Origin of the sequence: Rathayibacter sp. YIM 133350, from assembly GCF_037404875.1 — a bacterium.
GTDB lineage: Bacteria > Actinomycetota > Actinomycetes > Actinomycetales > Microbacteriaceae > Orlajensenia.
Genome location: NZ_JBBELO010000011.1, coordinates 1 through 56,207, shown reverse-complemented (window position 1 = coordinate 56,207; position 56,207 = coordinate 1). Strand labels below are relative to the sequence as shown.

The following is a 56,207-nucleotide window of genomic DNA, read 5'->3' as shown; positions in this document are numbered from 1 at the left end:
GAGAGCGAGTACGACTACAGTCCCGTCGTCATCCGCCGCAAGACGTTCGCTTCGCTTCCGATGACGATCGACGATGCGCTCTACAACATGGAGCTCGTCGGGCACGACTTCTACCTCTACCTCGACGCCGAGACCGGTCGTCCGAGCGTCGTCTACCGTCGCAAGGGCTGGGACTACGGCGTGATCGGCCTCGAGGAGGCGGAGCGGGCGGAATCCGCGGCCGCTTCCTGAGGCGCAGCCGGGCGTCCACTCGTCCACGCGGGTTGCCAGCCCTGCGGGAACTAGCATTGGTATGGTTGCCGCTTGGGTCGGTGACCCGCGTGCCCGAGTGGGCGCGAGGCGCGCATCGCGCCTGATGACGAACCTGGAGTGCATTCGTGGCCTCAATCCTGGAAAAGGTCCTTCGCGTCGGGGAGGGCCGTGTCCTTCGCCGCCTGGAGAACTACGCGAAAGCGATCAACGCCCTCGAAGACGACTTCACCGCCCTCAGTGACGAGGAACTGAAGCACGAGACGGTGGAGTTCCGCGAGCGCTACTCGAACGGCGAATCCCTCGACGACCTGCTGCCCGAGGCGTTCGCCGCCGTGCGCGAGGCCAGTCGGCGCACGCTCGGACTGCGCCACTTCGACGTGCAGCTCATGGGCGGCGCCGCCCTGCACCTCGGCAACATCGCCGAGATGAAGACCGGCGAGGGCAAGACCCTGGTGGCCACGACGGCGGCCTACCTGAACGCCATCACCAGCCGCGGCGTGCACGTGATCACGGTCAATGACTTCCTCGCGAGCTACCAGTCTGAGCTGATGGGCCGCGTCTACCGCGCGCTCGGCATGAGCACCGGCTGCATCGTCTCGGGTCAGACGCCCGAGGAGCGCCGTGAGCAGTACGCCGCAGACATCACGTATGGAACGAACAACGAGTTCGGATTCGACTACCTGCGCGACAACATGGCGTGGCAGGCCTCCGACATGGTGCAGCGCGGCCACTACTTCGCCATCGTCGACGAGGTCGACTCGATCCTCATCGACGAGGCCCGTACTCCGCTCATCATCTCCGGCCCGGCATCCGGCGAGGCCAACCGCTGGTTCACCGAGTTCGCAAGCCTGGCCAAGCGCCTCACGCCCGGCGAGGACTACGAGGTCGACGAGAAGAAGCGCACCGTGGGCGTGCTCGAGCCCGGTATCGAGAAGGTCGAGGACTACCTCGGCATCGACAACCTCTACGAGTCGGCGAACACGCCGCTCATTTCGTTCCTGAACAACGCCATCAAGGCCAACGCCCTCTTCAAGCGCGACAAGGACTACGTCGTGATGAACGGCGAGGTGCTCATCGTCGACGAACACACCGGCCGCATCCTGATGGGCCGCCGCTACAACGAGGGCATCCACCAGGCCATCGAGGCGAAGGAGGGCGTTGCGGTCAAGGCTGAGAACCAGACCCTGGCCACCGTGACCCTGCAGAACTACTTCCGCCTCTACAGCAAGCTCTCGGGCATGACGGGTACCGCCGAGACCGAGGCGGCCGAGTTCATGTCGACCTACAAGCTCGGCGTCGTGCCCATCCCCACCAACCGGCCGATGGTGCGCGTCGACCAGTCCGACCTCGTCTACAAGAACGAGGAGGTCAAGTTCGCGCAGGTCGTCGAAGACATCGTCGAGCGCCACGCGAAGGGCCAGCCCGTTCTCGTGGGCACCACGAGCGTCGAGAAGAGCGAGTACCTCTCGCGCCTCCTGGCGAAGAAGGGCGTGCGGCACGAGGTGCTGAACGCCAAGAACCACGCACGCGAGGCCGCGATCGTCGCCCAGGCCGGCCGTCACGGTGCGGTCACGGTCGCCACCAACATGGCCGGCCGCGGAACCGACATCATGCTCGGCGGAAACGCCGAGTTCCTGGCCGTCTCCGAGATGAATGCTGCGGGCCTGAGCCCTGTCGACACTCCGGAGGAGTATGAGGCCCGCTGGGACGAGGTCTTCGAGCGGGTCAAGGGCGACGTTGCCGTCGAGGCCGAGAAGGTGCTCGAGGCGGGCGGGCTCTACGTGCTCGGTACCGAGCGCCACGAGTCGCGCCGTATCGACAATCAGCTCCGCGGCCGCTCCGGACGCCAGGGCGATCCCGGCGAGAGCCGGTTCTACCTCTCGCTCACCGACGACCTGATGCGCCTGTTCAACGCCGGTGCCGCCGAGGCGCTCATGTCGCGCGGTGTGCCGGACGACGTGGCGATCGAGTCGAAGGTCGTCAGCCGTGCCATCCGCAGCGCCCAGTCGCAGGTGGAGGCGCGCAACGCCGAGGTGCGCAAGAACGTTCTGAAGTACGACGACGTGCTGAACCGCCAGCGCGAGGCGATCTACAGCGACCGCCGTCACATCCTCGAGGGTGATGACCTGCACGAGCGCACCCAGAAGTTCCTCGAGTCGGTGATCGACGAGATCATCGATGCGCACACGAGCGAGAGCTCGGGGGATGACTGGGACTTCGACGCCCTGTGGGCCGAACTGAAGACCCTCTACCCGGTGGGCCTGACGATCGACGAGGTCGTGGCCGAGGCCGGCAGCAAGGGTCGCATCAACCGCGACTTCATGCGGCGCGAGATCCTCTCCGACGCCCGCATCGCCTACCAGCGGCGCGAGGAGCAGTTGGGCTCACCCGCCATGCGCGAACTCGAGCGCCGGGTCGTGCTCTCGGTCATCGACCGCCGCTGGCGCGAGCACCTCTACGAGATGGACTACCTCAAGGACGGCATCGGCCTGCGGGCGATGGCCCAGCGCGACCCCCTCGTGGAGTACCAGCGCGAGGGTTACGCCATGTTCCAGCAGATGATGGGGCAGATCCGGGAGGAGACCGTCGGCTTCCTGTTCAACCTCGAGGTCGAGGTCGGCGGCGGTGGCGAGGTCGACGCGCCGGTCGTTGCGGCGAAGGGGCTGGACCGCTCCGGCTCCGGCGATGAGAAGCTCAGCTACTCAGCGCCGAGCGATGCCGGCGGCGTCGAGGTGCGCAACCAGCGCGGCCAGGTGCAGCAGGCCGCGACCGAGCGGGCACGGCGACAGGTCGCCGCCGCGCAGTCGCAGCAGGCTCCCGCGACGGGAGCCTCACGCGGTGCGTTCGGCCAGCGCGCGGATGCGCCCGAGGCGGCGCCGGTCAACCGTGCAGAGCGTCGCGCGGCCGACCGCAAGAAGGGCTGAGTCCCCTCCGCTCTCCGGGAGGGGATGGGAGAGCCCTGCCAAGGGTTCAGAGCACATGGATGGCGCAGGCGCGCCAGCGGGAGTCCAGGCCCTCCAGACGGATGGCGACGGCGCGGGAGCGACCGCGGCCGTGCACCATGACGACGGCTTCCACGGCACCGTCGCGTGGTTCGTCGATGATGATGGTGCCGATGGAGATGTTCGGCCGGCTGGGGGACTGACCGCGTAAGGACCGTGCGCGGGCGGCCAGCACGACCCTCTTGAGCAGGTGCTTGTACACGTCGTCGGTGACCCAACGCGCCAGCTGCTCGACCTCCCGGGCGCCGGCCAGCACTTCCATGACGCAACGGGTGAGGTTGGCCAGAAGCGGCCGCGGGTCGGGCAGTTCGTTGGTCGAGGTCGGCTGCGGGGCGAAGAACTCGTCGGCGGTGAGGTGCTCGGCCGCGCCCGCGGAGGGGATCGGCCACCTGGCTGTCGCATCGCTCGTCATCGCGCACTCCGCTGGTCATCGGGTGGAGCGGCCGTGACCCCCGAGAGAGGGCCGTTCCATGCGTGCGACTCAATCATGAGTTCGGCTCATCTGTCCAGCACCTGATCAGGTTGTGGATAATCGCAGCGGTCAGGGCTGCTCAGGCCCTAGCGTTCCCTCATGCGCTGGGACGAGCTGTTCGATGACCTCGAGGGCCAGCTCGAACAGGAGCTGCGCGCCGACGAGTCCGATCACCGCGTCGAAGAGGAGCGCCTGCGCCTCGGACGGCTGCTGCTGCGCGATCGCATCATGGTGCTCTCCCGCACGCCGTCCACCGGCGCGGTCCCGGCCGTGCGCTTCGAATTGCTGGGGGGAGCCACCCTGACCGTGCGCCCGACGGCATTCGGGAGGGACTGGCTGGCCGGAGACGTGCTGGACGGCTCGCCGTGGCATCCGCAGTGCGTACTGCCGCTGGCCGCGGTCGCCTCGGTCGTGCTGGATCGCAGCCAGGTGGACCCCAGCCTGGAGGCCGCCCCGAGCGACGCCCGGCTGCGGATCATCGACCGGATGGGGCTGCCCTTCGTGCTGCGCGACCTGTGTCGCCGGCGCAGCGCGGTCGAGGTGATGACGGCCGGCGGTGCCGTGCACGGAACCATCGATCGGGTCGGACGCGACCACCTCGACCTGGCCGTCCACGAGGCCGGGGTGCCGCGGCGTGATCGCGCCGTGCGGCAGTACCGGCTCGTTCCGCTGGAGCAGGTGCGTCTCGTCCGGCTCGCGGGCTGAGTTCGCGGCCCCCGCTACTCCTCGGGAGGCTGCGGCGGGCGCAGGATGCGTCCCCCCGAGAGCTCGGGGATGTTGCCGAAGTCTGAGCCCTCCCACAGCGCGATGCGGCGGGCCTCCTCGTACTGCGCCTCGATGTAGGACTCGAACACCACCCGCTCGACGCGCCAGGCGCCCGCCACGCGGATGCCGGGCAGCTCGCCGGAGCGCACGAGCGCCTCGGCCTCGTCGACGGGGATCTTGAGGATCTCGGCCACGTCGGCGAGCGTCAGAAAGCGCGCGAGCGCGTCGTCACCGGGAACGGGGGCCATGTACCCCATTATCCCCGTCGATTGTGAGCAACTCTCGCGGGCGCACGGGGTGTGGATAACTTCTGCGACCGTCACCGGATCGATGCACGATGGTGCTGAGGAGAGGTGGTCGCATGGCGAGGGCGCGCGGCGGGGGAGCACGATCGTTCTGGATCGACCCGCGCTTCCTCATCGGGATCGGCCTCGTGGTCGTGTCGGTTGTCGGCGTCTGGGCGACGATCGCGGCCTCCGACGAGACCACCGACGTGTACGCGGCGCGCACGGCGCTGACCGTCGGCGACCGCATCGACGACGGCGACCTGGTCATCGCGCACGTGCGGCTGGGCGACACGGCCGAGAAGTACCTCGGCACCAGCGCCGTCCCCGCGGAAGGCCTCGTCGTCACGCGTTCCGTGCTGGCTGGCGAACTCGTTCCCCTCACCGCCGTCGGCGAGAAGGGCGCCGAGAACCTCACCACGGTCGTCGTCGCGGTCAAGGGTGCTCTGCCCGCATCCGTCTCCGAGGGGGCGATCGTCGACCTGTGGTCCGCGCCGGCACTGGAGCAGTCCGAATTCGGTCCGCCGGCCGTGCTCGTGCCGTCGGCCTCGGTGGCACGCATCGAGCAGTCCGACGGGCTGATCGCCGACGGCCGTTCCGTGGACGTGGAACTGGTCGTGCCGCGCTCGAAGGTGGCACTCGTGCTGCAGGCCGTCGCCGGCGGCGACGCCCTCTCCGTGGTGCCGGCGGGCTGAGGCGTGGCGGCACTCGTTCTCATCATCGACCGGCACACCGAGGACCGGCTCATCGCCGACGTCATCGAGCACGGCCATCGGGTTCTCGCACGGTACGACACCGCGCGCGAGTTCATCGGGGCGACGGATGCGGCGGGCGCGGACACCGCCCTCGTGAGCGCCGCTCACGAGACCCTCACCCGTGCGCTCATCGAGGAGGCCGATGGGCGCGGGATACGGCTCCTCGTGCTGGCGGCGAACTCCTACGAGCGTCGGCACGCGGCCGAGTTGGGGCTCTACGACGTGCTCGACGCCGGTGTGCGCTGGGAGGAGATCGAGGAGGCGCTGAGCGTTCTCACCGCCCCGGCCATGTTCACCGCGTCGCAGCCGAGCTCTGCCGTGCCGGGCGTGATCGCGGTGTGGGGATCAGCAGGCGCACCCGGACGCACGGCGCTGGCCATCACGATCGCCGCCGAACTGGCTGCGGCGGGCAGGCGCGTGGTGCTCGTGGATGCCGACAGCTACGGGGGCACCGTCGCCCCCATGCTCGGCATGCTCGACGAGGCACCCGGATTCGCGGCAGCCTGCCGACTCGCCGCCGCCGACGCGCTCACCCTCGACGAACTGGATCGGGTGTGCCAGCACCATCTCTCACCCGGCGGCGAGTTCCGCGTGCTCACCGGCATCGCGCGCGCTGCGCGCTGGCCCGAACTCGGGGGAACACGCGTCTCGGCGGTGCTGCGCGCGTGCCGCTCGTGGGTCGACACCGTCGTGATCGACACGGGTTCCAGCCTCGAGAACGACGAGGAGATCTCGAGCGACCTGTTCGCACCGCGCCGCAACGCCGCGACGCTCGCCGCCCTGGAGGCCGCCGACAGGGTCGTCGCCGTCGCCGCAGCCGATCCCATCGGCCTGCCCCGCTTTCTGCGGGCCTACGGAGACCTGCTCGAGGTGGTCGGTGCGACACCGGTGGACGTCATCGTGAATCGGGTGCGCGCGAGCGCCGTGGGCATGGATCCCGTCGGCCAGGTGCGCACGACCCTGCGCCGATTCGGTGGGATCGAGCCGGTGTGTCTGGTGCCGGAGGATCAGCGCGGCTTCGACGCCGCCGTGCTGGCCGGCCGCACGCTGCGGGAGGAGGCTGCGAAGTCGCCCGCCCGCGCCGCTCTGGTTCGGTACGTCGCCGAGGCGCTGCTGCCGCCTTCGGTTCCGCTCAGCCGGCGCTCGCGGCGCCGCGGAGCCACCCGGCCCGCGCGCGAGTCGGTCTCCGTGGGCTGACGCGACCCGACACCGCCGCCGCGCCCACCCGCCGCGCCGGACGATACGCTGGGGGACGTGTCGACGCTCAGTGATCTCGTTCTCGCTCAGGGCCGCAGCTCCCAGCCCGACGTCGACTGGCTGCATATGCTCGTCGCCGACGGCCAGCTCATCGCGGACCTCGCCTTCGCCGACATCGTGCTCTGGGTGCCCGCAGACGAGGGCAGCTTCGTCGCGGTCGCGCACGCCCGCCCGTCGAGTGCTGCGACGCTGTTCTACCGTGACTTCGTGGGCCAGCAGATCCGGCCGGAGTGGCTCGCCCAGGTCGACGAGGCCTTCCAGACGGCGTCGATCGTGGACTCCCACGCCCCGGCCTGGTACGAGGAGACGCCGACCCGAGTGCGTGCGGTCCCTGTCATGCGCCGACTCTCGGCCAGTGGCCCGCAGGTCACTGCCACTCCCATCGCCGTGCTGACCCGGCACACGAATCTCAGCGAGACCCGCGCCGCCAGCCGGCAGGAGCTCACCTTCAACGAGTGCGCGAACGACCTGTTCGAGATGATCGCATCGGGAGACTTCCCAGACCAGGGCGCCCCCACGGGACCACGCCGGGGCGCGCCGCGCGCATCCGATGGCCTCATCCGCCTGGATGTGGACGGCATCACCACCTTCGCCAGCCCGAACGCGCTCTCGGCCTTCAACCGGATGGGCTTCGCCGACGAGCTCGAGGGCGTCTCACTCGCCGAGGTGACGACGACGCTGCTCACCGGCAATCTCGTCGTGGACGAGTCGCTTCCCCTCGTCGTGACGGGACGCGCTCCCTGGCGCACCGATATCGAGGCCCGCGGGGTGACGGTCTCATTGCGCGCGATCCCCATCCGCAACCACGGTGAACGCGTGGGGGCCATCGTGCTGTGCCGTGACGTGACCGAGCAGCGCCACCAGGAGCGTGAGCTGATCACGAAGGATGCCACCATCCGCGAGATCCATCACCGGGTCAAGAACAACCTGCAGACCGTGGCGTCGTTGCTGCGCATCCAGGCGCGCCGCACCCACTCCGAGGAGGCCCGTGAGGCGCTGACCCAGGCGATGCGTCGCGTCGCCGCGATCGCTGTCGTCCACGACACGCTCTCAGAGGGACTGGCGCAGAGCGTGGACTTCGACGCCGTCTTCGACCGGGTGCTCATGCTCATCGCAGAGGTCGCCTCCAGCCACAACACCACGGTGCACCCCAAGTCCGAGGGCAGCTTCGGCGTGCTTCCGAGTGAGTACGCGACCCCGTTGGCCCTTGCACTGACGGAACTCGTCACGAACGCCGTTGAGCACGGGCTCGCGGGTCAGGAGGGCGACGTCGAGATCACCGCGACGCGCACCGACGACACGCTCAGCGTCAAGGTGCGCGACACCGGCTCTGGCCTTCCCGAGGGCAAGGTGGGATCGGGTCTCGGCACCCAGATCGTGCGCACGCTCATCCAGGGGGAACTGAGCGGAACCATCGACTGGCACACGATCCTCGGCAGCGGAACCGAGGTCACCATCGAGATTCCGCTGCGCTGGCTCGCCCCCGTCTCCGAGAGCTGAGCGAGGGGACGTGACATGAACAGGGTGGGCGGAGCGTGATAGCGGTGCCCCAGACCCTGTTGTCGGGTGTCATGCTGCCTCTTCACTACCTTGAGAGGTCGCAGCGGCCGGGAACGTTCGTGGTGAGCGAGATCAGTGTCGAGGGAGCCGGTGTTCGCGTTGTCGATGTAGCTTCCAGGGAACACGATTTTCCCGTCGACATCGACGCGGGAGAACTTTTCGAGGCTCTAGCCCCTTCGGTGCCGCGGTTGTCGCCACCGCGATCGGCCGACGAAATCAGCCGCGGTCCGGGACTATGGGAAGTGGACGTTTGGTCCAGTTGGACGATGCTTCACTATGCGCTTTGCATCGCAGAATCGCGTTTGCGGGAATTCGATCCCCCGGTCGCTATCGTGAGCGTCCGTCGATACCAAGAGCGGGCGATGATCCTGCTCACCGACGAAACGCGTATGGGGGTGTACACGCAGCCGTTGAACACCACAGCTATCGATACCGGGTTCGACGCTGGTTTCGCTTTCATGACTCGGTCATCGGAGGTGACATGGGTGTAGACGGCTTGAGATCGCAGCGCCAAATGAGGCCAACCGACGACAATCCGCTGCGGCCCTGGTTTCTTCCGCGCTGCCCGGAAACGTGCGTGGTTTCGGACTATGGCGCGAGCAGCTGAGTCGTCGTCTCCATGAGCTCAAGGAGAGTCTTCAGTGCGACGCTCACATTCGCATCCTCACCGTGACATGACGAACGCCCGCCTCGAACGAGGCGAGCGTTCGGTGATTCAGGAGGCGCGGCGGGCGCGCGCGGCGCGGCGCTTGAGGGCGCGGCGCTCGTCTTCGGAGAGGCCTCCCCAGACGCCCGAGTCCTGGCCGGTCTCGAGGGCGTACTGCAGGCAGATCTCGGTGACGCTGCAACGGGCGCAGACGGACTTGGCCTTCTCGATCTGGTCGACGGCCGGACCGGTGTTTCCCACGGGGAAGAAGAGTTCGGGGTCGGCAGTGAGGCAGGCGGCCTTGTCGCGCCAATCCATGGGGGTGCTCCTTTGTTGCAGTGGTGCATGGCCGATAACGGCGAGAAATGCAGCGGGGTGAAGGTCAAGCAGCAGGAAGTAAGCTCAAGAGAGCGCAGCTCACGTCCCTGTGAGCAAAACTTGACCTCGACAATGGTCGCATAGCAGGTGCGTTGGTTCAATAGTTTTGTATGGGATAACGCTGTGAGTGATGGGCCTGTTCGGGGGGCAACCGACGTGAGCGACGCACCCGTCCCCAACCGTGTCCTCGTGTGGGTGCTGCGCATCGTGCTGGTCGCAGAGGCCGTGCTGGTCGTGGGCGTCGCGGTGTGGTTCCTCATGGAGTTGCTGACGGCGACGCCAGCCTCGTTCGCGAGCGCCGTCGCGATCTTCGTGATCCTCGTCATCGCCGCCGTCTTCGTGTGCGCGATCGCCGTCGGCGCAGCCCGAGGAGCCTCGTGGATCCGCGGCGCCGCCTTCACCTGGCAGCTCATCCAGCTCGCGATCGCCGTCGGGGCGTTCCAGGGGCTCTACGCTCAGCCCGCCATCGGCTGGGCGCTGATCGTGCCTTCCGTGCTCGTCATGGTGCTGCTGGTTCTGCCGACGGTGCGCGTCGCATTCGCCCCCGCCCCGTCGGTCGCCGACGAGGGCTGAGGCGAGCGAACGCTCAGTCCAGCCCGAGCTTGCGGCGCAGCATCGCGACGTGGCCGGTGGCCTTGGCGTTGTAGAACGCCAACCGGATGCTGCCTGTCGGGTCGATCACGAAGGTCGAGCGCAGCGTGCCGGTGAGCACGCGGCCGTAGCTGTTCTTCTCGCCCCAGGTGCCGTAGGCGCGGTGGGTGTCGAGGGACTCGTCGGAGAGCAGAGGGAAGGTGATGTGCTCCTGCTCCCGGAAGCGTCGCAGCACCTCGGGCGAATCCTTGCTGACGCCGATCACGCGGTAGCCTGCGCCCGCGAGCGAGGCGAGATTGTCGCGGAAGTCGCACGCCTGGGTCGTGCATCCCGGGGTCATGGCCTGCGGATAGAAGTACAGGATGACCGATTCGCCCGCGAAGTCCGTGAGCGAGACGCGCCCGCCGTCGTCACTCTCGAGGGTGAATGCGGGGGCGGTGTCGCCCGGTTCCAGGCGCAGGGTCTCGTCGGTCATGCTCCCCAGCCTAGGAGCACTCGCCGCCCAGCACTCGCCGCCCACTGGCCGCGTCTCAGTACGTCGGGCGCTCCGAGAAGGTCTGCAGCAGCCGCTGCAGGGAGTCGAGCCGTGCGGGCCCGCTCTCGCCGAGTTCACCGGCCTCGACCGCCTCGATGATGGCGCAGTCGGGGGCGTCCGCCAGGTGGGTGCAGCCGCGCGGGCAGTTCTCGGCGACGACGGCGAGGTCGCCGAAGGCCTTGAGGATGTTGTCGGGGTCGACGTGACCGAGTCCGAAGGAACGCACCCCCGGGGTGTCGATGACCCAGCCGTCGCCGAGCGGAGTGTCCAGGCGCAGCGAGATGGTCGACGAGGAGGTGTGCCGGCCGCGACCCGTGACGGCGTTCACGACGCCGATGGCGCGGTCGGCTCCCGGCACGAGGGCGTTCACGAGTGTGGACTTGCCGACGCCGGAGTGACCGACGAACACCGTGTCGTGCCCGACGAGCGCTGCGGTGATCTCCTCGAGCGGGATCTCTCCCTTGCGCGAGGTGAAGACACGCAGGTCGAGGCCGGCGAAGTTCGCCAGGAACGCGGACGGATCGGCGATGTCGGTCTTGGTCACGCAGAGCATCGGAGTGATGCCGGCGTCGAAGGCCGCCACGAGGTACCGGTCAACGAGCCGGATGCGGGGCTCGGGGTTGGCGGCGGCCACCACGATGAGCATCTGGTCGGCGTTTGCGACCACGACCCGCTCGACCTCGTCGGTGTCATCGGCGCTGCGGCGCAGCAGCGTCGTGCGTTCCCGGATGCGCACGATGCGCGAGAGGCTGCCCTCATCACCCGAGGCATCGCCGACGATGTCGACCCGGTCCCCGGTCACGATGGCCTGCTTGCGCAGTTCACGGGCGCGGGTGGCCGTCACCTCGCGCTCCTCGGGCGTTCCCTCGGCCACCAGCACGGTGTAACGCCCCCGGTCGACGCCGAGCACGCGGGCGATGAGGGCCTCGCGATGTTCCGGACGCACCTTCGTGCGCGGTCGGTTGCCCTTGGGATTGGGGCGCACCCGCACGTCGGCCTCGTCGAACTCCGGCTCGTCCTCGTCGTCGTCGCTCTCCCACCAGCTCATAGGCCGAGTTGGAGCGGGTCGATCGACGGGCTGATGCGGGGGGACAGCATCCCGTGCCAGAGCTGGGGGAACTGGGGGAGGGTCTTGGCGGTCGTGCCGATGTCGTGCACGTCGACACCGGGTACCGCAAGGCCGATGATCGCGCCGGTGGTCGCCATCCGGTGATCGGCGTAGCTGCGCCAGACGCCTGCGTGAAGCGGTGCGGGCTGTATCTGCAGGCCGTCGTCGAGCTCGGTCACGCTGCCGCCGAGGCCGTTGATCTCGGCCGCGAGCGCCGCCAGCCGGTCCGTCTCGTGGTGGCGGATGTGACCGATGCCGGTGAAGGTGCTCGGGCCCTCGGCGAGGGCGGCGAGGGCCACGAGGTTCGGCACCAGTTCGCCTGCCGTTGAGAGGTCGAGCTCGACCCCTGTGATGCGTCCGGTTCCCGAGACGATGACCGTGTCGCCGTCGCGCTCCACGCGGGCGCCGAACAACGGCAGCAGCCTCAGCAGGTCGTCTCCGACCTGGGTCGTGGTCGCCGGCCAACCGGGGATGCGCACGGTGCCGCCGGCCACGAGCGCCGCCGCGAGGAAGGGCGCCGCGTTGGAGAGGTCGGGTTCGATGGCCACGTCGCGACCCTCGATGACGGATGGGGCCACCCGCCAGAAGCCGGGCTCGGGCTGACCGACCTCGACTCCGCGGGCGGCGAGCGTCGCGACCGTCATGTCGATGTGCGGCTGGCTCGGAAGGCGTTCGCCGCTGTGGCGCAGTTCCAGCCCATCTTCGAAGCGGGCGGCGGCGAGCAGGAGTCCTGACACGAATTGGCTCGAGGCGGAGGCGTCGATCTCGAGCGCGCCGCCGCGGATGGTGCCGGTGCCGTGAACGGTGAAGGGGAGGGTTCCGCGGCCGTTGTCGTCGACGTCGACGCCGGCGGCGCGCAGGGAGGAGATGGTCGTGGCCATGGGACGGCGCCGCGCGCCCTCGTCGCCGTCGAAGGTCGTCGGTCCCAGTGCGAGCCCGGCCACCGGCGGGAGGAAGCGCATGACCGTGCCGGCCAGGCCGCAGTCGATGGTGGTGGAGCCGGTCAGCTCAGCCGGGGTGACGAGCAGGTCGGGGCCGTAGGAACCGGAGCCGGCGACCTCGTCGATGCGCGTTCCGAGGGAGCGCAGCGCCTGCACCATGAGGGCGGTGTCGCGTGAGTGCAGGGGGGAGCGCAGGCGTGACGGGGAGGCCGCGAGGGCCGAGAGGACGAGTTCGCGATTGGTCAGCGACTTCGAGCCGGGAAGCTGCACCACCGTGTCGATCGGAGCGCCGGCCGTCGGGGCCGCCCACAGCTCATCGCCGCCCTCGGGGCTCCGGTCGCCGTACGGATCGAAGTCCGGTGCGGAATATCGCGAGATCAGCATCGGTTATCACGATAGCCGGTGCACAACTACGAAGGGAGGCCGTCATGGTCGCAGCAGCGCTGACCCGACCCACGCCACCCCTCACATCCGCGCCATGGGAGACGCGGCGGATGCCCGCGTACCGTACTGCGGTCACAGCGCCACCCGTGCTCTCCCTGTCCGAGAGCCTAGGATTACCGGTGATGAACCGGGAAACTGACGACGCAGATCTGGGCCCTCTCTTCGAGCAGCAGGCGCTGCCGTTCATGGACCAGCTGTACGCGGCCGCCATGCGCATGACGAAGAATCCCGCCGACGCGGCGGACCTCGTGCAGGAGACCTTCGTGAAGGCGTTCGCCGCCTTCCGGCAGTTCGAGCAGGGCACCAACCTCAAGGCGTGGCTCTACCGCATCCTGACCAACACGTACATCAACACCTACCGCAAGAAGCAGCGGGAGCCCTACCAGGGCACCATCGACGAGCTCGAGGACTGGCAACTCGGCGGCGCCGTCTCGACGACCGCCATGTCGAGCCGCTCCGCGGAGGCCGAGGCCATCGACCACCTACCCGACAGCGCGGTCAAGGATGCGCTCCAGGCCATTCCCGAAGACTTTCGCCTCGCCGTCTACCTCGCTGATGTCGAGGGCTTCGCCTACCAGGAGATCGCCGACATCATGAAGACCCCCATCGGCACCGTGATGAGCCGTCTGCATCGTGGCAGACGGATGCTTCGCGAATCACTCGCCGAATACGCCGCGGAGCAGGGCATCGGACTTGCCGCTGCCCCCGCTGAACCCAGGAGCAGGAAATGACCGACTGCGGTTGTGACAAAGCACGTGCGGAACTCGAGGAGTACCTGCACAACGAGTTGTGCCGTGAAGACGCCCAGGACATTCGTGAGCACCTCGAGCACTGCCCCGATTGCACGAACGAACACCACGTCGGAGCGGTGCTGACGGTCGCGGTGCAACGCGCCTGCCGCGAGATCGCCCCCGAGGAACTGCGCGTGCAGGTGCTCTCCTCCATCCGCGAGTACCAGGCAACGCACTGATCTCGGCAGCTGGCTGACTATTCGCCAGCTGCTGACTAACTCGGTTAGCATTGCAGGGTGAGCCACCCCTCATCCACCCCAGCCCCCGCATCCGTGGAGCACGGCAGTGAGCCGCACGAGCACCTGCGGCGGCGCCCGCCGCGTGTTCCCCGCTGGCTGCGGGTGCTCCTTCCCGCGGTGCTCATCCTCATCTGGTTCGCCCTCTTCGGCGCCGGAGGGGCATCCTTCGGCGGTCTGAGCGACGTCGTCGAGAACGACCAGTCACAGTTCCTGCCGGCGGATGCCGAGGCAACGCGGGTGCAGAACCTGCAGTCGGACTTCCGCACGGGAGACACGATCCCGGCCATCGTGGTGTACGCCCGCGACGGCGGGCTGAGCCAGGCCGACACCGCAGCGATCGACGCGGACGCCACGGCGTTCCAGGCGGTGGATGGGGTGGCCGACGACGGCGTCTCGCCCGCGGTCACGAGCGAGGACGGCGCGGCCGCAGAGGTCTTCGTGCAGATCGAGAGCGGCGCCGAGGTGAAGACCGTCGTCGACGACCTGCGGCAACGGGTGGCCGAGACGGAGGGCGACGGCCTGACGGCGGCCGTCACCGGTCCGGCCGGCTTCACGGCGGATCTCTCCAACGCCTTCGGAGGCATCGACGGCATCCTGCTCGGGGTCGCCCTGGGCGCCGTCTTCCTCATCCTCATCGCGGTCTACCGTTCACCGCTGCTGCCGATCATCGTGCTCGGAACGAGCATGAGCGCGCTCTGCGCCGCCGTTCTCGTCGTCGTCGCGCTCGCCAGGGCCGACGTTCTCGTGATCAACGGCCAGACGCAGGGCATCCTCTTCATCCTGGTGATCGGCGCTGCGACGGACTACTCGCTGCTCTACATCGCCCGGTTCCGCGAGGCGCTGCATGCCGTCGAGGGCAAGTGGGCCGCGACGCTGGCCGCCCTCAAGGGCGCGTGGGAGCCGATCCTGGCCTCGGGCGGCACGGTCATCGCCGGCCTGCTGATGCTGCTCGTGAGCGAACTGAACTCGAACAAGATCCTCGGGCCGGTGGCCGCGATCGGCATCGTCTTCTCGTTGCTCGCGGCGCTGACCCTGCTTCCGGCGCTCCTGCTCTGGGCAGGCCGGGTCGCCTTCTGGCCGGTGCGTCCGCGGGTCGGCGCCCACACCGCCCCCGACGATGTCGTCGGCCGCCGCGGCCTGTGGCCCGCCGTCGCCCGATTCGTCTCCGGCCGCAGCCGGCTGGTCTGGATCGGCTGCGTCGTCCTTCTCGGCGTGCTCGCCCTCGGGCTGACGCAGCTGAAGGCCGACGGCGTTCCGGCGAGCGACTTCGTGCTCGGGCAGTCCCAGGCCCGCGACGGGCAGAAGCTGCTCGGCGAGCACTTCCCGGCCGGGTCGGGAACGCCAGCGGTCATCATCGCGCCGAAGGACGACCTGCAGGATGTGGCGGACGCCGCCCTCGGGGTCGAGGGCGTCGAGTCGGTTGCGGTGGCGTCCTCAGACTCCCCGGCCGGATCCCTCCCGGTCACGGAGGACGGCATCCAGCCGCTCGGTCCGCCGGGCGCGCCGGCAGGGGAGCCCACGGTCGTCGACGGCAACGTCGAACTGACCGCGACGCTCGCCTACGCGAGCGACTCGGATGCCGCGGAAGAGGTGGTGCGCGCGCTGCGGTCGCAGTTCGCGGGCGCTTCCGACGAGGTGCTCGTCGGCGGTCCGACGGCCGTGGCCCTCGACACCAAGACGGCGTCCATCCACGACCGGAACCTGATCATCCCCCTCGTGCTGGCGGTGATCCTCGTCATCCTCATGCTTCTGCTGCGGGCGATCGTGGCGCCGTTGCTGCTCATCGGCACGGTCGTGCTCTCGTTCGCGGCCGCGCTCGGGGTCTCGGCGGTGGTGTTCAACGAGGTGTTCCGATTCCCCGGGGCGGACCCCGTCGTGCCGCTCTTCGGCTTCATCTTCCTCGTGGCGCTCGGCGTGGACTACAACATCTTCCTCATGACGCGGGTGCGGGAGGAGAGCGCGGCCCACGGCGCCCGGGACGGCGTGCTGCGCGGGCTCGTCGTCACGGGAGGCGTCATCACCTCGGCCGGGCTCGTGCTCGCCGCCACGTTCGCCGCCCTGGGGGTGCTGCCGATCCTCTTCCTCGCGCAGATCTCGTTCATCGTCGCCTTCGGCGTGCTGATCGACACCTTCCTGGTGCGCTCGCTGCTCGTACCGGCGCTCGCCTACGACATCGGCGCGCCGATCTGGTGGCCGTCGAAGCTTCGGAGAGGCCTCAGCCTCAACCGATCGTGAGGGCGCTCCGGATGATCTCGGCCTGCTCGGCGGCGTGCCGCTTCGACGAGCCGGCGGCGGGGGAGGCGGATGCCGGCCGCGAGATGACGCCGACCGGGCGCGGGCCCAGCTTGCTCGTCTCGAGGATGAAGTACGGCCAGGCGCCCTGGTTCTCGGGCTCGTCCTGCACCCAGTAGAGCTCCGCGTTCGGGTACTGGTCGGCGGCGGCCTTCAGCTCCGCACCGGGCAGCGGGTAGAACTGCTCGACGCGCACGAGGGCGACCTCGGGGTTCGGGTTCTTCTCGAGCTCGCTGCGCAGGTCGTAGTAGATCTTTCCCGCCAGGAACAGCACGCGCTTGACCGCGGCCTTGTCGGTGATGCGCGCGTCGTCGATGACCGGCTCGAACTTGCCGTTCGTGAAGTCGGCGACCTCGCTCGTGGCACCGCGCAGGCGCAGCATCGACTTCGGCGTGAAGACGACGAGCGGACGACGTGGGCGCTGGTAGGCCTGGCGACGCAGCAGGTGGAAGTACGACGCGGGCGTCGAGGGGCGGGCGACGGTCATGTTGTTCTCGGCGCACAGCTGCAGGAAGCGCTCGATGCGTGCAGAGGAGTGGTCGGGCCCCTGGCCCTCGTAGCCGTGCGGCAGCAGCAGCACGACGCTCGAGCGCTGGCCCCACTTCTGCTCGGCAGAGGAGATGAACTCGTCGACGATGGTCTGCGCCCCGTTGACGAAGTCGCCGAACTGGGCCTCCCAGAGCACGAGGGCGTCCGCCCGCTCGACGGAGTAGCCGTATTCGAAGCCCATGGCCGCGTACTCGCTGAGCAGCGAGTCGTAGATCCAGAAGCGCGCCTGGCTGTCGGAGAGGTTGGCCAGAGGCAGCCACTCCTGCCCGTTGACGCGGTCGTGGAGCACGGCGTGGCGCTGCACGAAGGTGCCGCGCCGGGCATCCTGACCCGCGAACCGCACCGGCGTGCCCTCGACGAGAAGGGAACCGAGGGCGAGCAGTTCGCCGAAGCCCCAGTCGATGCCGCCGTTGCGGCTCATCTCGGCACGCTTGGCGAGCAGTTGGCCGAGCTTGTTGTGCACCGTGAAACCGGCCGGCTTGTTGTTGAAGGCATCGCCGATGAGGTGCACGACGCGCTCGGAGACGCCCGTGGTGTCTGGCTCGCCCGCGGCATCGCCGGAGTCGGACTCGATGGCCGGTATCGAGGAGGTCTGGGCGGCGTGCGTCTCCAGGAAGGCGCGCTCGAGGCGGTCCTGGAAGTCGGCGTGCGCCTGCTCGTACTCCTGCTCGGTGATGTCGCCGCGACCGACGAGGGCCTCGGTGTAGAGCTTGCGCACGCTGCGCTTGGCCTCGATGAGGTTGTACATCAGCGGCTGGGTCATCGAGGGGTCGTCTCCCTCGTTGTGACCGCGACGGCGGTAGCAGACCAGGTCGATCACGACGTCGCGGTGGAACTCCTGGCGGTACTCGTAGGCGAGGCGTGCGACGCGGACGACGGCCTCGGGGTCATCGCCGTTCACGTGGAAGATCGGCGCCTGGATGGTCTTGGCGACGTCGGTCGAGTAGATCGAGGAGCGGCCCTCGGTGGGCGGCGTGGTGAAGCCGACCTGGTTGTTGATGTTGACGTGGATGGTGCCACCGGTGCGGTAGCCGCGCAGCTGCGACATCTGCATGGTCTCGACGACGACGCCCTGGCCGGCCATGGCCGCATCTCCGTGGATGAGGATGGGCAGCGTCGAGAAGGTGCCGATGGGCTTGCGGTCCTGCTTGGCCCGCACGATGCCCTCGAGCACGCCGTCGACGGCCTCGAGGTGCGACGGGTTCGCCGCCAGGTAGACGCCGAGCTCCTCGCCACCGGCGCCCACGAAGGTGCCCTCTGTGCCGAGGTGGTACTTCACGTCTCCCGAGCCCGCTCCGGCCATGTGGCCCTCGAACTCCTGGAAGATCTGGCCGTAGGTCTTGCCCGCGATGTTGGTCAGCACGTTCAGCCGGCCACGGTGGGCCATGCCGATGGCGACCTCGTCGAGGCCGTCGGCGGCAGCGCCCTGCAGGATCTCATCGAGCAGTGCGATGGTGCACTCTCCGCCCTCGAGGCTGAAGCGCTTCTGGCCGACGTACTTGGTCTGCAGGAACGTCTCGAACGCCTCGGCCTCGTTGAGCTTGCCGAGGATGCGCATCTGCTCGTCGTGCGTGGGCTTCTCGTACTTGCGCTCCACCTTGTCCTGGATCCAGGTGCGCTGCACCGGGTCCTGGATGTGCATGTACTCGATGCCGATGGTGCGGCAGTAGGAGTCGCGCAGCACGCCGAGGATGTCGCGCAGCAGCGCCTGGCGCTTGTTGCCGAAGCCGCCGGTGACGAACTCGCGATCCAGGTCCCAGAAGGTGAGCCCGTGGCTGGCGATGTCGAGGTCGGGGTGCGAGCGCTGCACGTACTCGAGCGGGTCGATGTCGGCCTGCAGGTGGCCGCGAACGCGGAAGGCGTTGATGAGCTCCTGCACGCGCGCCGTCTTGTCGACGGCCTGCATCGTGTCGACGCTGATGTCGGGTGCCCACTCGATGGGAACGTACGGGATGCGCAGGGCCGAGAAGATGTCGCTGAAGAAGGTGCGCTGGCCGGTGAGCAGCTCGTGCACGATCTTCAGGTACTCGCCCGAGCCGGCGCCCTGGATGACGCGGTGGTCGTACGTGGAGGTCAGGGTGATGGTCTTGCCGATGGCCAGGTCGGTGAGGGTCTTCTCGCTCGCCCCCTGGAACTCGGCCGGGTACTCCAGCGCGCCGGCGCCGATGATGCAGCCCTGGCCGCGCATGAGGCGAGGAACCGAGTGCACCGTGCCGATGCCGCCGGGGTTGGTCAGCGAGATCGAGGCGCCCTTGAAGTCGTCGGCCGTCAGCTTGTTCTGGCGCGCGCGGCTGACGAGGTCCTCGTAGGAGGAGAGGTACTCGGCGAAGGTCATGGTGTCGGCGCGCTTGATCGCCGGCACGAGCAGCGCCCGCGAGCCGTCGGGCTTCGGGATGTCGATGGCGATGCCGAGGCCGATGTGCGCCGGCTTCACAACGCTGGGCTTGCCGTCGACCTCTTCGTAGTAGACGTTCTGGCTCGGGAACTGCTTGAGCGCCTGGATGAGCGCCCAGCCGATGAGGTGGGTGAAGCTCACCTTGCCGCCGCGGGTGCGGCGCAGGTGGTTGTTGATGACGATGCGGTTGTCGATGAGGAGCTTCGCCGGGATGGTGCGCACGCTCGTGGCGGTCGGCACCGTGAGGCTCTGGTCCATGTTGACGGCGAGGCTCTTCGCCATTCCGCGCAGGGGGAGCACCTCGTCGTGGGCCTCTTCGGGCGGCGTTCCGGCCTGCACCGGCTGCGGGCTCGTGATGGGGACGTCGGCCGGCACGGGCTCGGGCTTCGGCGCGAGCGAGGTGGTGCGGGCGGCCGGCTGGGAGCCGATCACGGGGATGGGGGCGGTGATCGGCCGGGTCTGCGGCGCAGAGTCGGCGGGCGCGGCGGGCGCGGCGGGCGCCTCGACGGACTCGACGGCCGTGGCGGCGGCATCGGATGCGCCGGCTGCGGGCGCCTCGCCGTTCGTGTGAGCGGCGGCCTGCTCCCGAGCGATCACGGCCTGGTGGTAGCTCTCCAGAGTCGGCCACCACGCGGGGTCAACCGAGTTCTTGTCGGAGACGTACTGTTCGTACATCTCATCGACGAGCCACTCATTGGCTCCGAATTCTGCTGCCGTGGCCTCGTCGGATTGTGACCCGGTCAATTGGCTCGACACTGGCGTCGCCCACTCTCTCCGTTGATTCTTCGCTCCGCGCGCCGCGACCTCCCACGGGTGGGCGCGCACGTCATCCAGCTTAATCCCGTTTGGGAGCACACACGGTCATTCCCGAATCCCCGGCGATGCAACGGGAGGATTACGGTTAGCAGCATGGAGTTCTATCAGACGACGCCGACGCACGATCTGACCTACTCCGATGTGTTCCTCGTGCCGAGCCGGTCCGCCATCGCGAGCCGATTCGACGTCTCGCTCGCTCCGGGCGACGGTACCGCGGCGAGCATCCCGATCGTGTCGGCGAACATGAATTCGGTCACCGGTCCTCGACTGGCGGCCACGCTCGCCCGGCGCGGCGGACTCGGGGTGCTGCCCCAGGACATGAACCTGCAGGAGCTCGACGAGGCGATCCGCTGGGTGAAGGACCAGTCGGTGGCGTTCGACACGCCGCTCGTGCTGGGGCGTCATGAGACGGTCGCCGACGCGCTGCTGCTCGTGCCGGCCGTCGAAGGGCACGGCATCGTGGTCGTCGATGACGATGACCGCTTCGCCGGCTGCATCCCCGCCGCACGGCTGGCCACCGCACTTCCCGACGCCCGACTGGGCGACCTGCTGCACGGCCGGCTCGCCTCGCTCGACGCCGATGACGTCGACTCGCCGCGCCGCGCCTTCGAGCTCATGAACGACGCCGGGCTGGAATTCGCGCCCGTGCTGCACCACGGCGAGATCGTGGGAACCCTCAGTCGCAGGAGCGCGCTGCGCGGCACGATCTACACGCCCAACCTCGACGCCTCGGGCCGGCTGGCCGTGGCGTGCGCCATCGGCATCAACGGCGACGTGGCCGCGAAGGCGCGCGCGTTCGCGGCGGCCGGAGTCGACGTTCTGGTCATCGACACGGCACACGGTCACCAGGAGGGCATGCTGCGTGCCATCCGCACCGTGAAGGACCTCGGACTCGGCCTCCCCATCGTCGCGGGCAATGTCGTGACCGCCGACGGCGTGGCCGACCTCGTGGATGCGGGCGCCGACATCCTGAAGGTGGGCGTTGGGCCCGGCGCCATGTGCACCACCCGCATGATGACGGCCGTCGGCCGTCCGCAGTTCTCGGCGGTGCTCGAGACCGCCACGGCGGCGCGCGAGAAGGGCGCCCACGTCTGGGCAGACGGCGGAGTGCGCTACCCGCGCGACGTGGCGCTCGCCCTGGCGGCGGGTGCGGCATCCGTCATGATCGGATCGTGGTTCGCGGGCACCATCGAGGCGCCAGGACAACTCGCGACCGACGGCGTCGGCCGGCTCTACAAGGAGAGCTGGGGCATGGCGTCGACCAAGGCCGTGCGCGAGCGCTTCGGCCGGCTGGACGCCTTCGAACGGGCGCGCAAGGAGCTCTTCGCCGAGGGCATCTCGTCGAGCCGCATCTACCTGGACCCGCTGCGTCCGTCTGTCGAGGACCTGCTCGACATGATCACGGCGGGCCTGCGGTCCTCGTTCACCTACGCGAGCGCCGGCAGTATCGCCGAGTTCCGTGAGCGCGCCCGCGTCGGCATCCAGTCGGCGGCGGGATACGAAGAGGGCAAGGCCCTTCCGGTCAGCTGGTAGGCCTTTCCGCACTGCGGATGCCGCCGGCTGCTCCGTTATGATGGGCTCAGCATGGATGACCCTCCCAGTAGCAGCCACAGACCTCCGCCCGTGACTCCCGGGGGTGCCGCAGATGTATGAGTGGATCATGCTCGGCATCGGCATCGTCCTGACCGTGGGCACGGGCTTCTTCGTCGCCAGCGAGTTCGCTCTGGTCAACCTCGACAGGGCCGACCTCGAGGCACGGCGGGATCGCGGGGAGACCCGCCTCGGCATGATGATCGGCGCGCTCGCGCACACGTCGACGCACCTCTCGAGCGCGCAGCTCGGCATCACCCTCACCACCCTGCTGACGGGGTTCACCATGGAACCCGCCATCAGCACGCTGCTCGCCGGCCCGTTCACCGCCTGGGGCATACCCTCCGGCGTCATCATGCCGGTCGCGACCATCATCGCGGTGACGATCGCCACCCTGCTCTCGATGATCCTCGGCGAGCTCATCCCCAAGAACCTCGCGCTCGCGGTGCCGTTGGCGACCGCGCGCGTCGTCATTCCCTTCCAGGTCGTCTTCACCGCCGTGTTCAAGCCCGCCGTGCTGCTGTTGAACGGCAGCGCCAACGGACTGCTGCGCATGGTGGGAGTCGAGCCGAAGGAGGAGCTCTCGGGAGCACGCACCGCCGAGGAGCTCTCGAGCCTCGTGCGCCGTTCGGCGAGCGCCGGCGTGCTCGAGCGTGACACGGCCACGCTCCTCAGCCGCACGCTCACCTTCTCCGACCACACCGCATCCGATGTCATGACTCCTCGACCCCGGCTGGTGAGCGTGCAGAGGACGGACTCGGCGGCCGCGGTGCTCGACGCCGCCGCCCGCAGCGGCCACTCGCGCTTCCCGGTGATCGATGAGGACATCGACGACGTCGTCGGCATCGTGCACATCAAGCAGGCCGTGGCCGTTCCGCGTGCGCGCCGCGCCGACGTACCGGTGTCCGCGCTGCAGTCCGAGGCGCTCAGGGTGCCCGAGACGATGAAGCTCGACACCCTGCTCGGCGAGTTGCGGGGCCGCGGATTCCAGATGGCCGTCGTCGTCGACGAGTACGGCGGCACGGCCGGCGTCGCGACGCTCGAAGACCTCGTCGAGGAACTCATCGGCGAGGTCGCGGACGAGCACGACCGCTCCCGGGCCGGCATCGTGCGGCGACCCGACGGCATCACCTTCCCCGGCATCCTGCGCCCCGACGAGCTTCGGGAGAGCACGAGCCTCGTCGTGCCCGAAGACGGTGCCTACGAGACGGTCGCCGGATTCGTGATGGCCCAGCTGGGTCGCCTGCCCGTCGTGGGAGACACCGTGCCGATCGATGGCGGAACGCTCGCGGTGGCACGACTCGAGGGGCGCCGCATCGACCGGCTGCGCTTCGAGCCCGAAGCCCCGCAGCAGACGGATGCGGTCGACGCGGCCGAGAGGACCCTGCGATGAACGACTGGATCGGCATCCTCTGGCTCGTCGTGCTGCTCGCGGTCAACGCGTTCTTCGTCGGCAGCGAGTTCGCGGTGATCTCCGCTCGGCGCTCGCAGATCGAGCCCCTCGCCGAGAAGGGCAGCATGCGGGCCAAGACGGCGCTGTGGGCGATGGAGCACGTCACCCTCATGCTCGCCGCCTGCCAGCTCGGCATCACGGTGTGCTCGCTGATCATCCTGAACGTCTCGGAGCCCGCCATCCACCACCTGCTCGAGGGGCCGCTGCACCTCACCGGCTGGTCGGAGCAGGTCATCGGCACCATCGCCTTCCTCATCACCCTGCTGCTGGTGTCGTACCTGCACGTCGTGCTCGGCGAGATGGTGCCGAAGAACCTGTCGTTCTCGGCGCCCGACACCGCCGTGCTGCTGCTGGCGACACCGCTCGTGGGCATCGCCCGCTTCTTCCGGCACGTGATCGGCGCGCTGAACGCCATCGCGAACGGCGCCGTCAAGCTGCTCGGCATCGAGCCCAAGTCAGAGGCGAGCTCGACCTTCACCCTCGAGGAGGTCGCGACGATCGTGGGGCAGTCCCAGCGCGAGGGCGTGCTGCAGGACCGCACCGGCGCCCTGAACGCCGCGTTCGAGTTCACGACGAAGAAGGTGAAGGACGTCGCCGTTCCGCTGAGCGAGGTCATCAGCCTGCCGCAGGCCCTGACGGCCACTGACCTGGAGCGTGCGGTCGCCAAGCACGGCTTCTCGCGCTACCTCGTGGTCGATGCTGCCGGCTCGGCGATCGGCTACCTGCACCTGAAGGACGTCATCGACCTCGACCTCGTCGACGACGGCCACTCGCCCGAGGAGGCGGTGCCGACGAAGCGCATCCGGCAGCTGGCCTCGATCTTCGAGGGCACCGACCTGGAGGACGCGCTCGCGGCCATGCGGCGCAGCGGCGCGCACCTCGCGCAGGCGTTCGACGCGGAGGGGCGCACCACGGGTGTGCTCTTCCTCGAGGACATCATCGAGGAGCTCGTCGGCGAGGTGCAGGACGCCACCCGGCGCAACTGAGCGTCGGACCGGGGCGTTACCAGCTGCCTCCGGCGGCTGAGGGTCGCGCCCGCACGTACTGCGCCGGCCATAGCCCGGAAGGCTCGACGCCGAGCTCGAAGGCGGCGCGGAGCGCCCAGTGCGGATCGCGCATCATCGCGCGGCCCAGCAGCACCGCATCCGCCTGTCCCGAGGTGAGAATCTGCTCGGCCTGGCGCGGGTCGGTGATGAGCCCGACCGCGGCGACGGGCACGCCGGCCTGCTCGCGCACGTATTCGGCGAACGGCACCTGGTAGCCGGGACCCACCGGGATGCGGGCGCCGGAGATGTTGCCGCCGCTGGAGATGTCGAAGACGTCGGCCCCGGCTTCGTGAGCCCACCGGGCCACGGTGGCGGTCTGCTCGCGGTCCCAGCCACCCTCGGCGTAGTCGCTCGCGGAGAACCGCACGAACACCGGCACCGCCTCGCCGACCTCGGCGCGCACGGCGCGCACGATCTCGAGCAGCAGGCGCGCGCGGTTCTCGAGCGAGCCGCCGTAGTCGTCGGTGCGCCGGTTCGAGAGGGGTGAGAGGAACTGGTGCACGAGGTAGCCGTGCGCGGCGTGCACCTCCACGAGGTCGAAGCCGGCCCGAATGGCCCGGCCGGCCGCACGGGCGAAGTCCTCGACGACAGTGCTGATGCCTGCGGCATCCAACGCCTCGGGAGCGGCGTACTCCCCGAACGCCTGTGTGGATGCCGAGACCGTGACCCACCCTCCCTGGTCGGACGGCATGGTGCCGTGCTGCTCGAATCCCCACTCCGGCCAGACTGAGGCCTTGCGGCCGGCGTGGGCGAGCTGGATGCCGGCGGTCGCCCCCTGCGTGTGCAGGAATGCCGTGATGCGTGCCCACGCCTGCGTCTGCTCGTCGTTCCAGATGCCGGTGTCGTGCGGGCTGATGCGCCCCTCCGGACTCACGGCGGTCGCCTCGGCGAGAACGAGCCCCGCGCCACCGGCGGCGAAGGAGCCCAGGTGCACGAGGTGCCAATCGGTGGGCACGCCGTCGCGCTCGAGCACGGAGTACTGGCAGAGCGGCGGCAGCCAGATGCGGTTGCGGATCTGCGTTCCGCGCACGGTGAAGGGATCGAAGAGGGAAGGCATGCGGCTCTCTGGTTCTACTCGGCGGCGAGCGCGGTCAGGAAGGCGCGCAGTTCGGCGGGCGTGGTGAAGACGTGGCCGGTGATGCCGAGCGCCTGGGCCGACTCGACGTTCTCGGCCTTGTTGTCGATGAAGACCATGGCGTGCGGTTCGATCCCGAGCGCCTCGAGGGCGTGCCGGTAGATCGCCGGGTCCGGCTTGATGAGGCCGAGTTCGCCGCTGACGAAGGCCTGCTCGAAGAGCGGGCCGAGGCTTCCGCTGCGGAAGAAGCTGGAGTAGTCGGGTCCGGCGTTCGAGAGCAGCGCCAGGCGGGTGCCGCCGGCGGCGAGGTCTTCGAGCACAGTCGCCGTCCCCGGGTTGATGCTCAGCCAGCCGGTGAAATCGGTGAGCCAGAGCTGGTGGACGAGCTCGTCGCCGAAGCTGCGGCCGATCGCGTCGCCGACCGATCGCCAGTATTCACGGATGCTGATGCCGCATCGGTCCAATTCCGCCCGCGGCGACCAGTAGGCACTCCAGAACGCGTCGGCATCCGCGGCGGGAACACCGGCGATGTGCAGCAGGGCCCGACGGTTCTCGAGGCTCGGCTCGAGCGAGATGACCTCGCCGTAGTCGAAGACCACGACGCGGCCGGGCAGGGTGATGGGGGAGCGCTGTTCGGGGAGGTCTGTTCCATTCATCTCTCGACAACCTATCGTGAGAGCATGACGCTCACATGGACGGCAGCCCAGGCCCGGGACTGGATCGCCGTGCCCGGTCGAAGCGACGACAAGTACACCCGCGGGGTCCTGGGCATCATCACCGGCTCTCCCGACTATCCGGGCGCGGCCGTGCTCGGGGTGGAGGCGGCGATGCGCACCGGCGTCGGCATGGTGCGCTACGTCGGTCCGAGGGCGGTCCGCGCCGCGGTGCTGCTGCGCCGGCCCGAGGTCGTCACGGGCACCGGCCGCGTGCAGGCCTGGCTCATCGGCTCCGGCATGAACCCGGCCCGGCGCACGTTCCTCGTCGCAGGCGAGATCAAGCAGGCCATGCTCGAGGGGGTCCCCACCGTGCTCGACGCCGGAGCACTCGACCTCATCGGCGATGCCGCCGGTCCGCTCGTCATCACCCCGCACGCGCGCGAGCTCGCCCGGGTGCTCGAGCCCACGCATCCCGACGCCACGGCCGAGGCGATCGCGAAGGACCCGGCGGAGTGGGCCGGCCGCGCCGCGGAGGCGCTCGGCGCCACGGTGCTGCTCAAGGGCTCGACGACGCACGCCGCGCATCCCGGAGCCGACGTCATCGCCGTACCGGATGCGCCGGGCTGGCTTGCGACGGCCGGCACGGGCGACGTGCTCGCCGGCATCCTCGGAGCACTCGTCGCGACGCACTCCGACGAGATCCGCTCGGATGCGGGTGTGGCCCTGCCCGCCCTCGCGGCCACCGCCGCCTGGCTGCACGGCCGTGCGGCGGAGCTCGCGTCGGGCGGCGGCCCGATCACCGCCCTCGACGTGGCCGAAGACGTTCCGCCGACGATAGCGGCCCTGCTGGCCGGCTGAGCATCGGCGTCCCTGAGCCCCGCCCCTTGGGTAGCCGGGCTCAGAAGGGTGGTTCGTCGGTGTCTTTGCTGTATCCGGTGGGGGTGGTGATGGTGAGGGTGCCGGCTTTGTTGCGTTCGTATCGGAACCGGGTTTCGTGTTTGACGGTGTGGCCGGGTTTACAGAGGTTGGCGAGGTTGGTCTCGTCGGTGGGGCCGCCGTATTGCCAGTCGTGGGAGTGATCGATGTCGCACTCTTTGGCGGGCCGGTTGCAGCCGGGTTCCGCGCAGGTGCGGTACTTCAGTCGCAGCCAGTCCCGCATCTCCCGCGTCGGGCGGTAGCGGGTGCGACCCAACGCGAGTTTGATGCCGGTGAACGGGTCGGTGACGATCCGCCGGAAACTCGGCGCCTGAGCAAAGAGAGCGCGGGCGGTGTCATCATCGATGATGCCGTAGCCCTCGAGCGTGGCCGCATCCGCTGCGGCGATCTGCTGGGCAGCCTCCACCCCGGCCTCACGCGCGCCCGTACCGCCGGCACCGTCGGTGCCGATCATGCGCAGGACGGGGACGGTGACGAAGACTTCGGTGCGCACCTGGTAGGGGGTGCCGGCTCCGGTGAGCAGGAGGGTGTCAGATGGTCTGTGTAAGCGGTGAGGTTCGTCCTTAAGGAGAACATCATGGATTCCATGGCTATCAGTGCGGATCGCGAGGAGCGTCGCCGGCGTCAGAAGGAGCTGGCGGATCGGTTGAAGAGTTCGGGCGCGTTGGATGAGATCTTCGCGAAGATCGATGCGGGCGAGCCGCTGACCGGCGAGCAGGGCCTGCTCGGCGGGATGCTGAAGGCCACGTTGGAGCGGGGCCTGGAAGCGGAATTGACCGAGCATGTGGGCTACGAGCGCGGCGACGTCGAGGCGTCGTTGTACCCGAATTCCCGCAACGGCACGACACCCAAGATGGTCTCGACCGAGATCGGCGAGGTCGATCTGGCGATCCCGCGGGATCGTAACGGCACGTTCACGCCGATGCTGGTCCCGAAGGGGCAACGTCGTCTAGACGGTCTAGACGGGATGATCATCTCGCTTTACGCCGGCGGGATGACGATCCGCGACATCCAGCATCACCTTGCGGAGACGATCGGCACGGAACTCTCACACGAGACGATCTCGAAGATCACTGATCAGGTCGCTGAAGAGGTCCTGGCCTGGCAGCAGCGGCCGCTGGAAGCGCTCTACCCGGTGATCTACCTCGATGCGATCGTGGTGAAGATCCGCGACGGCGGGCACGTGCGCAACAAGGCCGCGCACATCGCCGTGGGCGTGGACATGGAGGGCATCAAGCACGTCCTGGGCATCTGGGTGCAAACCAGCGAGGGCGCCAAATTCTGGGCGTCGGTGTGCGCCGAGCTCGCCAACCGGGGCGTGCGTGACGTGCTCATCGTCTGCTGTGACGGCCTGACCGGGTTCCCCGAAGCGATCGCGGCGACCTGGCCGGAAGCGACCGTGCAAACCTGCGTGGTGCACCTGATCCGTGCCGCGATGCGGTTCGTGAATTACAAAGACCGCAAGATCCTCGCCGCGGCGCTGAAACCGATCTACCAAGCCGCCACCGAGGACGCCGCCCTGGCCGCGTTGGACGCGTTCGCGGACTCCATGTTGGGCCGACGCTACCCGTCCGCGGTGAAGACCTTCCGCGACGCGTGGGAACGCTTCATCCCGTTCCTGGCATTCCCGCCCGAGCTGCGCCGGGTGATCTACACCACCAACGCGATCGAGTCGCTGAACTACCAACTCCGCAAGGTCACCAAAAGCCGCGGCCACTTTCCCAACGACGCCGCCGCGATCAAGCTGCTGTGGCTGGCGATCTGCGACATCGAGGACAAACGCGCCCGCGCCCGCCAGAAGGAACGCGGCCTGCCCTCAGACAAACGCAAAGCCGAACCACGACTAGTCGAAGGCGCCATCACCACGAACTGGAAGCAAGCCCTCGAGCAACTCGCCCTGGCCTACCCCGAGCGCATCAACCCCCACCTGTAAAACCCACCACCAACCCACTTACACAGAAAACTTGACAAGCTCGTGAGCAGGTCACCGGCCACATCGGCACGCACCTGCTCCAACGTGCGTCGTTCATCGGCCTGGTCGGCGATCCGTTTCGCGTTCGCATCGATCCGCGCCTTCGCCCGCACGAGCACGGCGGCGCGGTCATAGATGTGCAACCACGCCATCCCATCCGCGCCCGGTTCCAAATCGACCCGCCGATACGTTGCCGCGGTATCGAAGCGCTCCTGCCTCGTGGTGTGCTCCAGCCGTTCCCGCACCATCCGCGCCCGCGTCTTCAACTTCCCCGGAGTCAGCCGTTGCGCCGGTTCGGCCAGGGCGGCATCGTAGGCGTCACACAGTTCCTCCGGGAGCCCGCGGGCGGCGGCCATCAACGCGAGCGCGGCGGGTTGGGTGATGACCCCGGAGCGGAAGCCCGCCCAGATCAACGGGAACGAGCCGGTCAGCATCTCCGCGTCGCACATCATGCCCCGCACGGTGTTCTCGGCCATCGAGAGCCGCAACGCCAGATCCTTCGCCACACACCGTTCCAACAACTCCGAGAACATCCGGGTGGACACCTGCACGGAACCCACATAGATCTCCGGTGAGCGCCGGGCCGCCTCCAGGACGGTGGCGATCATCGCATACACCCCCGCAGAAGCCCGGGCGGCAGCGACCTCAGCGTCCCGCACCTGATCCAGGCAGTCCTCGAGATGCCCGCGCTCGGTCGGCGACCAGTCCTCATCATCGAAATCCTCAAAGTCCTCAAAGTTCTTGAGGTCTTCCAGGATCGCCGCCATACCCCCAGTTTAGAACACGTGTTCGAGAACTGCAAGGATTCTGCTGCCTTCTTTTGCACTCCTCATCTGCGTTTCAATACGTCGGAGGAAGGTTTCGCCGCTCTCTCTCGACTAGGCGAGGAACCGGGCGAGGAACTCCCGCGTGCGCGGGTTCTCGGGATGCGTGAACAGCGACTCGGGCTCGCCCTGCTCGGCGATGACCCCCTGGTCGAGGAAGACCACGCGGTGGGCCACCTCGCGGGCGAAGGCCATCTCGTGGGTGGCCATGAGGATGGTGGTTCCGCTGGCCCCGAGCTCCCGCACGAGGGCGAGCACCTCGCCGACGAGCTCGGGATCCAGGGCGCTCGTGATCTCGTCGAGCAGCAACAGCTCCGGCTCCGTCGCGATGGCGCGCACGATCGCCGCCCGCTGCTGCTGACCGCCCGAGAGACGGTCGGGGAACTCCCGTGCCTTGTCGGCCAGTCCGATCGCCTCGAGCAGTGCGAGGCCGCGCTTCTCGGCATCCGATCGGGAGGTGCGGTGCACGGTGCGACTGGCAAGGGTGACGTTGTCGAGCACGGACAGGTGCGGGAAGAGGTTGTAGTGCTGGAACACCACGCCGATGCGCGCCCGCACGGCGTCGGGCTTGGTGCGCGGATCGCTGATGTCGTCGTCGCCAAGCAGGATCTGCCCGTCATCGATGCGCTCGAGAAGGTTCGCCGTGCGCAGCAGCGTCGACTTGCCCGATCCGCTCGCGCCGATCAGGGCGACGATCTCGTGGCGGTGCACGGTGAGGTCGATGCCGCGCAGCACCGGCGTGCCGTCGAAGGACTTGCGGATGCCGCGCAGTCGCAGCACCGGGTCGGTGGCGCCGCTCATACGATGCTGCCCATCTGCTCGCGGGCGCGCACCCGGGCCGTGTACCAATCCGTCAACCGGATCATCGGCCAGGCGAGCAAGACGAACAGCAGCCCGGCCACGACGTACGGGGTGAAGTTGAAGAACTGCGCCGTCTCGATCTGCGCGGCGCGCACGGCGTCGACGGCTCCGAGCACGGAGACCAGGCCGACGTCCTTCTGCATCGCGACGAAGTCGTTCATGAGGGCCGGGGTGACCTTGCGCACGGCCTGGGGGAGAACGACGCGGCGCATCGTCTGGCCGTAGCTGAGGCCCAGGGAGCGAGCCGCGAGCCGCTGCGACGGGTGCACCGCCTCGATGCCGGAACGGAAGACCTCGGCGACGTAGGCCGAGTAGACCAGGATGAGGGCGATCGTGCCCCAGAACTCCTGCGGCATCCGGGGGAAGACCCCGAGCCCCGGAACGCCGAACCCCACGACGTAGAGCACGATGATGAGCGGAACGCCGCGGAAGAGATCGGTGTACGCGGCCGAGAGGGCGCGCAACGGGAAGAACAGCGGGCCTCGCAGCGTGCGCAGCGACGCGAGAAGAAGGGCGAAGGCGGCGACGCCGATAACGGCGAAGAACAGCACCCGCAGGTTCAGCAGGAACCCCTCGATGACCCGCGGGAAGGCGGCGATCGCGACATCGGGGCTGAAGAAGCTCTGCTGCACCCGGCTCCACCCGGGGGTGTTGACCACGAGCAGCCAGGCCAGAACGGCGAACACGAGCGTGCTGCCGAGGCTGACGAGCACCGATCGGCGACCCTGGCGACGGCGGTAAGCGCGCCGGCCGAGTTCGAGGGTGCTCGGCGCATCCTCGGAGGAGAGGGTGGGAATCACCCGCGAAGCCTACTTGAGCACGGGTGCGGTCTCAGCCGACCCGAGCCAGGTGCTCGCGAGGTCGTCGAGTGTGCCGTCCGAGCGCAGGTCGTCGACGGCCTTCGTCACCTTGGCGGTCAGCGGACTGTCCTTCGCGAGCACGAGTCCGAAGCGGTCGCCCTCGGTGCCGGATGCGGTGGGCAGCTGGCCGATGATCTTGCCGCCGTCGAGCTCGGCCCCGGTGAGGTAGAACGCGGTGGGCAGGTCGACGACGATGGCGTCGACCGTGCCGTTCTGCAGGGCGAGCTTCGCGTCGTCGTTGGAGTTGAACACCTGCGGAGCGGAGTCGGGCTTGATCTGGTTCTCGATGGCGGTGAGGCTCGTCGTGCCCGTCTGGGCTCCGATCGAGAACTTCTTGAGGTCGGCGATCGAGGTCGCCGACGCGGCGGGGGAACCCTCGACCGTGATGACCGTCTGGGTGGTCTCGTAGTAGGGCGACGAGAAGTCCACGGCCTTCTTGCGCGCGTCCGTGATGGAGAACTGCTGCAGGTTGAAATCGAAGTCCTTCGGGCCGGGGGCGATCGCCTCGTCGAAGGTGGTGCGCACCCAGACCACGTCGTCCTTGTCGAAGCCGAGCTTGTCGGCGACGGCATAGGCGACGGCGGATTCGAAGCCCTTGCCCGACTCCGGCTTGTCGTCGATGACCCACGGGAAGTAGGCGGGCTCCGCCGTGCCGATGGTGAGCTTGCCGTCGGTGATGTAGTCGCCGCCCGACGAGCCGCTGTCCGAGGCGCATGCCGTCAGCGCCGCTGCGGTACCGAGGACGGCTGCGGCGGCAAGGACACGGGTGAGGATGCGGCGTGCGGGCATGGCGGACTCTCCTGTTGCTGCGGGGGACTCCAGCATGTCGCACGGGAACCCGAGGACGCCCCCGCATTGCGATCTGTGACGGTCCGGAGCGTGTAGGCCCGCTCGCTAGCATGGCTCCCATGCCGGGCACGCCTTCCACGACCCTCGGATCGCGCCTCCCCACGCATCCGCTCGCACTGTGGGGCGCCTTCGCGCTCGTGCACGGCCTGATCATCCTGTTCGCATTCCTCGGTCCCGGCGTGCCGCTCGGCGACGTGACGTTCATGTACCCGGTGTGGATGAAGCCGGCCTTCGAGAGCGGCTACGTCGTGGGCATCGACGGACCGTGGGTGTATCCGGTGCTCGCCCTCGTTCCGCTCGCGATCGCCGGCATCGCCGGGTTCGGGCTCTACGGCGCGATGTGGCTGCTCATGGTCATCGTGCTGGACGCCGTCGCCTTCGGCGTGCTGATCGGCTGGGGCCATCGACCCGCCCGACGCCATCGGGCGGCATGGTGGTGGCTCGCCTTCCTGCTCCTGCTGGGGCCGATCGCTCTCACCAGGGTCGACTCCGTGGCGACTGCCATCGCGATCGTCGCGCTGCTGTTCGCCGCCGGCAGGCCACGGCTGGCCTCGGCACTGTTGAGCATCGCCACGTGGATCAAGGTCTGGCCGGCCGCCCTCATCGCCGCCCTGATCGTGGCCTCACGCCGGCGGGTCGACGTACTCGTGGCGGCGCTGGGAACTTCGGTCGCGGTCGTCGCGGTCGTGTTCGTGCTGGGCGGCGGCGCGAACCTCCTGAGCTTCGTCGGCGACCAGACGACGCGGGCCCTGCAGATCGAGGCGCCCATCAGCACGCCCTGGATATGGGCTGCTGCGGCCGGCGGCGGCGCACGTATCGTGTACGACCACGGCCTCAACACCTTCGAGGTGGAGGGTGCCGGCGCACAGGCCGCTGCGGGGCTCATGACCCCCTTGCTGTTCGTCGCGCTCGCCGGAGTGCTGGCACTCGGCGCACGGGCCGCCGTGCGCCGCGCGCACTTCGTCGTGCTCTTCCCGCCCCTCGCGATCGCGCTCGTGATGGCGTTAATCGTGTTCAACAAGGTCGGGTCGCCGCAGTACATGTGCTGGATCGCGGCGCCCGTCATCCTCGGGGTCGCCTACCGTGGGCGCCGTTTCATGCTGCCCGCGGTGCTCGCGCTCGTGCTCGCGGCGCTCACGCAGGCGATCTACCCGTTCCTCTACGACGCCCTGCTCCGCGCGCATCCGCTCGTCGTGGCGCTGCTGACGCTGCGCAACCTCGCCGAGGTCGCCTTGCTCGCCTGGGCTGCACTGGCCCTGTGGCGCAGTGCGTCGGTGCCTGCCGGTCTTCGTTCCGGCGGCGTTCGGTGGAAGACTGAGAGCAGGCCGCGGCAGGGTGCCACGGACTGAGGGGGTCGGCATGCTGGTCGCATTCTCGGTGGCGCCGTCGGGTACGGGCCGCTCCGACGGATCGGTGCACGACGCGGTCGCGGCGGCCGTGAAGATCGTGCGCGAATCCGGCCTGCCCAACGAGACCGACTCGATGTTCACGACGATCGAGGGGGAGTGGGACGAGGTCTTCGACGTCGTGCGGCGCGCCACGGAGGCCGTCGGCGCTTTCGGTTCCCGCGTCTCGCTCGTGCTCAAAGCCGACATCCGTCCGGGGCGCACCGGCGAGCTGACGGGCAAGGTGCAGCGCCTGGAGGAGGCGCTCGAGCGCGCTGACTGAGCGCGCGGACGCTCCACCCGCCGATCACGCAGCTCGAAGAGGTCGGGGGTCGAATCGATTCGATTACGTCGCTAGACTCGAGAGGTGACCCTGACTTCTCACGGGCCGACGACGTTGTCGCCGGCCCGTCTTCGTTTCGCGCTCCTGGCCCTGGCCCTGGGCGGCTTCGGCATCGGCTCCACGGAGTTCGTCGCCATGGGCCTGCTGCCCAACCTCGCCGCCGACCTGCTGCCGGGCCTCTACACGAGTGAGCCCGAGGCGGCCAACGCCCAGGCGGGCTGGCTCATCTCTGCCTACGCCCTCGGCGTCGTGGTCGGGGCGCCGACGATTGCGGCCTTCGGCGCGCGCTGGCCGCGCAAGCGACTGCTGCTGGGGCTGCTGACCGCGTTCACGCTCGGAACCGTCGCATCCGCACTGCTGCCGAGCTTCCCCCTCGTGCTGCTCGCGCGCTTCGTCGCCGCGCTGCCGCACGGCGCCTACTTCGGCATCGCGTCCCTCGTGGCGGCGCAACTCATGGGGCCGGGCAAGCGCGCCCGCGGCGTGGCGTTCGTGCTCTCGGGTCTCACGATCGCGAACGTCGTCGGGGTGCCCACGATCACCTGGCTCGGGCAGGTTGCGGGATGGCGCATCGCCTACCTGGCCGTCGCGGCCATCTTCGCCCTGACCTTCGTTGCCGTGGCCGTCGCGGTGCCCTGGCAGCCCGGCAACCCGGGCGCGACGATGCGCAAGGAGTTGCGTGCCTTCACCCGACTGCAGGTCTGGTTCGGCCTGGCGATCGGGGCGATCGGCTTCGGCGGGTTCTTCGCCGCCTACGCCTACATCGCGCCCATCGCGACGGATGTCGCCGGCCTGCCCGCAGCGTTCGTGCCGTTCGTGCTCGTAGTCTTCGGGCTCGGCATGACGCTCGGCAACATCGTCGGCGGCCATGCGGCCGATCGCAGCGTGCGCCGCACGATGTACGTGGGATTCGTGCTGCTGATGCTCTCGCTCATCGGGCTCGCGCTGTTCGCCTCCACGATCCCCGGCCTCTTCATCGGCGCGTTCTTCGTCGGTGCCATGTCGGCCGCTCTCTCACCGACCATCCAGACCCGGTTGATGGACATCGCGCGCGACAGCCAGTCCATCGCGGCCGCCCTGAATCACTCGGCGCTGAACATCGGCAACGCCCTCGGGGCCTACCTCGGCGGTCTCACGATCGCCGCTGGGCTGGGCTATGTGTCACCGATCTGGATCGGAGTCGGGCTCAGCACCGCCGGCCTCGTGCTCGCGATCGCGACGTTCTCGATCGACCGGGCGCGACGAAATCGCGGTGTCGAGGTTCCGTATGGAACCGGAGCCGTCACCGCGCTCGACGCCGTCTGAGTCCGGTCTGGGCTCAGTCGGTCTGCAGCAGGATGCCGTCGTGGATGGCGCGCTTGCGCAGCGCGACCTTCGTTCCCACGTCGTAGCCCGACTGGCGGTACTTCTCGCGGATGCGCTTGAGGTAGCTCTTGGCCGTCTCCTCCGAGATGCCGAGCTGGTAGGCGACCGCCTTCACGGGTTCGCCGGCGCCGTACAGGGCCATGACGCGGCGCTCCTGCGCCGACAGTCGGGGAGCATCGCCGGCGGCGACCGAGTTGATGGCGAGGTCGAGCTCCTCGGAGATGTAGGACTCGCCCTTGTACGCGGCCCGGATCGCCTCGGCGATCATGTTCGCCTCCTCGCTCTTCACGAGGTAGCCGAGCGCGCCGGCATCCAGCGCCTGGCGCACGACGGCGGGCTCCGAGTAGGTGCTCATGAGCACGGTCTTGACGCCGGTGGTCTTCAGCGTCGAGAGCTTGAGCGAGATCGGGATGTTGTCTTTCAGGTCCAGATCAAGCAGCACGACGTCGACCGGGAACGAGGCGTGGGTCAGCAACTCGGGCCACGTGGTCACCGCCGCCACGAGTTCGATGTCATCCGCAGCGTTGCGGATCCATTCGGTCAGCGCCCCCAACAGCATCCGATGATCGTCGACGAGAGCCAACCGGATCTGACCTGAATTACCCAACAGTGCCTCCTTGTGCGGCGAAGCCGCGGACTTTTTCGTACTTACCTTATGGCTCAGAAAGAGCGTCGACCGTGCAATCGATCTCGACCCGCAGGCTGCCCTCGTAAACGGAGTCGACGTGCGGACCGACAATACCCATCGCATCCCACGCCGCCGCGTCGACACGCCTCCGCAGCACCCCGGTGGTCTCGAGCACGATCGGGAAGCGCACGGTGCGGTAGTTGCCGACGGTCGGCGGATGCGTGGGGCCGAACGTGATGTGCACCGTGGCGCCCCAGCGATCGGTGTCGCTGACGAGCAGCCAGATCACGAGCAGGAGCGCGTCGCGCTGAGCGGCGCCGAGCAGGCCGGCGAGGCTCGACGGGTCGTCGATGGTGACGGCCGGTGCCAGGAACTCCGACTCGGCGACCGCATGGCGTACCCAGGTCTCCTTGCGCCCTTCGATGAGGTGCAGGCGCAGTGCGGTGGCCAGCGCAGTGGCGCGGGCCGCCGCCTCGGCGGGAAGCGGCAGGGGCAGCCGTCCGGAGGCGACATCGTCGAGGAGGGACTCGGCGTCGTCGTCGAGGCGGGTCAGCTCCTCCGATGCGAGCATGCCGACCGCCATGCGCGGAGCCTGGACCGTGGATTGCACGAGCGCCAGGTCGAGTTCGAGCTGCACCATCCGCCGGTAGGAACGCACGATGGCCACTCCGAGCAGCGGAGCGCCCACCGCGACCGCGATGAGCATGAGCTCGGGGGCGAGCGAGAGCGGATCGGGCCGCGGCTCGAACAGGGTCGCCACGATCAGGCCGAGGCCGATGGCGGCGGCGGCCGTGATGATCTGCACCGTTTCGCGCAGTGTCACCAGCGCGAGCAGCAGCACCGGAACGGCGAGCGCGGCCGTCGGAACGACGTACTGCTCGGTCTTTCCCCACGAACCCGCGAGGTCGAGTGCCATGACGACGACACCGGCCGCGAGCGCGCTCGCGAACAACCAGCGCGGCATGCTCCCGCCCTGTGAGCGCACCGCGAACGTCGTCGCGGTGCAGCCCACGAGCAGCACGCCCCAGGCGAGCAGCGAGAGCAGGGGATCGGTGAGATTCGGCAACTCCATGACGAACAGCAGGAAGAGGAACGCGCTCACGAGCGTCGCCCCCGTCACAGTGCCCACCTGCAGGTGCCTGCCGCCGAGGGCGTCCTGGTTGGCGCGGGTCGTGCTGACCGTGCGCTGCGGGCGGCGGAACTGCCGGGTGCGCCGCGGAAGGTTCTCGCGGCCGACGACGACGCCGAGGGTGTTCTCTTCGACCTGCGACACTACTTCGGCACCTCCAGCACGACGGTCGTGCCCGAACCGGGCGAACTGAACAGCCGGGCGTTGCCGCCGACGTCGCGCAGGCGGGCGACGACGGACTCGCGGAACCCGAGTCGCGCCTCGGACACGTGGTCGATCTCGAAGCCGACGCCGGCATCCGTCACCATGGCGCGCACGGTGGTGTCGTCGTCGGAGATGGTGACGTCGGCCTCAACGACCTCGGCGTGCCTGCGCACGTTCTCGAGGCACTCTCCGAGGGCGCCGAGGAAGGAGTCCAACACGTTGGAGGGCAGCAGCACCTGGCCGTTGCCGTGCCAGTTGACCTCGAGGCCCATGCGGCTGAAGCGCTGCTTGACCGACTCGAGCGTCGTTCCCAGTTCCGTCTCTGCGACCGGCTCGAGAGTGTAGACCCCCGACGCCCGCGGCATCGGCTTACCGCCCAGGCGCAACTGACGCAGCAGCCGCGAGTCGTCGGCGGCCTGCAGCCGGAGCGCCTCGGAACTCACGCCGACGCCGGAGTGGGCGAGCAGCGTGAGCGTGGCGAGCACGGTGTCGTGCAGCAGGCGGGCGTCCTGACGGCGCTGCGCCTCGCGCTCGCTCGCCTGGCGCTCGCTGCGGTGCGCGCGCCCGATGCTGGCGATGCGGTGCATGACACGCGGGACGGACTGGCCGATCCACCAGCCCACGAGCGCGGAGGTCGCCCATCCGCCGACGAGAAAGCACAGGCTGTATGCGCTCACCGCGCCGTTGCCGACCGTCGCAGCCGCCGTGAAGGCCACCGTGAGCACGAAGGCTGCTGCCATGAGCACCACTCGCGGCACGCTGACGGGCAGCACGAGCGCTGCGGAGGCGATGACGCCGCCCCCGATGACGACGGCGGCCGTCGACGACGCGGCATTGTGGCCCGTGGGGGCGACGGCGATCGCGGCGATGGCGCCCAGTCCGGCGACGAAGATGAGCAGTACCCAGCGCAGCTGGCCCGTGAGTCCGAGCAGGTAGTGGCCGACCGTGAGCAGGCCGACGAGGCCCAGGGAGATCGCGAGCGTCAGTGAGTCGGCCGACCCGGGAATGCACAGGGAGATGATGGCGACGGCAGCGGCCATGAGACCCGCCAGGCGTGCGGTGCGCCGGAGCAAGCGGTCGCGCTCCTTGAGGATGCGCTGCATGGAACCTGCCAGTTTCGTAGGGGAGACTGAGAGAACTCTAGCGGCGCTCGCGGCTTCGCGCAGGAAATCTGCGTTCTACGCCTCCAGGAGTCGTCGCACCTCGCGCCCGACGCCCTCGACCTCGATCAGGAAGCCGTCGTGGCCGAACGCTGAATCGAGAACGACGGGGTCCGCTCCGTCGAGCGTGTCGGGAACCGAGGCGGCGATCGATCGCTGCCCCTCGAGCGGGAACAGGCGGTCGCTCGAGATGCCGAGAACGAGCGTGAGGGCACGGATGCGCGCGAGCGCGGCGGGCACGCCACCCCGATCGCGGCCGACGTCGTGCGAGGTCATGGAGTTCACGAGCGTGATGTAGCTGCCGGCGTCGAACCGGCGGGTGAAACGGTTGCCGTGGAAGTCGAGGTAGCTCTCGATGGCGAACCTGCCGCCATCGCCCAGCGGGCTGAGGCCGCTCTGCCAGCTGCGCGAGAAGCGCTCGTTCAGTTCGGTTCCGCTGCGGTAGTTGAGCATCGCCATGCGGCGGGCCAGGGCCAAACCTGCGGCGGGACCTTCCTCGGCGTCGTAATAGTCGCCGCCCCGGTAGTTCGGGTCGGAGCGGACCGCATCCAGCTGTAGTGAGTTGCCGGCGATCTGGTCGGCCGTCAATGCCGGCGGAACGGCGATCGCGGCGAGTCTGGCCACCCGGTCGGGATGCTCGATCGCCCACTCCAGGGCGTGCATGCCGCCCATCGACCCGCCGACGACCGCGGCCCAGCGCTGAATGCCGAGCTCATCCGCGAGCCGAACCTGCGCCGTCACCTGGTCGCGGATGGTCAGGAACGGAAAGCGCGAGCCCCATTCGGCGCCGTCGGGGGCGAGGGACGCGGGCCCGGTGGAGCCCTGGCATCCGCCGAGCAGGTTGGGCACCACGACGAAGTAGCGATCGGTGTCGATCGGCAGGCCGGGTCCGACCATGCCGCTCCACCAGCCGGAGGTGAGGTGGCCCGGCGAGGCCGGCCCCGTGATGTGCGAGTCGCCCGTGAGTGCGTGCAGCACGAGTACGGCGTTGTCGGCTGCGGGAGAGAGCGTTCCCCAGGTCTCGAAGGCCAGCCGGGCGAACGGCAGCGAGCCGCCTCGTTCCAGGTCGATGCGGCCGACGGCGGCGAACAGGCGATCGCCGACGGGATCCCCCTCGCGCCAGGCTCCCGTGACGGGCGGCTTGCCGGCCAGTTGGTGGACTTCCCCTTCCGTGATGACGGTCGACGAGTAGTCGGCGGGGGTCTGCCAGTCCATCCCTCCATCATCGGCCAGGGCGAGCATCCGACCCGCTTTGTTACGTTCAGAAGCCGCGGCGGAACCCGACCCCGAACCCGAATCCGCCCGAACCCGAAAAGCGAGGAGATTCCGAGAAGCGAGGCGATCTTCGACGACACGCCGCTCCGCTGCGTGGCGGAACGGCGTGTCCAGGCAAAACGCCTCGCTTTTCGGAATCTCCTCGCTTTTCGGTCGGCGGCGAGGAGAGGAGGGGACCCGCCTACTCCGCGACGAGGGATGCCGTCGTGACGGCGCGCGCGGCGGCGAGCCCCGCCTCGAGGTCGGCCTTCAGGTCTTCCACGTTCTCGATGCCCACCGAGAGGCGCACGAGTCCCGGCGTCACGCCCGTCGTGAGCTGCTGCTCGGGCGTGAGCTGCGAGTGCGTCGTCGAGGCCGGGTGGATGACGAGCGATCGCACGTCGCCGATGTTCGCCAGGTGGCTGAACAGCTGCAGGTTGTCGACGAGGGCGCGGCCGGCGTCGACGCCGCCCTTCAGCTCGAACGAGAGCACCGCCCCGACGCCCTTCGGGGCGTACTTGTTGGCGGCGGCGTACCACGGGCTGCCCGGAAGGCCGGAGTAGTTCACCGAGGCGATGTCGGGGTGGTTGTCGAGCCACTCCGCGATCTCCTGGGCATTCTGAACGTGCCGCTCGATGCGGAGCGACAAAGTCTCGATGCCCTGGATGAGCAGCCACGCGCTGTTCGGCGCGATGGCGGCGCCGAGGTCGCGCAGCAACTGCACGCGGGCCTTGATGATGTAGGCGAGGCCGTCGCCGACCGCCGCGGTGTAGCTCGCACCGTGGTATGAGGGGTCCGGCTCGGTCAGGCCGGGGAACTTCTCGACGTTCTTCGACCACTCGAACCGACCTCCATCGACGATGACGCCGCCGATGGTCGTGCCGTGGCCCCCGAGGAACTTCGTGGCCGAGTGCACGACGATGTCGGCGCCGTGCTCGAACGGGCGGATGAGGTAGGGCGTCGCGATGGTGTTGTCGACGATGAGGGGCAGGCCGCTCTCGTGCGCGACGCCGGCGACGAGGTCGATGTCGAGGATGTTGATCTTGGGGTTGCCGATGGTCTCGGCGAAGAACAGCTTCGTGTTCGGGCGCACCGCACGGCGCCACTCCTCGGCGTCGTCCTGGTTCTCGACGAAGGTAGTCTCGATGCCGAGCTTGGCGAGGGTGTACTTGAAGAGGTTGTAGGTTCCGCCGTAGATGGACGACGACGACACGATGTGGTCGCCCGCCTGCGCGATGTTGAGCACGGCGAACGTCGACGCCGCCTGTCCGGATGCGACCAGCAGTGCCGCCGTGCCGCCTTCGAGCGCGGCGATGCGCTCTTCGACCACAGCCTGGGTCGGGTTCTGGATGCGCGTGTAGATGTTGCCGAACTCGGCCAGGGCGAACAGGTTCTGCGCGTGCTCGGCGTTGTTGAAGACGTACGAGGTGGTCTGGTAGATCGGGGTGGCGCGGGCGTTGGTGACGGGATCCGGGGCCGCGCCGGCATGAACCTGCTGCGTCTCGAATGCCCAGTTCGCGCTGTTGTCGGTCATCGTTTCTCCTTCAGGGCCGGGTAGGGCGTCGAAGCCTGCGACGCTCGCCTCGACAGTAGGTCTGGGCCCCGACCGCGGCAATGCACCCCGACATACGCGGTAACGCATGCGGCCGCCCTCGTCGCGGCGCGCTGGAGGACTCAGCGGATGTCGGGAGGCAGCACGAGCGTGCCCGTCGCGGTGTGCGGTTCCGCGCGGAACAGCCAGCGCGCCTTCGGCTCCACCACGGGGTGGAAGATGCGGCGCACGAAGGGCTGGGAGAGCAGCACGGCGATGGCGATGCACACGGCGATCACGCCCGGGAGCACCCACAACGGCTGCGGCCCCTGGAGTACCGGCGTCTCCCGGAGTGGGTACAGGAAGAAGGTGTGCAGGAGGTAGATGTACATCGTGGCCGCGCCGAGCGCCGTGAACGGCGTGGGGCGCCGGGGCATGAGCATGAGGAACGCGAGCACGAGCACGATCGCGAGCAGGATGAGGCCCAGCCGGAGGGCCCCGGCCCAGGCGGCGTCGTATCCGATGGCCGGGTACGCGAGGTCGTACAGCAGGAACTGCCGTATCTGGGCGGTGCGCAGTGCCGTGATGTTCAGCGCGATCAGCACGGCGAGCACGGCGAACAGCGCGAGCGCCCCCGCACGCCAGCGCCAGACCACGCGCGGAGGGAGGGCCAGCCACCTCCCCGTGATCTGGCGCTGGCGCAGCGCCCAACCGAAGACGAAGAACGGCAGCAGCCCGATGGTGCGCGAGAGCGCGAACGTCGAGTCGATCGAGGGGAAGTAGCCCACGAACACCGACACGATGATCGAGATGGTGAGGGGCCAGCGCAGCAGCACGAGGTAGGGCAGCACGATGCGCCAGACGGCGAGGGCGATGAGGAACCACAGGGTCCAGCTCGCGGTGGCGTAGTCGAGCCAGAACTTCCCGCCGAGCGCCCAGCGGATCACCGTCCAGACGGTCTCGAAGATGAGGTAGGGCAGAACGATGTCGGTGATCACGCGCTTCAGCTGACGGGGGCCGGGGGGAGCGGACTTCGCGAAGTACCCGCTGACGACGACGAACACCGGCATGTGGAAGGCGTAGACGAAGAGGTAGACGGAGTAGGCGGCATCCGACTCGTGAATGAGGGGCAGGATGCCGTGGCCGACGACCACGAGCACGATCGCGATCCAGCGGGCGTTGTCCCACAGCGGCACCCGTCGCCCCGCCACGGTGCGGGGCAGTCCGGCGGCAGTGCTCATCGCACCATTGTTGCAGTCGCCGGCCGGCGTGCTCCGCCTGACAGAATGTGCTCATGCCTTCCAAACGCGTCGTCGTGACCGGTGCCAGCTCGGGGATCGGGGCCGCCACAGTGCGAGGGTTCCGTTCCCACGGCTGGGATGTCGTCGGGGTGGCTCGCCGCGCGGATCGACTCGAGGCGCTCGCCGCGGAGACCGGTGCGAGCGTGTTCGCTGCCGACCTCACCCGCCGGGCCGACGTCGACGCCCTGCGCGATCATCTCGCCGAGACCGGTGAGGTGCACGCACTCGTCAACAACGCAGGCGGGGCGAAGGGGCTCGATTCGGTCGAGAACAGCGCCGTAGAGGACTGGGCGTGGATGTTCGAGATCAACGTGCTCGGGGTGAAGCGCCTCACGAGCGCCCTGCTTCCGCTGCTGCGCCGCTCCGTCGGTGCACCCGATCCCGTCACCGGCGCCACCACGGGCAGTGCCGACATCGTGAACGTCACGTCCATCGCCGGTCATGTCGCCTACGCCGGTGGCGGCGGCTACAACGCCGCCAAGTTCGCGGCGCACGCCATGACCGAGGTGCTGCGACTGGAACTGAACGGGGAGCCCATCCGGGTCATCGAGGTCGCACCGGGAATGGTGCACACCGATGAGTTCTCACTCGTGCGCTTCGGCGGTGACCGGGCGCGGGCGGATGCCGTCTACGCCGACGTGCCGAACCCCTTGAAAGCCGAAGACGTTGCCGAGAGCATCGTGCACGCGGTGGAGTTGCCGCCGCACGTCGACCTCGACCTCATCGTGATCAAGCCGGTCGCGCAGTCGGCCCCGCACCTGGTCGCCAAGGGTCCGCTCCGCGCCAAGGACGCGTAGGGCTGCCGTGGCCGTGCACGATCGCGACGTCATCTCTCCCCGGCGGCAGCGCTGGGAGCGTGCGAGCGCCATTCCGATGTTCATTGTGACGGTCGCGTTCATCGCGGTGTACTCCTTCCTCGTGCTCGCCGAGCAGTTTCCCGGCCCGTCGAGGCCCGTGGCCGCGGTCGTGCTCGCGGTGAGCTGGCTCGCCTTCCTCGTCGACTTCGTCGTGAGGCTCGTGCTCAGCCCCGGGCACCGGTGGCTGTTCGTGCGCTACAACCTGCTTGACCTCTTCGCCGTGATCATCCCGCTGTTCCGGGCGTTCCGCCTGTTGCGATCACTGCGTGAGATCGAGTACTTCCGCCGGGGCGGGCCGTCCGCTGCCCGCACCCAGGTCGTCGCGTATGCCGCCCTGTTCGCGGTGCTCTACGTCTACATGCTCTCGTTGACAGAACTGGCCGTCGAGCGGAACGCCCCCGGAGCAACCATCACCACGTTCGGAGACGCGCTCTGGTGGGCGTGCGTGACCATGGCGACGGTCGGCTACGGCGACACCTATCCGGTGACGACGGCGGGCCGGGTCATCGCCGTTCTGCTGATGGCCGGTGGCGTCGTGATCGTCGGAGCGGCATCCGCCACGGTGATCAGCTTCATGAATGAGCGCGTCGCGAACACCTCCCGAGTCCGGCATCCCGACCACGACAAGCACGAGGGGCCTGAGCACCCCGACCAGGACCACAACGACCGGTAGGAGTTCGACCGGAGCGCGATCGACGCACGCCGCACTCTCCGTGTGGCGCCGGCCCTGCTGGCGCAACTGGGTGAAACGGATGCCGTTACGCTCGAGTCATGAGCGTTCACTTGGTCGGCGGCGGATGGGAATCCAGCACCGAGGTCTACGGTTCCTTCGTCATCGAGGCCACCGCCCGCGCGGCCGCTGCCGGACGTGAACTGGCGCGCATCGCCGTGGTCGCGGTGCGCCCGGGCGACGAAGCTGAGCACGCCGGCAAGCTCATCGAGGCCCTCGGCGTGGCCGGCGAGTTCGACGCGCACGTCAGCGCCATCCGCGAGGGCGGCGACCTGCCGCTCACGGCGTTCTCGGACGTGGACGGCATCGTGATCGGCGGCGGCCTCACCCCCGCCTACCGGGTCGCCGTCGAGCCGCACGCCGCCGAGATCCGCCGCCAGGTGGCGGACGGCGTTCCCTACCTCGGCTTCTCGGCCGGGTCCGTCATCGCCGCGGAGCGCGCGCTCGTCGGCGGCTGGCGCATCGGTGGTGTCGCCGTGTGCCCGGAAGACGCATCCGAAGACCTCGACGAACTCACCATCGAGCAGGGCATCGGGCTGATCGACGTCTCCATCGACGTTCACGCGGCGCAGTGGGGCACCGTCTCGCGGCTCGTCGCCGCGGCCGAGGCCGGCCTCGTCGAGGGCGGCATCGCGATCGATGAGGACACCGTGCTGGTGATCGGCGAGGGCGGACTCGTCGTCTCGGGAGCCGGTAGCGCGTGGAGCGTCGTTCCCGGTGAGGCCGGTGTGCTCGTCTCGACGATGGGTGCCTGAGGCCGTGGCGCTGAGCCTGCCCGAACTCGCCGAGGCCGGCCAGCTGGATGCCGACTGGGCACGGGCCCTCGCTCCCGTCGCCGGTGACATCGCAGCGATGGGCGAGTTCCTGCGGGCCGAGACGGCGGCGGGCCGTGGCTACCTGCCCCGAGGAGAGGACGTGCTGCGCGCCTTCCGCTCTCCGATGGCCGACGTGCGCGTACTCATCGTCGGGCAGGACCCGTATCCGACGCCGGGTCACCCGATCGGGCTCTCGTTCGCGGTCGACCCCGACGTACGGCCGCTGCCGCGCAGCCTCGGCAACATCTACCGGGAGCTGCGCGACGACCTCGGCATCACCCCGCCGCCGCATGGCGACCTCACGCCTTGGGCCGAGCACGGGGTCATGCTGCTCAACCGCGTGCTCACGGTTTCTCCCGGCGCTCCGGGCTCGCACCGCGGCAAGGGGTGGGAGCGCGTCACCGAGCACGCCATCCGCGCGCTCGTGGCCCGCCAGACCCCGCTCGTGGCCATTCTCTGGGGCCGGGATGCCGCGGGCCTGAAGCCGCTGCTCGGCCAGACCCCGATCATCGAGTCCGCGCATCCGAGCCCGCTCTCGGCGAGCCGCGGATTCTTCGGATCGCGACCGTTCAGTCGCGCGAACGCCCTGCTGGAGCAGCTGGGTGCCTCGCCGGTGGATTGGTCGTTGTCACACGACGGAAACGCGGCGGGGCTAGCCTTGTAGCCGTGCTGGAAGAGGAATACGAGGCGCGACGCAAGCTGCCGCCGCACCTGCGCAAGGCGGCCGTGGAAGAGCCGCCCTTCGAGTACGAGATCCGCGACGCGACCGCCGTGGACCTGCCCCACATCCGCGAGATCTACAACTACTACGTCGCCAACAGCATGGTGACCTTCGACGAAGACGCGATGACGCTGCGCGAATGGCGCTCGAAGTTCGCCTACCTGCACAAGCTCGGCATGCCGTTCATCGTGGCCGTCTCGCCCCGCGGCATCATCCTGGGCTACGCGCTCGTGACGCCGTGGAAGCAGAAGCGGGCGTACCGCTTCACCGTCGAGAACTCCATCTACCTCGGGCCGGCTGCCACCGGGAAGGGGCTCGGCCGGGTCCTGCTCGGCGAGCTCATCTCCCGGTCGAAGGCCGCCGGACTCAAGGAGATCATCGCGGTGATCGCCGACCAGGGGGCGGAGGCATCCCTGCACCTGCACGAGCAGTTCGGGTTCAAGGAGATCGGCCGGATGGGTCGGGTCGGCTTCAAGTTCGATCGATGGCTCGGCACGGTGCTGCTGCAGAAGAGCCTGAAGTAGGGCCAGGATGCTGCAGATTCTTCGTGCAGACGGCTTCAGAACGCAGGGTGAACGATGCTGGGCGTCTCACGCATCCATTGCGGCCCGCGACGTCGATCCCTTGCGGCGCGCCGATCGGGAACGCTAAGTTCGCCCGGTGCAGGCCATCCACGAGTACACCGCCCTCGAGCAATGGCGCTTGCTGCAGTCCGGCGACATCACGCCGACGCAGATCGCCCGCCACTACCTCGAGCGCATCGCGCGCATCGACCCGTCGATCGGCGCGTTCGTCACGGTGACCGAGGAGGAGGGGCTGCGCCGGGCGATCGCGCTCGAGGCCGGCGCCACCCGCGCGGCCCCGCTCTGGGGGCTGCCGATCGCCGACAAGGACCTCTGGCGACGCGCCGGTGTTCCGACGGGGTTCGGCTCGCGCCTGTTCGACGGGTACGTGCCCGACGAATCGGACGAGATCGTGCGAACCATCGACCGCGCGGGGGCGGTCAGCCTGGGCAAGACGGCCGCACCCGAATTCGGGCTGCCCGCCTACACCGAGTCCCGCGCTCACGGCGCGACGCGAAACCCCTGGGACCTCACCCGTGGCCCCGGCGGGTCGAGCGGGGGAGCGGCCGCCGCCGTGGCCGCGGGGCTGCTGCCCTTCGCACCCGGCTCCGATGGCGGCGGCTCGGTGCGCATCCCCGCTGCAGCCTGCGGGCTCGTGGGTCTGAAGCCCTCGCGCGGCCGCGTACCCGCCGGCAGCGGCCTCGATTCCCTCGGTGGCCTCGTCGTCGACGGACCGATCGCGCGCACGGTCGCGGATGCCGCCCTGCTGCTCGACGCACTCGTGCAGCCGGCTGGCGCGCCGGCCGAGCACCACTACGCCGTGCGGGCGCCGGGGGAGGACGGCCCGTTCCTCGCCTCGGCCATCCGCGGCGAGGGCCGCTTCCAGCTCGGCGTCATGACGACCTCGCCGTGGGATGAGGCGCACGACGTGCTGCTCGAGCCGGAAGCCCTCGCCGCGCTCGACGCCGCCGTCGCGGGATTCACGGCGCTCGGCCACGGCATGGAGAGCGTCAGGCTCACCCACGTCGAGATGTACGCTCCCGCGTTCCGAGTGCTCTGGCAGGCCGGCGCGGCCGCGATTCCGGCCGAGACCGATGCCGAACTCGACCTGCTCGAGCCGCTGACCCGATGGCTCGTGGCCCGCGGGCGCGGGCTCACGGCGCGAGAACTGAGCGAAGCGCTCACGACGTTGACGGCTTTCGAGCGCTCGCTCATCGACCAGCTCTCGCCCTTCGACGCCGTGCTGACGCCGGCGCTCGCCATGACCCCACGACCGATCGGCTGGTACGACGCCGAAGACGGCGACCGCAACTTCGCCCAGCAGGTGCAGTACACCCCGTTCACCTCGATGATCAACGTTGCCGGACTGCCCGCCATCGTTCTGCCGGTGCACGAGACCGCATCGGGCCTGCCCATGGGTGTCCAGCTCATCGGGCGACCGGGCGGCGAGGCGACACTGCTGGCCCTCGGCGCCCAGCTGGAGCGCCGCATCCGCTGGCAGCACCGGCATCCGGCCACCTGGTCGCTCTGAAACGGCCAGCACCCTCCCAGCCGTCGCGGTTCCCGCGCGGGAGTCGGCTGTGTAAGACTTAGGTAATGCTTACCTCACACGCCGCGACGACGGCCATCCGGCCGCCCGCGGCGCCGGAGGTGCTGCATGAGCGTCCCGCCTACCGGCCGTTCGAGGCGAGCGTCGCGCGAGTGAGCGCACTGAGCCCGAACTTCGTGAGAATCACCTTCCGCGGCGAGCAGCTCGCGGGGTTCGGCACGGCGGGGCTCGACCAGAGGGTCAAGGTCGTGCTGCCCCTGGAGAGCGGCTTCACGCACTTCCCCCGCACGGGCGAGTGGTACAGCCAGTGGCGTGCCCTTCCCGAGCGGCAGCGCAACCCGTTCCGCACCTACACGGTGCGCGCGGTGCGCCCCGCGCAGTGCGAGGTCGACATCGACTTCGTGGCTCACGGGACTGCGGGTCCGGCATCCGCCTGGGCGCTGAACGCACGACCGGGCGACCCGATCGTGCTCGTCGGCCCCGATGAGACCAGCATCGGCCGCACGATCGGCATCGACTGGCGACCCGGCATGGTCTCGACCGTGCTGCTCGCCGGCGACGAGACCGCCGCGCCGGCCATCGGCGCCATCCTGGCCTCCCTGCCCGCCGACGCCCGTGGCTGCGCGCTCATCGAGGTGCCGACACCCGCCGACGAACTCGAGCTCGTCACTCCCGAAGCCGTCGAGGTGCGCTGGCTGCCGCGCGGCCGCGGCATCCCCCATGGCGGTGCCCTCATCCCCGCCGTGCGGGACTGGACGGCCCGGCGCCTTCGGGCCGGCATCGACCAGCCTCCGCTCGAGGAGATCGACGTGGACCGCGAGTTGCTCTGGGACGTTCCCGAGGGGCTCAGCCTCGACGGCGAGTTCTACGCCTGGCTTGCCGGCGAAGCATCCGTGATCAAGACGCTGCGCCGCTTCCTCGTCGCCGAGGCCGGGCTCGACCGGCGCTCCGTGGCGTTCATGGGCTATTGGCGGCAGGGCCGCTCCGAACTGGACTGAGGTGTCCGCTTCACCCGTGGCGCCGGCACGGCCCGCGCTCGAATCAGCGCGCCGACGTCGAGCGGTGCGCTGGTGGGTGCTCGCGGGCAGTGTCGTACTGCTCGCCGCCATGGTGCTCGCAAGCCTCGCCGTTGGCAGCCGCGCTCTCGCCCCCGTCACCGTGATCGATGCGCTCCTGCATCCCGTTGCCGGCGACGTCGATCACCTCGTCGTGCGCGAGCTCAGGGTTCCCCGCACCCTCATCGGCCTCATGGCTGGCGCGGCCCTCGCTCTCGTTGGCGGCATCATCCAGGCGGTCACGCGCAATCCGATCGCGGATGCCGGACTGCTCGGCATCAACGCCGGCGCCTCCCTCGCCGTGGTCGTGGCGATCGCGTGGCTCGGGATCACTCGGCCCGACGGCTATGTCTGGTTCGCCTTCGCCGGCGCAGCGCTCGCGGCGGCGATCGTCTTTCTCATCGGCTCACGGGGGCGCGACGGCGCGACGCCGGTCAAACTCGCCCTCACCGGTGCGGCCGTGCTCGCGGCGACGACGCCGCTCATCACACTCGTGCTCATCGGCCGGCTCGACACCCTGAACCAGTACCGCTCCTGGTCGGTCGGCTCCCTCGCCGGTCGCGACATCGCCGGGCCGGCGGCGCTGTGGCCGTTCCTGCTCGTGGGAATCGTGCTGGCGGGGGTGCTCGCGCGTCGGCTCAACGTGCTCGCCCTCGGCGACGACGTCGCCCGGGGCCTGGGGGAGCGTCCGGCCCTCACGCACGTGCTCGCCGCGGCGGCCGTCATCATACTGGCCGGATGCGCGACCGCACTGGCGGGGCCGATCGCCCTCGTCGGCTTGGTCGTGCCCCATGTCGCACGCAGGCTCGTCGGTGCCGACTATCGCTGGATCCTCGCCCTGTGCCTCACGTTGGGTCCCGTGCTGCTGTTGCTGGCCGACATCCTCGGACGGCTGCTCGTGGCGCCGGCCGAACTGGAAGCGGGCATCGTGGTCGCCTTCATCGGAGCGCCGGTGCTCATCGCCATCGTGCGTCGTGCCCGTCTGGCGGGGGTCTGAGATGAGCGCGATCGCCATCGTCGCCGCCGGCCGCCTGCAGCGCCGCCGCCGGGGAGCGCTCGTCATCGCCTGCCTCGCCGCGATCGTCGTGGTGGCCGTCGTCGTGGCCCTCACCCTCGGAGCGACGGGTCTCGGACCCGGGGATGTGATCGCGAGCCTGCTCGGCCGTGGCAGCCGCATCTCCGACTTCATCGTGCTGCGACTGCGGTTGCCGCGCGCGCTGGCCGGAGTGCTCGCCGGCGTCGCCTTCGGCCTGTCTGGCGCGCTGTTCCAGAGCACCCTGCGCAATCCCCTCGCGAGCCCCGACATCCTCGGTGTCACGGGCGGCGCGAGCATCGGCGCCGTCTTCGTGATGCTCGTGCTCGGCCAGACCGGGCCGGCCGTCGGCGTCGCTGCATTCGCCGGCGCCCTCGTGATCGCCGCACTGATGTGGGCGCTCGCCTGGCGGGGCGGCCTGGTCGGTTACCGCTTCGTGCTCATCGGGGTCGCACTCGCCGCTCTCGTGCAGGCCGCTCTGGGCTGGATGCTGACCCGAGCCGACGTGCGCGACGCCCGCCAGGCGTTGGTCTGGCTGGTCGGCGGCATCGGCGACGTCGCCTGGCCCGAGATCGTCTCGGCGCTCGTCGCTCTCGCCGTGCTGTGCGTTCTGGCCGGATTCGTCGGCCGGCGGATGCCGCTGCTGCAACTGGACGATGACACCGCGCGCTCGCTCGGGGTCGATGCCGCGCGAGCGCGGGCAGCGAGCATCGTTCTCGCCGTCGCGCTCGTCGCCGTCGGCACGGCCCTCGCGGGCCCGGTTGCCTTCGTCGCCCTCGTCTCGGCGCCGATCGCCCGCTCGCTCGTCGGACGAGGGTCCGCGGCGCTCGGGGCATCCGCTCTCGTGGGCGCCGCGATCGTCGTGATCGCCGATCTCGCCGCGCAGTACGCCTTGCTCGGCGGCACGCGGGTGCCGGTCGGAATCGTGACGGGGCTCATCGGCGCGCCCTACCTGCTGTGGCTGATCGCCACGGCCAACCGCACGGGATCGGACGGATGAGCATGGCCGCTGGATCGACGGATGCCGCGTCGTCGACGGGACTGCGAGCGCAGGGCCTCTCGCTGGGGTACGAGGGCCGCACCGTCGTGCACGATCTCGACCTGGTCGTCCCGCAAGGACGCATCACGGTGATCGTGGGGGCGAACGCGTGCGGCAAGTCCACGCTGCTGCGCGGGCTCGCCCGGCTGCTCAAGCCGATCTCGGGCGTGGTCACCCTCGACGGCCGGGACGTGCGCGAGTACCCGCCGCGGGAGCTCGCGCGGTCGCTCTCGGTGCTGCCGCAGCAGCCCGTCGCGCCCGACGGCGTGACGGTGGCCGATCTCGTCAGCCGGGGCCGGCATCCGCACCAGGGCTGGTTCCGTTCGCGGTCCAGTGACGATGACCGCATCGTCGCCGAGGCGCTCGAGGCCACGGCGACGCTCGACCTGGCCGATCGCCCCCTCGAGGCGCTCTCAGGAGGCCAACGTCAGCGCGTCTGGATCGCCATGGTGCTCGCGCAGCACGCCGAAACCGTGCTGCTGGATGAACCGACGACCTTCCTCGATGTGACGCACCAGGTCGAACTGCTCGACCTGCTCGTCGACATGAACCGGCAGCGGGGAACGACCATCGTGATGGTGCTGCACGACCTGAACCTCGCCGCCCGCTATGCCGACCACCTCGTCGTGATGGCTGCCGGTCGCATCCTGGCCGAGGGAGCGCCCTCGAACGTGCTCTCGCGGCAGACGGTGGAGGAGGCGTTCGCATTGCCCAACCTCGTCATCGCCGACCCGGTGACGGGCACGCCTCTCGTGGTGCCGATCGGGCGGCACGACGCCGTCCGGTGATCGCCGCCGCCGCGCGTCATTTAGGATAGGCTCGCCTTACTTTCGATCACACGACTGATCGCGCCCCTCTCACTCCCTAGGAGCTGTCCATGCCTGTTCGACACCGATTCCGACTCGCAGCTGCGGTGGTCGCGGCCGCGGCCGCGCTCGCCCTGACGGGCTGCGCGAGCGGCGGGGGCGCGACATCCTCGACCCCGGCGGCCGGCGGCGACGCCTTCCCGGTGAGCTTCGACAGCAACTTCGGCACCACCAAGATCGACGCCCAGCCCAAGCGGGTCGCGACGTGGGGATGGGGCAGCACCGAGGCGGCCCTGGCCGTCGGTGTCGTGCCGGTCGCCATCGCCCAGCAGACCTACGGAGCGAACTCCGACGGCGTGTTGCCCTGGGTGGCCAAGAAGCTCGACGAGCTCGGAGCCAAGACGCCGGCGATCCTCACGGATGACGGCGAGACGGTGCCCTACGAAGAGGTCATCAAGGCTCGACCCGATGTCATCCTCGCGCCGTACTCCGGCCTCACGAAGGAGCAGTTCGATACTCTCAGCGACATCGCGCCGGTGGTCGCCTTCACGGGAGAGGCCTGGACCACGCCGTGGCGTGACGTGATCACGACGGTGGGCAAGGCCCTCGGAAAGGCCGACAAGGCCAAGGACGTTCTGGCCTCGCTCGATGACACGCTCTCCCAGCAGGCCGACGCGCATCCGGAACTCGCCGGCAAGAGCGTGGCGGCGGTCTGGGACGTGAGCGGGACCTTCTATGTCTACAAGGAGGCCGACCCGCGCGTGGAGTTCCTCACCAACCTCGGCCTGAAGGTGGCTCCGGCGGTGAAGAAGCTCGACAACGGCGACCAGCCCTTCTACTACACGCTGAGCTACGAGCAGCTCGACAAGCTCGACAGCGACATCGTCGTCAGCTATTCCGACAACCAGGAGGCTGCGGATGCGTTCCTCGCCTCGCCGACCATGCAGGCCCTGCCCGCCGTGGCGCGCGGCGCTGTCGCACAGGTCGTCGGCACGGAGTTCGTGGCCGCCGTCTCGCCGCCGACCGCCCTCTCGCTCACGTGGGGACTCGACGACCTCGTCTCGGCGCTCTCGGCCGCGGCCCAGAAGGCCTGAGCGCGTCGGGAAGGGCGAGCTGCGTCGCGCTCAGCGGCGCACGTAGCCGCCCTTCTCGAGGCCGGCCTCGATCTCGAAGCGGTTCTTCAGCGGGTCGGCTCCCGCGAACAGGTAGAGAAGCGGCATCAGGAATCCGTAGCGCTGCCACTGACGCTTGTGCACGGCCTCGTGCTCGAGCACCTCGTCGCTGACGTTGTCGCGGGTGAGGTAGCAGCCGCCGACGCAGACCCCGCCGCGCCGGAACGCCCAGCGCGGCAGCCCGCGGAACACCCACAGTCCCTCGCGGCGCTGAACGCGCCCGGTGCTCCACAGGAAGCCCCAGACCATGCCAACGCCGGTTCCCCAGAGGTAACCCAGCCGGCTGAAGGGTGAATCGAGCAGGAGGCGTCGCATCCGTTCAGCGTACGACCTCGCGGGGTACGGATGCGGGAAACGGCAGGGGCGCCCGGAGGCGCTCAGTCCTGCGCGGTGGGACGGCCCCACGCCTCGAGCAGCCGGAGCCAGACCTCGCTCATGGTCGGGAAGGCGGGCACGGCGTGCCACAGCCGCTCGAGCGGCACCTCGCCCACGATCGCGATGGTCGCCGCGTGCAGCATCTCGGCGACATCCTGCCCAACGAGGGTGAAGCCCACGAGCACCTCCCGCTGCACGTCGACGACGGCGCGGGCCTTGCCGCTGTAGCCGTCGGCGCGCAGGCCGGCGCCCGAGACGCTGCCGAGTTCGTAGTCCAGCACGCGCACGTCCAGGCCCTGCTTCTTCGCCGCAGCCGCGGTGAGGCCGACGGCCGCCACCTCGGGATCGGTGAACGTGACGCGCGGCGTGGCACGGTGGTCCGCGGTCGCGGCGTGCACGCCCCACGGCTTACCGTCCTGGGCGAGGCCCTTGGCGCGCGCCACGATCACGTCGCCGGCCGCGCGTGCCTGGTACTTGCCCTGGTGGGTGAGCAGCACCCGGTGGTTGACGTCGCCCGTGGCGTAGAGCCAGCCGCCCTCGAGCTCGGCGGCATCCGTTCCCGTCACCCGCAGCGTCTCGTCGACGGTGATCCAGTCGCCGGGCTTCAGGCCGACGCGCTCGAGCCCGAGGTCCTGCGTGCGCGGGATGCGGCCGGTCGCGACGAGCAGCTCGTCGCCGACGAGGGTACGCCCGTCATCGAGGGTGACCGTCACCTCGCCCGCGTCGCTGCGCTCTGCGCGGGTGATGCTGCGGCCGATGAGCACCTCGGCTCCGGCCTCGCGAAGTGCGTCGCCGACGAGATCGCCCACGAAGGGCTCCTCGCCGCCGAGCAGGGCGCTGCGGGCGATCACGGTGACCTCGGTGCCGAACGAGAGGTAGGCGGTGGCCATCTCGGAGGCGACGGTTCCGCCGCCGAGGATGAGCAGGCGGCCGGGAATGTGCTTCGCTCCGGTGGCCTCGCGGCTCGTCCACGGGTTCACGGACTCGAGGCCGTCGATGTCGGGAAGCAGGGCCGCCGATCCGGTGCTCACGACCACGGCGTGACGCGCCTCGAGTTCGACGGTGCTGCCGTCGGAAGCCTGCACGTCGACGCGGCGCACACCGGCGATGCGGCCGTGCCCGCGCACGAGGTCCACGCCCACGCTGTCGAGCCATTTCAGCTGGCCGCTGTCGTCCCAATCGGCCACCCACCAGTCGCGGCGCTTGAGCACGGCCTCCGCGTCGACCGTGCCGGTCACCGCATCCGCCGCTCCGCGCACGCGCTTGGCGGATGCCACGGCGACGCCCGGACGGATCATCGCCTTCGACGGGATGCACGCCCAGTAGGAGCACTCGCCGCCCACGAGCTCGGCCTCGACGATGACGACGGAGAGCCCGCCGGCTCGTGCGCGATCGGCGACATTCTCGCCAACGGGTCCGGCACCGATCACGATCACGTCGTACGTCTGCATGCTTGCAGCCTAGGGGCGCGCGCCGCCTCGGCGCGCGCCTCCGCCGCGCGCCCCGCCATCCGGAAACGCAGGACCAGCGACCCGGCGAGGCTGTGGGCCGCCTGCCGTGCTGCTGGTCCTGCGTTTGGCCGGCCCCGCCGCCGGGCGCGCAGGGTGGTGGCGGGTGGTGCGGTGCAGCTGCAGGATGACCGGCTCGGCGAGGCTGTGGGGCGTTTGCTGTGCCGCTGGTCCTGCGTTTGGGCGCTGGCCAGCGGCGGGTGACCGGGTGGTGCAGCTGCAGGATGAGCGGCACGGCGAGGCTGTGGGCCGCCTGCCGTGCCGCTGGTCCTGCGTTTCGTCGCCGGCCGGGCGGGCGGGCTGACGGGCGGGTGGCGGCGGGGTGGTGCAGTTGCAGGATGAGCGGCCCGGGGAGGCTGTGGGGCGTTTGCTGTGCCGCTGGTCCTGCGTTTGGGCGGGCGGCCCAGTTATTCACAGAGGAGCAGACGGCCCGGTCTCTCCACAGGCGGAAGGCGACGCGCTTCCCTCGACGATTCCCCGCCCACGCTGTGACGATGGACGATCTGATTTCCGCCATCGACGCACTCGGCGGGGTCGCCGGGTATCGGCTGCTCGACGACCTCGGGTTCGACCGTCGGCGCATCGCTCGCGAGGTGGCGAACGGCGGCCTCGACCGCATCCGTTCCGGTTGGTTCGCCACTGCGTCGGCACCGCTCGACCTGGTGCGGGCGGTGCGGGTGGGCGGAACGCTCACCGGCGCGTCCGTCGCCCGCATCTGTCAGCTCTGGACACTCGCCGACGAGAGGCTGCATGTGCGCGTGCCGTCCACGGCGAGCAGGCTCGCCTCACCCGATGATCGCGGCCGCCCTCTGGATGCCATCGAGCACGTTGTGTGCGTGCACTACAGCAGTCGGCCCGCGGCCTTGACGGCGATGGACGGTATTCCCGACGCCCTCGTCGAGATGTTCCGGTGCGGCGACGTGCGCTCCGCTGCCGTCGCCCTCGACTCGGCACTGAACAAGCGCCTGATCGGTCCCGCAGATCTGCGCTGGATGCGCACGCACATCCCGGTGCGCAAGCAGCGGGTCTTCGATCGGGCGGATGCGGGCGCACAGTCTGGTCTCGAGACGCTCGTGCGCTTGCTGCTGGCCGCCCACAACGTGCGGTTCCGGTCGCAGGTCTGGCTGGAACCGGCTGGCCGCGTCGACCTCCTCGTGGGCGATCGCCTGGTTCTCGAGCTCGACGGCGCGGAATTCCATACCGGCGCCGCTTTCGAGGAGGACCGCCGTCGCGACCTCGCGCTCACCATGCAGGGGTACCTCGTCGTCAGGCTGAGCTACCGCATGATCACCTATCGCTGGAACGAGGTCGCCGCCAGCATCCTCGAGCTCATCCGGCGGGACGAGCACCTGTGGCGGGGTAGCGGTCGGCGCTCGTGGACGTATGCAGGATGAGCGGCACGGCGGGGCGGTGGGGCGGCGGCTGTGCCGCTTGTCCTGCGTTTTCGCCTCGTGGACGTATGCAGGATGAGCGGCACGGCGGGGCGGTGGGGC

At 69.4% G+C, this 56,207-nt stretch carries 53 protein-coding genes (1 of these 53 running past the window's edge); 31 read left to right on the top strand and 22 right to left on the bottom strand.

What is annotated here, in order from left to right; translation table 11 throughout:
* Together hpf and secA are read left to right on the top strand one after the other, a co-directional pair.
* Positions 1–231, top strand: partial view of a ribosome hibernation-promoting factor, HPF/YfiA family gene (gene hpf / locus WDJ51_RS01995; RefSeq protein ID WP_337850748.1) — the 3' end only. Its footprint begins 450 nt before the window's first position; the window shows 231 of its 681 coding nt (coding positions 451–681); its start codon lies beyond the left edge, outside the window; the stop codon is at positions 229–231.
* Positions 232–377: 146 nt separating this feature from the next.
* Positions 378–3,176, top strand: coding sequence for a preprotein translocase subunit SecA (gene secA / locus WDJ51_RS01990; protein WP_337850747.1), 2,799 nt, complete (start codon positions 378–380; stop codon positions 3,174–3,176).
* Positions 3,177–3,222: 46 nt separating this feature from the next.
* Here secA and WDJ51_RS01985 read toward each other — a convergent pair whose 3' ends face one another.
* The gene (locus WDJ51_RS01985; RefSeq protein ID WP_337850746.1) at positions 3,223–3,666 is read right to left on the bottom strand and encodes an Rv3235 family protein; all 444 of its coding nucleotides are present in this window, start codon (positions 3,664–3,666) and stop codon (positions 3,223–3,225) included.
* Positions 3,667–3,825: 159 nt separating this feature from the next.
* Here WDJ51_RS01985 and WDJ51_RS01980 point away from each other — a divergent pair, with 159 nt between their 5' ends.
* Positions 3,826–4,431 carry a hypothetical protein gene (locus tag WDJ51_RS01980; RefSeq protein ID WP_337850745.1) on the top strand — a complete coding sequence of 202 codons (606 nt, stop codon included), beginning with the start codon at positions 3,826–3,828 and terminating at the stop codon, positions 4,429–4,431.
* 14 nt (positions 4,432–4,445) lie between these two features.
* Here WDJ51_RS01980 and WDJ51_RS01975 read toward each other — a convergent pair whose 3' ends face one another.
* Positions 4,446–4,739 (bottom strand): helix-turn-helix domain-containing protein, encoded by a 294-nt coding sequence (locus tag WDJ51_RS01975; RefSeq protein ID WP_337850744.1) that lies wholly within the window; start codon positions 4,737–4,739, stop codon positions 4,446–4,448.
* Positions 4,740–4,852: 113 nt separating this feature from the next.
* On the opposite strand from WDJ51_RS01975, the gene WDJ51_RS01970 reads away from it, so the two are divergent.
* The 4 genes from WDJ51_RS01970 to WDJ51_RS01955 are packed head-to-tail and all read left to right on the top strand — an operon-like array spanning position 4,853 to position 8,838.
* Positions 4,853–5,470, top strand: coding sequence for a hypothetical protein (locus WDJ51_RS01970; protein WP_337850743.1), 618 nt, complete (start codon positions 4,853–4,855; stop codon positions 5,468–5,470).
* Positions 5,471–5,473: 3 nt separating this feature from the next.
* Positions 5,474–6,727 carry an AAA family ATPase gene (locus WDJ51_RS01965; RefSeq protein ID WP_337850742.1) on the top strand — a complete coding sequence of 418 codons (1,254 nt, stop codon included), beginning with the start codon at positions 5,474–5,476 and terminating at the stop codon, positions 6,725–6,727.
* A gap of 57 nt (positions 6,728–6,784) precedes the next feature.
* On the top strand, positions 6,785–8,287 hold the full coding sequence (locus WDJ51_RS01960; RefSeq protein ID WP_337850741.1) for a sensor histidine kinase: 1,503 nt from the start codon (positions 6,785–6,787) through the stop codon (positions 8,285–8,287).
* A gap of 44 nt (positions 8,288–8,331) precedes the next feature.
* A complete protein-coding gene (locus WDJ51_RS01955; RefSeq protein ID WP_337850740.1) occupies positions 8,332–8,838 on the top strand; it encodes a hypothetical protein in 507 nt (168 codons plus the stop codon).
* Positions 8,839–9,062: 224 nt separating this feature from the next.
* Here the strand turns inward: WDJ51_RS01955 and WDJ51_RS01950 are convergent, their stop codons facing one another.
* Entirely contained in the window at positions 9,063–9,311 is a 249-nt protein-coding gene (locus WDJ51_RS01950) for a WhiB family transcriptional regulator (protein WP_337850739.1), read from the bottom strand.
* Between the two features lie 216 nt (positions 9,312–9,527).
* Here WDJ51_RS01950 and WDJ51_RS01945 point away from each other — a divergent pair, with 216 nt between their 5' ends.
* Positions 9,528–9,944, top strand: coding sequence for a hypothetical protein (locus WDJ51_RS01945; RefSeq protein WP_337850738.1), 417 nt, complete (start codon positions 9,528–9,530; stop codon positions 9,942–9,944).
* Positions 9,945–9,957: 13 nt separating this feature from the next.
* Here the strand turns inward: WDJ51_RS01945 and bcp are convergent, their stop codons facing one another.
* Genes bcp through aroA form a run of 3 tightly spaced genes read right to left on the bottom strand, consistent with a single transcriptional unit; the run spans position 9,958 to position 12,930 of the window.
* Positions 9,958–10,437, bottom strand: a complete 480-nt coding sequence (gene bcp / locus WDJ51_RS01940) for a thioredoxin-dependent thiol peroxidase (RefSeq protein WP_337850737.1) — start codon at positions 10,435–10,437, stop codon at positions 9,958–9,960.
* A gap of 55 nt (positions 10,438–10,492) precedes the next feature.
* Positions 10,493–11,545, bottom strand: a complete 1,053-nt coding sequence (gene rsgA, locus WDJ51_RS01935; RefSeq protein WP_337850736.1) for a ribosome small subunit-dependent GTPase A — start codon at positions 11,543–11,545, stop codon at positions 10,493–10,495.
* Positions 11,542–12,930 carry a 3-phosphoshikimate 1-carboxyvinyltransferase gene (aroA, locus tag WDJ51_RS01930; RefSeq protein WP_337850735.1) on the bottom strand — a complete coding sequence of 463 codons (1,389 nt, stop codon included), beginning with the start codon at positions 12,928–12,930 and terminating at the stop codon, positions 11,542–11,544. Before aroA ends, rsgA begins: the two co-directional genes overlap by 4 nt.
* A 182-nt stretch (positions 12,931–13,112) precedes the next feature.
* On the opposite strand from aroA, the gene WDJ51_RS01925 reads away from it, so the two are divergent.
* The 3 genes from WDJ51_RS01925 (at position 13,113) to WDJ51_RS01915 (ending at position 16,255) form a co-directional block, all read left to right on the top strand.
* On the top strand, positions 13,113–13,721 hold the full coding sequence (locus tag WDJ51_RS01925; RefSeq protein ID WP_337850734.1) for a sigma-70 family RNA polymerase sigma factor: 609 nt from the start codon (positions 13,113–13,115) through the stop codon (positions 13,719–13,721).
* Complete coding sequence (locus WDJ51_RS01920) at positions 13,718–13,960, top strand: zf-HC2 domain-containing protein (RefSeq protein ID WP_337850733.1); 243 nt, start codon at positions 13,718–13,720, stop codon at positions 13,958–13,960. The genes WDJ51_RS01925 and WDJ51_RS01920 overlap by 4 nt, the downstream gene beginning before the upstream one ends.
* Before the next feature lie 123 nt (positions 13,961–14,083).
* Entirely contained in the window at positions 14,084–16,255 is a 2,172-nt protein-coding gene (locus tag WDJ51_RS01915; protein WP_337850872.1) for an MMPL family transporter, read from the top strand.
* Here the strand turns inward: WDJ51_RS01915 and WDJ51_RS01910 are convergent.
* Complete coding sequence (locus tag WDJ51_RS01910; RefSeq protein WP_337850732.1) at positions 16,242–20,012, bottom strand: multifunctional oxoglutarate decarboxylase/oxoglutarate dehydrogenase thiamine pyrophosphate-binding subunit/dihydrolipoyllysine-residue succinyltransferase subunit; 3,771 nt, start codon at positions 20,010–20,012, stop codon at positions 16,242–16,244. The two genes, WDJ51_RS01915 and WDJ51_RS01910, sit on opposite strands and share 14 nt — an antisense overlap.
* Positions 20,013–20,165: 153 nt before the next feature.
* On the opposite strand from WDJ51_RS01910, the gene WDJ51_RS01905 reads away from it, so the two are divergent.
* The 3 genes from WDJ51_RS01905 to WDJ51_RS01895 all read left to right on the top strand — a co-directional run bounded on the left by WDJ51_RS01905 (position 20,166) and on the right by WDJ51_RS01895 (position 24,101).
* Positions 20,166–21,605: a GuaB1 family IMP dehydrogenase-related protein gene (locus tag WDJ51_RS01905; protein ID WP_337850731.1), complete on the top strand. Its 1,440-nt coding sequence runs from the start codon at positions 20,166–20,168 to the stop codon at positions 21,603–21,605.
* A 112-nt stretch (positions 21,606–21,717) separates the two neighbouring features.
* On the top strand, positions 21,718–23,055 hold the full coding sequence (locus WDJ51_RS01900; protein ID WP_337850730.1) for a hemolysin family protein: 1,338 nt from the start codon (positions 21,718–21,720) through the stop codon (positions 23,053–23,055).
* Positions 23,052–24,101, top strand: coding sequence for a hemolysin family protein (locus WDJ51_RS01895; protein ID WP_337850729.1), 1,050 nt, complete (start codon positions 23,052–23,054; stop codon positions 24,099–24,101). Before WDJ51_RS01900 ends, WDJ51_RS01895 begins: the two co-directional genes overlap by 4 nt.
* 16 nt (positions 24,102–24,117) lie before the next feature.
* Here WDJ51_RS01895 and WDJ51_RS01890 read toward each other — a convergent pair whose 3' ends face one another.
* Together WDJ51_RS01890 and WDJ51_RS01885 are read right to left on the bottom strand one after the other, a co-directional pair.
* Positions 24,118–25,218: an NADH:flavin oxidoreductase/NADH oxidase gene (locus tag WDJ51_RS01890; protein ID WP_337850728.1), complete on the bottom strand. Its 1,101-nt coding sequence runs from the start codon at positions 25,216–25,218 to the stop codon at positions 24,118–24,120.
* A 14-nt stretch (positions 25,219–25,232) separates the two neighbouring features.
* Positions 25,233–25,892: an HAD family hydrolase gene (locus WDJ51_RS01885; protein ID WP_337850727.1), complete on the bottom strand. Its 660-nt coding sequence runs from the start codon at positions 25,890–25,892 to the stop codon at positions 25,233–25,235.
* A 24-nt stretch (positions 25,893–25,916) separates the two neighbouring features.
* On the opposite strand from WDJ51_RS01885, the gene WDJ51_RS01880 reads away from it, so the two are divergent.
* Positions 25,917–26,750 carry an ADP-dependent NAD(P)H-hydrate dehydratase gene (locus WDJ51_RS01880; protein ID WP_337850726.1) on the top strand — a complete coding sequence of 278 codons (834 nt, stop codon included), beginning with the start codon at positions 25,917–25,919 and terminating at the stop codon, positions 26,748–26,750.
* Between the two features lie 40 nt (positions 26,751–26,790).
* On the opposite strand, the gene WDJ51_RS01875 is transcribed toward WDJ51_RS01880, so the two are convergent.
* Positions 26,791–27,321: an HNH endonuclease signature motif containing protein gene (locus WDJ51_RS01875; protein ID WP_337850725.1), complete on the bottom strand. Its 531-nt coding sequence runs from the start codon at positions 27,319–27,321 to the stop codon at positions 26,791–26,793.
* 93 nt (positions 27,322–27,414) lie between these two features.
* On the opposite strand from WDJ51_RS01875, the gene WDJ51_RS01870 reads away from it, so the two are divergent.
* Positions 27,415–28,761, top strand: coding sequence for an IS256 family transposase (locus WDJ51_RS01870; RefSeq protein ID WP_443218453.1), 1,347 nt, complete (start codon positions 27,415–27,417; stop codon positions 28,759–28,761).
* Here the strand turns inward: WDJ51_RS01870 and WDJ51_RS01865 are convergent.
* The 4 genes from WDJ51_RS01865 to WDJ51_RS01850 all read right to left on the bottom strand — a co-directional run bounded on the left by WDJ51_RS01865 (position 28,731) and on the right by WDJ51_RS01850 (position 32,134).
* Complete coding sequence (locus WDJ51_RS01865; protein WP_337850723.1) at positions 28,731–29,567, bottom strand: DUF222 domain-containing protein; 837 nt, start codon at positions 29,565–29,567, stop codon at positions 28,731–28,733. The genes WDJ51_RS01870 and WDJ51_RS01865 overlap by 31 nt on opposite strands.
* A gap of 111 nt (positions 29,568–29,678) precedes the next feature.
* Positions 29,679–30,425, bottom strand: coding sequence for an amino acid ABC transporter ATP-binding protein (locus tag WDJ51_RS01860; protein ID WP_337850722.1), 747 nt, complete (start codon positions 30,423–30,425; stop codon positions 29,679–29,681).
* Positions 30,422–31,285: an amino acid ABC transporter permease gene (locus WDJ51_RS01855; RefSeq protein WP_337850721.1), complete on the bottom strand. Its 864-nt coding sequence runs from the start codon at positions 31,283–31,285 to the stop codon at positions 30,422–30,424. Before WDJ51_RS01855 ends, WDJ51_RS01860 begins: the two co-directional genes overlap by 4 nt.
* Before the next feature lie 9 nt (positions 31,286–31,294).
* A complete protein-coding gene (locus tag WDJ51_RS01850) occupies positions 31,295–32,134 on the bottom strand; it encodes an ABC transporter substrate-binding protein (protein WP_337850720.1) in 840 nt (279 codons plus the stop codon).
* A gap of 119 nt (positions 32,135–32,253) precedes the next feature.
* Between WDJ51_RS01850 and WDJ51_RS01845 the strand changes: the two genes are divergently transcribed.
* From WDJ51_RS01845 to WDJ51_RS01835, 3 genes are all read left to right on the top strand, one after another.
* Positions 32,254–33,543: a glycosyltransferase 87 family protein gene (locus WDJ51_RS01845; RefSeq protein ID WP_337850719.1), complete on the top strand. Its 1,290-nt coding sequence runs from the start codon at positions 32,254–32,256 to the stop codon at positions 33,541–33,543.
* A gap of 10 nt (positions 33,544–33,553) precedes the next feature.
* Complete coding sequence (locus tag WDJ51_RS01840) at positions 33,554–33,862, top strand: thiamine-binding protein (RefSeq protein WP_337850718.1); 309 nt, start codon at positions 33,554–33,556, stop codon at positions 33,860–33,862.
* 84 nt (positions 33,863–33,946) lie between these two features.
* Complete coding sequence (locus WDJ51_RS01835; protein ID WP_337850717.1) at positions 33,947–35,224, top strand: MFS transporter; 1,278 nt, start codon at positions 33,947–33,949, stop codon at positions 35,222–35,224.
* Positions 35,225–35,237: 13 nt separating this feature from the next.
* Here WDJ51_RS01835 and WDJ51_RS01830 read toward each other — a convergent pair whose 3' ends face one another.
* The 6 genes from WDJ51_RS01830 to WDJ51_RS01805 all read right to left on the bottom strand — a co-directional run bounded on the left by WDJ51_RS01830 (position 35,238) and on the right by WDJ51_RS01805 (position 42,431).
* Positions 35,238–35,891, bottom strand: a complete 654-nt coding sequence (locus WDJ51_RS01830; protein WP_443218450.1) for a response regulator — start codon at positions 35,889–35,891, stop codon at positions 35,238–35,240.
* Between the two features lie 46 nt (positions 35,892–35,937).
* Positions 35,938–37,185: a hypothetical protein gene (locus tag WDJ51_RS01825; RefSeq protein WP_337850716.1), complete on the bottom strand. Its 1,248-nt coding sequence runs from the start codon at positions 37,183–37,185 to the stop codon at positions 35,938–35,940.
* Positions 37,185–38,348, bottom strand: a complete 1,164-nt coding sequence (locus WDJ51_RS01820; RefSeq protein WP_337850715.1) for a sensor histidine kinase — start codon at positions 38,346–38,348, stop codon at positions 37,185–37,187. The genes WDJ51_RS01825 and WDJ51_RS01820 overlap by 1 nt, the downstream gene beginning before the upstream one ends.
* A 75-nt stretch (positions 38,349–38,423) precedes the next feature.
* On the bottom strand, positions 38,424–39,620 hold the full coding sequence (gene metX, locus WDJ51_RS01815; RefSeq protein WP_337850714.1) for a homoserine O-acetyltransferase MetX: 1,197 nt from the start codon (positions 39,618–39,620) through the stop codon (positions 38,424–38,426).
* Between the two features lie 241 nt (positions 39,621–39,861).
* Complete coding sequence (locus WDJ51_RS01810; RefSeq protein ID WP_337850713.1) at positions 39,862–41,193, bottom strand: bifunctional o-acetylhomoserine/o-acetylserine sulfhydrylase; 1,332 nt, start codon at positions 41,191–41,193, stop codon at positions 39,862–39,864.
* Between the two features lie 140 nt (positions 41,194–41,333).
* Positions 41,334–42,431, bottom strand: a complete 1,098-nt coding sequence (locus WDJ51_RS01805; protein ID WP_337850712.1) for an acyltransferase family protein — start codon at positions 42,429–42,431, stop codon at positions 41,334–41,336.
* A 53-nt stretch (positions 42,432–42,484) separates the two neighbouring features.
* Between WDJ51_RS01805 and WDJ51_RS01800 the strand changes: the two genes are divergently transcribed.
* From WDJ51_RS01800 to WDJ51_RS01750, 11 genes are all read left to right on the top strand, one after another.
* A complete protein-coding gene (locus WDJ51_RS01800; protein WP_337850711.1) occupies positions 42,485–43,288 on the top strand; it encodes an SDR family NAD(P)-dependent oxidoreductase in 804 nt (267 codons plus the stop codon).
* A 7-nt stretch (positions 43,289–43,295) separates the two neighbouring features.
* The gene (locus WDJ51_RS01795) at positions 43,296–44,021 is read left to right on the top strand and encodes a potassium channel family protein (RefSeq protein WP_337850710.1); all 726 of its coding nucleotides are present in this window, start codon (positions 43,296–43,298) and stop codon (positions 44,019–44,021) included.
* Positions 44,022–44,119: 98 nt separating this feature from the next.
* On the top strand, positions 44,120–44,833 hold the full coding sequence (locus WDJ51_RS01790; RefSeq protein ID WP_337850709.1) for a Type 1 glutamine amidotransferase-like domain-containing protein: 714 nt from the start codon (positions 44,120–44,122) through the stop codon (positions 44,831–44,833).
* 4 nt (positions 44,834–44,837) lie between these two features.
* Positions 44,838–45,557: a uracil-DNA glycosylase gene (locus tag WDJ51_RS01785; protein ID WP_337850870.1), complete on the top strand. Its 720-nt coding sequence runs from the start codon at positions 44,838–44,840 to the stop codon at positions 45,555–45,557.
* 2 nt (positions 45,558–45,559) lie between these two features.
* Entirely contained in the window at positions 45,560–46,138 is a 579-nt protein-coding gene (locus tag WDJ51_RS01780; protein WP_337850708.1) for a GNAT family N-acetyltransferase, read from the top strand.
* 136 nt (positions 46,139–46,274) lie between these two features.
* On the top strand, positions 46,275–47,708 hold the full coding sequence (locus WDJ51_RS01775; protein WP_337850707.1) for an amidase: 1,434 nt from the start codon (positions 46,275–46,277) through the stop codon (positions 47,706–47,708).
* A 65-nt stretch (positions 47,709–47,773) separates the two neighbouring features.
* Positions 47,774–48,724 (top strand): siderophore-interacting protein, encoded by a 951-nt coding sequence (locus WDJ51_RS01770; protein ID WP_337850706.1) that lies wholly within the window; start codon positions 47,774–47,776, stop codon positions 48,722–48,724.
* Positions 48,725–48,740: 16 nt separating this feature from the next.
* Positions 48,741–49,778: a FecCD family ABC transporter permease gene (locus WDJ51_RS01765; RefSeq protein ID WP_337850705.1), complete on the top strand. Its 1,038-nt coding sequence runs from the start codon at positions 48,741–48,743 to the stop codon at positions 49,776–49,778.
* 1 nt (position 49,779) lies between these two features.
* Positions 49,780–50,814 (top strand): FecCD family ABC transporter permease, encoded by a 1,035-nt coding sequence (locus tag WDJ51_RS01760; protein WP_337850704.1) that lies wholly within the window; start codon positions 49,780–49,782, stop codon positions 50,812–50,814.
* The gene (locus tag WDJ51_RS01755; protein ID WP_337850703.1) at positions 50,811–51,641 is read left to right on the top strand and encodes an ABC transporter ATP-binding protein; all 831 of its coding nucleotides are present in this window, start codon (positions 50,811–50,813) and stop codon (positions 51,639–51,641) included. Before WDJ51_RS01760 ends, WDJ51_RS01755 begins: the two co-directional genes overlap by 4 nt.
* 89 nt (positions 51,642–51,730) lie before the next feature.
* Positions 51,731–52,753, top strand: coding sequence for an iron-siderophore ABC transporter substrate-binding protein (locus WDJ51_RS01750; RefSeq protein WP_337850702.1), 1,023 nt, complete (start codon positions 51,731–51,733; stop codon positions 52,751–52,753).
* Positions 52,754–52,783: 30 nt separating this feature from the next.
* Here WDJ51_RS01750 and WDJ51_RS01745 read toward each other — a convergent pair whose 3' ends face one another.
* On the bottom strand, positions 52,784–53,146 hold the full coding sequence (locus WDJ51_RS01745) for a Fe-S oxidoreductase (RefSeq protein ID WP_337850701.1): 363 nt from the start codon (positions 53,144–53,146) through the stop codon (positions 52,784–52,786).
* Positions 53,147–53,208: 62 nt separating this feature from the next.
* A complete protein-coding gene (locus WDJ51_RS01740; RefSeq protein WP_337850700.1) occupies positions 53,209–54,657 on the bottom strand; it encodes a dihydrolipoyl dehydrogenase family protein in 1,449 nt (482 codons plus the stop codon).
* A 551-nt stretch (positions 54,658–55,208) separates the two neighbouring features.
* Between WDJ51_RS01740 and WDJ51_RS01735 the strand changes: the two genes are divergently transcribed.
* Positions 55,209–56,108 carry an endonuclease domain-containing protein gene (locus WDJ51_RS01735; RefSeq protein WP_337850699.1) on the top strand — a complete coding sequence of 300 codons (900 nt, stop codon included), beginning with the start codon at positions 55,209–55,211 and terminating at the stop codon, positions 56,106–56,108.
* The last annotated feature ends 99 nt before the right edge of the window (positions 56,109–56,207 follow it).

Bases quoted from the DNA above. Each gene is read 5' to 3' on its own strand.
- WDJ51_RS01735 (WP_337850699.1), top strand. From the start codon at position 55,209: ATGGACGATCTGATTTCCGCCATCGACGCACTCGGCGGGGTCGCCGGG.
- WDJ51_RS01740 (WP_337850700.1), bottom strand. From the start codon at position 54,657: ATGCAGACGTACGACGTGATCGTGATCGGTGCCGGACCCGTTGGCGAG.
- WDJ51_RS01810 (WP_337850713.1), bottom strand. From the start codon at position 41,193: ATGACCGACAACAGCGCGAACTGGGCATTCGAGACGCAGCAGGTTCAT.
- WDJ51_RS01885 (WP_337850727.1), bottom strand. From the start codon at position 25,892: ATGAATGGAACAGACCTCCCCGAACAGCGCTCCCCCATCACCCTGCCC.
- WDJ51_RS01805 (WP_337850712.1), bottom strand. From the start codon at position 42,431: ATGAGCACTGCCGCCGGACTGCCCCGCACCGTGGCGGGGCGACGGGTG.
- WDJ51_RS01985 (WP_337850746.1), bottom strand. From the start codon at position 3,666: ATGACGAGCGATGCGACAGCCAGGTGGCCGATCCCCTCCGCGGGCGCG.
- WDJ51_RS01760 (WP_337850704.1), top strand. From the start codon at position 49,780: ATGAGCGCGATCGCCATCGTCGCCGCCGGCCGCCTGCAGCGCCGCCGC.
- WDJ51_RS01850 (WP_337850720.1), bottom strand. From the start codon at position 32,134: ATGCCCGCACGCCGCATCCTCACCCGTGTCCTTGCCGCCGCAGCCGTC.
- WDJ51_RS01975 (WP_337850744.1), bottom strand. From the start codon at position 4,739: ATGGCCCCCGTTCCCGGTGACGACGCGCTCGCGCGCTTTCTGACGCTC.
- WDJ51_RS01790 (WP_337850709.1), top strand. From the start codon at position 44,120: ATGAGCGTTCACTTGGTCGGCGGCGGATGGGAATCCAGCACCGAGGTC.
- WDJ51_RS01905 (WP_337850731.1), top strand. From the start codon at position 20,166: ATGGAGTTCTATCAGACGACGCCGACGCACGATCTGACCTACTCCGAT.
- WDJ51_RS01925 (WP_337850734.1), top strand. From the start codon at position 13,113: ATGAACCGGGAAACTGACGACGCAGATCTGGGCCCTCTCTTCGAGCAG.
- WDJ51_RS01865 (WP_337850723.1), bottom strand. From the start codon at position 29,567: ATGGCGGCGATCCTGGAAGACCTCAAGAACTTTGAGGACTTTGAGGAT.
- WDJ51_RS01755 (WP_337850703.1), top strand. From the start codon at position 50,811: ATGAGCATGGCCGCTGGATCGACGGATGCCGCGTCGTCGACGGGACTG.
- WDJ51_RS01840 (WP_337850718.1), top strand. From the start codon at position 33,554: ATGCTGGTCGCATTCTCGGTGGCGCCGTCGGGTACGGGCCGCTCCGAC.
- rsgA (WP_337850736.1), bottom strand. From the start codon at position 11,545: ATGAGCTGGTGGGAGAGCGACGACGACGAGGACGAGCCGGAGTTCGAC.
- WDJ51_RS01920 (WP_337850733.1), top strand. From the start codon at position 13,718: ATGACCGACTGCGGTTGTGACAAAGCACGTGCGGAACTCGAGGAGTAC.
- WDJ51_RS01980 (WP_337850745.1), top strand. From the start codon at position 3,826: ATGCGCTGGGACGAGCTGTTCGATGACCTCGAGGGCCAGCTCGAACAG.
- WDJ51_RS01895 (WP_337850729.1), top strand. From the start codon at position 23,052: ATGAACGACTGGATCGGCATCCTCTGGCTCGTCGTGCTGCTCGCGGTC.
- WDJ51_RS01750 (WP_337850702.1), top strand. From the start codon at position 51,731: ATGCCTGTTCGACACCGATTCCGACTCGCAGCTGCGGTGGTCGCGGCC.
- WDJ51_RS01745 (WP_337850701.1), bottom strand. From the start codon at position 53,146: ATGCGACGCCTCCTGCTCGATTCACCCTTCAGCCGGCTGGGTTACCTC.
- aroA (WP_337850735.1), bottom strand. From the start codon at position 12,930: ATGCTGATCTCGCGATATTCCGCACCGGACTTCGATCCGTACGGCGAC.
- bcp (WP_337850737.1), bottom strand. From the start codon at position 10,437: ATGACCGACGAGACCCTGCGCCTGGAACCGGGCGACACCGCCCCCGCA.
- WDJ51_RS01770 (WP_337850706.1), top strand. From the start codon at position 47,774: ATGCTTACCTCACACGCCGCGACGACGGCCATCCGGCCGCCCGCGGCG.
- metX (WP_337850714.1), bottom strand. From the start codon at position 39,620: ATGGACTGGCAGACCCCCGCCGACTACTCGTCGACCGTCATCACGGAA.
- WDJ51_RS01845 (WP_337850719.1), top strand. From the start codon at position 32,254: ATGCCGGGCACGCCTTCCACGACCCTCGGATCGCGCCTCCCCACGCAT.
- WDJ51_RS01880 (WP_337850726.1), top strand. From the start codon at position 25,917: ATGACGCTCACATGGACGGCAGCCCAGGCCCGGGACTGGATCGCCGTG.
- WDJ51_RS01900 (WP_337850730.1), top strand. From the start codon at position 21,718: ATGTATGAGTGGATCATGCTCGGCATCGGCATCGTCCTGACCGTGGGC.
- WDJ51_RS01860 (WP_337850722.1), bottom strand. From the start codon at position 30,425: ATGAGCGGCGCCACCGACCCGGTGCTGCGACTGCGCGGCATCCGCAAG.
- WDJ51_RS01870 (WP_443218453.1), top strand. From the start codon at position 27,415: ATGGCTATCAGTGCGGATCGCGAGGAGCGTCGCCGGCGTCAGAAGGAG.
- WDJ51_RS01950 (WP_337850739.1), bottom strand. From the start codon at position 9,311: ATGGATTGGCGCGACAAGGCCGCCTGCCTCACTGCCGACCCCGAACTC.
- WDJ51_RS01800 (WP_337850711.1), top strand. From the start codon at position 42,485: ATGCCTTCCAAACGCGTCGTCGTGACCGGTGCCAGCTCGGGGATCGGG.
- WDJ51_RS01820 (WP_337850715.1), bottom strand. From the start codon at position 38,348: ATGCAGCGCATCCTCAAGGAGCGCGACCGCTTGCTCCGGCGCACCGCA.
- WDJ51_RS01890 (WP_337850728.1), bottom strand. From the start codon at position 25,218: ATGCCTTCCCTCTTCGATCCCTTCACCGTGCGCGGAACGCAGATCCGC.
- WDJ51_RS01970 (WP_337850743.1), top strand. From the start codon at position 4,853: ATGGCGAGGGCGCGCGGCGGGGGAGCACGATCGTTCTGGATCGACCCG.